Consider the following 55,933-nt stretch of genomic DNA (forward strand, 5'->3'; position numbering starts at 1 on the left):
CGTCGCCTTTTTTCCCGCTGGTTCCTTTGCAGCAGCGGGGGGAGCGACTTCAGCCGCGGGGGGCATCGACGGCGCGGCAGGAGTCTCCGCAACGGCAGCTGCGGATGCTTCAGCGGGCGCCGGTGCCGGCGCCACTGGCCGGGGGGCGTCGCCCATCAGGCTGAAAGCAGCAACGCCCGAGGTGAGGGCAGCAAGTTCACGCTGGCGCCGCTCGGCCGCGGCTTCTTTGGATTCAGTGGTTTTCTTGGCCATGGGAGCGGGCGTTATTTAGCGTTGTCGTCGAGGGTTTCAAGGGCAGCGGGGGCCGGCTGCTCGAATTCCGTGGGCGTGAAGTCAATGGTCTTGCCCGAGGGGGTAACCGTGCCCTTGCCGAGCACCAATTCCAGAATCTCCGTAATCAGGCTGCCCAGGCCGAGTTTGCCCAGCTCCTTTTCCGGCATAGGAAACATCGTGGAGCGCTTGTCCTTGATGCTGACCAGGGACTCCACCCGGCTGTTGAGCAGCGGATAGCCCTTTTCACGAAACAGCTCGGCGGTCTTCGTGTAAACCGTCCGCTTCTCCGCCTTGAGAAACTTGTTCCAGAAGGCGTAAAAGCCTGCCAGGTTGGATTCCGGCCGCTGCTTATGGGTGAAGTTGCCCAGAATGTGCATGTAGGACATCGTGGAGGCAATGGTTCCCATATCCGGCTCCATGGGCAGAAAGATGTAGTCTACTCGCTCTAGCAGTTCGCTCAACCCCACAACGTTGACCGTACCAGGCGTATCCACCAGGATAAAATCGAACTCTTTCTCGGCTAGGGTGTCAATCGCCTCAACGGCCTTTTCAACGCTCGAAATAGCAATCGGGTAAGGTGTTACCCCTTGCTTGATGAGCCGCTCCTGAAAAGCCACGTCGGATTGCAGAAGCTGCTGCTCGTGGTTGCGGTAGGCGTGCAAGGTGTTCTGCGGATAGTCGCAGTCAAGCATCGCCACTTTGTAGCCGTAGAGATAGCAGAGCGCTGAGGCGACGTGCGTGCCGATGGTGGATTTGCCAGCCCCACCCTTCTGAGTGGCAAAGGCAATTACCCGAGTGTTTTTCATTAGGTGAGTGGTTTTAAAAAAGTGGTTGTCGGTTCATAATGCGTCAATGCTTCAAAGTTGCAATGTGTCAATGAAGCATTGATTCTTTGCTTCTGTGCTTCAGGGCTTCTAAATGTCCGCGAGTTGCTGAATCAAAGAAGCAAGTCATCAAAGATACATAGCCTCGTTGAATTATCGAAGTATCGAAGCAGGCTATCAGCGCGGCAATACTTCAATGCTTCATTGAAGCATTGAAGTATGAGCAATCTGAAGCGCCGAAGTAATGAAGCACTGAAGCATAAAAAAATTTGATAAACCTGTATTGAAGCAATGAAGCGCCGAAGCAACAGTAATGTGGTACTTTTGCAAGTAGTATAAACGCTGCGTGTGACGCAATGAAGCAATGAAGCACCGATTCTTTGAAGCAGAAATTGCAGTAGATAGCAGCAATGTGTATTCAAATGTTCTGGTCCTTCATCATCAAGTTTAATTCGTGTTTTAAGTGCTTCATTGAAGCAAGGAAGCAATGATGCAAAGAAGCGCGCTAGTTATAGTCCTAGCCCCATTCAACGTCCTCGTTCAATCTGCTCGTTCATCGACCAGCAAGCCATGTCATTGTCCGGACAAACTTCGTTTGCCAGAGTCAATGACACCGCCAAGTTCGCAGGCTCACATGGCTTGGCTTGCTAGGTCTAGCTGCTTAGATTTGCTTGAATGGTGAACATTACTATTCAGTAGCCATTCTTCACCAACCGCCGTAAATAGCTTATGGAATCAGAGAATCAAGATGAAACAACTGCCGAGTCTACGCGCACTTCACGCATTGATGTGCGCGTAAGTCCTGATGAGAAAAAGGAGCTGCAGGAGAAAGCGGCGGCAGCTGGTTATAAGAAGGTGTCAGCCTATTTGCGGGACGTTGGACGGGGGGTAGAGATAAAAGAAAGCGTCCCGGCAGAGTTGCGACGGCAGCTGGTTGGCATTGGTACTAACCTTAATCAGATTGCGCGTCTGGCACAGGCTGGTAAGTCGTTTAGCAACCATGAGGCGCAGCTGTTAGAGGCGCTGACCATTATTAGAGGCTACCTGATATGATTGCGAAAACAACCACGGGTAGCGACTTTGAAGGCGCGCTGACTTACGGGGCTGGGCAGCGGCAGGGGAGGGGTAAGGAGCCAGGGGAGGCACCACTTTTAGTGGTCTCCAACGTAATTCCAGGAAGCCCGAAAGAGATGGCGCAGGATATGCAGGCCGTGGCGGCCCGGAGCAAGCGCGTGCGGAAACCCGTGTGGCATACGGTCCTTTCGTGGAAAGCCGGGGAAGCCGTGAGTCAGGCGCAAAAGGTGGCGGCGGCCAAGCGCTATTGTGAGTTGATGGGAGCACCGATTGATCGGCACCAGGTGGTCGTGTATGAGCACCGGGACAAGCAGCACGCCCACGTGCACATCTACCTGAACCGGGTGCCGATTGACGGCGGCCCGGCGTTGCGAACGGATAATAATTTTTACCGGCAGCCAGCCGTCACGCGGCAGATAAGCCAGGAGCTGGGCATGGACCCGCTACCCGAAAGGCGGCGTAGTTTGAAGACACTAGACCCCACCAAGGAGGTGGCGCGGCAGCGGGTAAGTCAGGCGCTGGCGCAGCTGCTGCAGCAGTCGGATAGGGAAGGGGAGCAGTGGCTGGCTTTGCAATTGCAAAAACTAGCCATCGAGATTCGCTACACCCACGACAAGGGCGGGGTATTGCGCGGCGTCAGCTTTGAAACGGAAGGAGTGGCCCTGCGGGGCCAGGAAGTAGGCTGCAAAGGGGCGCAGCTGCGGGAGGCCCTGGCGGCATCCGTGAAGCCGGTTATGAAGCCGGAAGCTGAGCGGAAGGCTCGTCCCGAGGTATCAACCACGCTGCCTCAGCCGGCGCCGCCTGAACGGCCGAAGCAAGCCCGCCGGAAGGGGCGTAGACAGTAGGGGCAGGGCAGGGGGTGTCACCCTTCGTGTGCTGAGCGTGCACCTCACCGCTGACTTTGAACCGCTCGTCAAGTAATCCGTGCCAGAGGTAAGGCAGGGCGGTAAGTTGCTTGATTCACCAAGCGGTTCAAGCAATGGACGACGAAAAGGGGTTACGGAAAATCATGGAGTTTATGCGCCTGTTTGCCATCGGGCTGCTGGCTGTAAACATCTACTACTACTGCTTCGGATACTTCCGCTCTCTGGGCTGGACGACGGGAGTGGTGGAGCACCTGCTGGAGAGCTTCACGCGAAATACCTTTCTGTTCAAAGCCAGCTGGGTTAGCAAGAGCCTGGCCGTGGTATTCTTACTGCTCAGCTGCCTGGGCACGCGGGGGCGGGCTAACCAGGAGCTCAGAGGCCGGACGGTGGCGGGCTCCGCCGCGCTGGGGCTGCTGCTGCTCTTCGGGGCGGATGCAGTGCGCGGGCTGACGCTGGGAGCCGGGCTGACGACGGTGCTTTACACCGGACTGCTGACGGCCGGTTTTCTGCTGTTACTGAGTGCCGGCGCGTGGCTGAGCCGGCTGTTCAACAACGACTTGCTGAAGGATATTTTCAACAAGGAGAACGAGAGCTTCCCGCAGGAGGAGCGGCTAATGGAAAACGAGTACTCCGTAAACCTGCGCACCGAGTACCAGGTGCGCGGCAAGAAGCACTGCGGCTGGCTGAACGTGGTGAATCCGTTCCGGGCCACGATGGTGCTGGGCACGCCCGGCTCGGGCAAGAGCTTTGCCATCATCAACGAGTTTATCCGGCAGCACCTGGCCAAGGGCTTCTGCATGTACATCTACGACTACAAGTTTGACGACCTGAGCCGCATCTGCTACAACACGCTGCTGCGTCACCAGAACAAGTTCGATAGGCCGGTGGGCTTCTACGTCATCAACTTCGACAACCCGCGCAAAAGCCACCGCTGCAACCCGCTGCTGCCCGAGCTGATGACCGACATCGTGGACGCCTACGAAAGCGCGTCGACCATCATGCTGAACCTGAACAAGAGCTGGATTCAGAAGCAGGGGGACTTTTTCGTGGAATCGCCCATCAACTTCGTGGCGGCCATCATCTGGTTTCTGAAGCTATTCGAGAAGGGCAAGTACTGCACCTTTCCCCACGTCATCGAGTTTCTGAGCCGCGACTACGAAGAGATTTTCCCGGTGCTGGCCTCGTACCCGGAAATTGAGAATCTGGTGAAGCCTTTCGTGTCGGCCTTTCAGAAGGACGCCATTGAGCAGCTGGAAGGGCAGATTGCCAGCGCCCGGATTCCGCTGAGCCGGCTGGCTTCGCCCCAGCTCTACTGGGTGATGTCGGGCAACGACTTTACGCTCGACATCAACAGCAACGAGGAGCCCAAGGTGTTGTGCGTGGGCAACAACCCCGAGCGCCAGGCCATCTACGGGGCCGCGCTAGGCCTCTACAACGCTCGCCTGGTGAAGCTGGTCAACCAGAAGGGCAAGCGCAAGTCGTCGCTGATCATTGACGAGTTGCCCACCATTTACTTCAAGGGCCTCGATAACCTCATTGCCACGGCCCGCAGCAACAAGGTGAGTACTTGCCTGGGCTTTCAGGACTTCTCGCAGCTGGAACGCGACTACGGGCAGAAGGAGGCCGAGGTCATCAAGAACACCGTGGGTAACGTGTTCAGCGGGCAGGTATCGGGCAATAGCGGCAAATGGCTGAGCGAGCGATTCGGCAAGATTCTGCAGCGGCGCCAGAGCCTGAGCATCAACATGCGCGAGACGAGCACCAGCCTTTCCACGCAGATGGACAGCATGATTCCGGCTAGTACCATTGCCAACCTCACCCAGGGTAACTTCGTGGGAGCAGTGGCCGACAACTTCGGCGAGGAAATCGACCAGAAGGTGTTTCACGCCCGCATCCAGGTAGACGTGAAGGCCGTAGCGGCGGAAGCCAGCGCCTACCAGCCCATCCCTGATATTACCAGCTTTATCAATCCGGCGACGGGCAAGGACGAGGCCGAGGAGATGATTAAGGCCAACTTCAACCGGGTGAAAACGGACGTGAAAGAGCTGTGCGCCCGCGAGCTGACCCGCATCAAGCAGGACCCAGCGTTGCGCCATCTGATTAAGGAAAAGGCCGAGCAGTAGTATTTTCAGGTGCCAACACAAGAGGTCATTATGCGCAGATTATAGTGGGCAATATCATCTTGAAAAGGTTGGAGTTAGGTGCCGACTGAGGCACGTGTTGCTTTGTATAAAAGCGAGCAAAAACCTCAAACGGCGTAAGGCGATATTCTGGAAGTTGTGTATGTAGATGGTATTCATCCAGCATGGTGAACAGGTTCAGTAGGCCCTGAGCTAGGTAGTACTCACGGAGCTCAAAAAAGCTCAAGCTGATGAATGTTACTTCTTGGACTGTTGCAGCAGCCGGTACGCCGGTATTGAGAGCAGCGAACTGCGCCTTATATATTTTGTTCACTCCTTCTGCTCCAAAGGAGTTGTCTGTATACACGACGACTGGATAAATTTCTAAGTCGTTGGGATGCGCATTATCGAAGGACACACCGTGAGTCTTGATGTCCAATAGGGCGTTCCAAAGCTGCGTGATACCCTTCGGACTATTATGTTGGTTCGACACAAACTTCTTGTCAAGCTCGGTGTAGAGTGTCTTCTGGTCAGCACTGTTTTTTACGGCAGCGTTTAGCAGTACGTCCTTGAATTCAATCAAGCAAACCTTGTTGCCTTGTCGGATATAGGCATCGCACAGTTCTTGTCCGGTAGAGTTGCGGCAATCATCACCGAAAAACAGGACGGCTGTCGGAAATGCCTCCCGCAACACTATGGGTAAGTAAATGCCTTCAGTAAAGTTCTTGCCCTTGTCTGAGAGGAAATCCACTTTCACCTTTTTCATCTTCAGGAAAGCTGAAAAAGCGAATACTTGAGCTTTATAAAACTGGTCGATTAGAAAATTGATGTCGAGCAGCAGGTAGTGGCCTGGGCGCACCTCAACCAGAAATCTGTTTCGGAGCTGAGTGAAGCTATCGTCCTCTCGATAGGCTGTCGCACAGTTGTTAACGCACAGCGAGCGGATGAAAGCCTCATCTGCTTCACCATTCGCTAAGTAATCTTCAAGCAGTAAATGTTGCTGCAAATGATTTGTGCCAATACCTACGGCCTGAAATAGTACCGACAGGTTTTTGAACATTCGCAAATAACCTGACACGTGCTGCTGGGCATAAAATTCTGCCATGAGTGGTCTATATACTGGGTGGCCCTCTAGGTACTCATAGAATTTAACCCCTCTTACTACTTGGTTGCTGAAATCCGTGGTTGAGGCGTAATCCTTTTGATACAGGAAATGCGGCAACATGACGTCCTCCAAGCGGTCAGCCTCCGCCGCTTGCTGGATTGCTCCGGCAGGAATCTGTAGTTTATTGTTCGCATGCAGGTTGACGATAAGATAGGCGTCGAATACCCGTTGGGCTTCGTTCGGATGCAAGTCGCGGCTAGGTAGGGTATTGTATGTTGAAAAAACTAACCCGTAGAAAAGCAGATTAGAGTAGCGCCAGAACATTATGGGCTTATTGCCAGCTGCAAAAGCCTGCTTAATAACGGCCTCCCAGCGAGCAGTAGTAGCTGGCACGCACTTGTTCAGCAAATTGCTGGCTAACCAAGCCTGCACCTTGTCAGCGTCATCGGAGTTTTCACTCAAATACAAATGCACGTTGAAACCGGCGGTGTAGGTCAGAAGCGTAGCCGAGGGAATTTCCGTCAGCAGTTGACGGGCATCTTCCAGCGTTTTTTCGGTGCCGTAAAACTGCTGATAGTCCAGCAGCAGTAGCAGTTGCATTCGGGTGTCGCTCACAGTATCAGAAGCCAAGTGGAAGTGCCGGTGTCAGGTAAGGCTGGACTGAATATAACTGTGCCATTCATGTAGGGTTTCGGTACCTCAACCCCTAATTCCGACCACTCGTCAAGTTTTTGCTCCGCGCCTACTGGTGGCCGATAGGTTTGCACAAGTCGAATTCCGGGCTGCCCATCCCCGTGCTAAGCGGTCAGGGTGGCTTTTTCCTTCCTCTATTCCACTTTCCAATGGCTGAGCAAGATGACGAGATGACCCCAGCGCCGGTGCACCAGATGCAGGCCAGCGAAGCAGAAGAATCCTTGACTAACGGGCAGGCCCAAACCCCACCACAACCCGTACCCCTGGCCGACGAGGTGGCTCTATCTCCAGGCGTTGCGCCGGCTGGGGATAAAGCTCCTGCGGCGTTGACACCCGATGAGCAGCCGAGCAAGGGCCCGCAGGCGCAGACCACAGCGGTAAGGGAGGGGCAGGAGGCCCCCACTGCCGACCCTGCTACCGATGCAATGGCTACAGCGCCCGTGGGCGAATTGCGCATCACCTGGCAGCAGAAGGGCGATGAGGTAGCCCCGCTGCTGGAAATGCGCGCTTACCTCGACCAACTCCGGGAAGCCGGCGTGGCCGTGGGCGCACTGCAGTTCGAGCGTAACCCGGCGGGCAAACTCACGGGGGGCTTTGCGGTCAGCTACGACCCCGAATCCAACAAACTGGGTCAGCTGGAGGCGACATTACAGGGCTTCCGGCAGATAGGGAATGGCGTGGGCGTGATGGAAAACCCGGAGCAGGCGGCCGCCCGCCGGCAGGAGGCGGGCTACGATGACAGCTATGAGCCCCCGCGCAGCAAGCAGGTGCGGCAGGCATTCGGCGCCGGGCAGTGGGACGCGCTGAGCGCCCAGCTCGCGGCCGTGCCCAAGCACGCGCTAACCGTCCCGGAGCAGGGGCAGCAGGCCGCAGCCGAGCAGCGCGTGCAGCAGCTGGCCCAGCAGCAGGGCAAGACCACCGAGCAGGTGCTGCGCGACGGGAAAAGCATTTTTGACATTGACACCAGCGGCAACCCGGCGTCAGCCTTTCTGAAGAACTTCTACGCCCATCTGAACGGCGGCCCAAAGACCCGGCAGCACCTGGAAGTGGACTACGAGCAAACCCGCCAGGATTTGCAGGCGCGCCTGCTTCGCAAGGCAGGTACTGCCCAGGCGGAAGTTCTGCCCGACCAGGCGCCAGCTGCCCTAGGTGCCCACGCAGTGGCCGTCGCCGACGCCGGCAAGCCGGCTCCGGCCGAGGTGGTAGCCCCGCCGGCCCCCAGTGCCCCGCCATTCCAGGCCAGCGACGTGCCGCAGCAGGTGCTGGCTTCGCTGGGCCTGACCCTGCAGATGCTGGAGCAGAGCGGGCAGCTGGAAAAGCTGCTGAGCGGGCGGCAAACCGACCTGCTGGCCATGCAGGTGACGGGCCGGCCGGATCAGGACCCCGTTCGGTTTGCGGGGAAGATGGTGCTGCGCCGCGAAGCTGACGGCACGGCCACCCTGAAAATGGAGTTGCCCCAGGCCCGGTTGGTGATTCCCAATGAGATTGGAGGGCTGCCATTCACGCCCGAGCAGCGGCAGCGGCTGGAAGCCGAGGGCAACGCCGGCCTGCTGCGCGGCCTAAAGGATGAGCAGGGCCGCACCTACAACGGCTACGTGGCCGTGGATAAGACCATGAACAAAGTAGTGATTCTGCCCGAAGACAAGGTGACGCTGCACGATACTATTGCCGGCGTCAAGCTCACGCCCGAGCAGAGCCACGACCTGCGCGAGGGCAAAGTCGTGGCCCTGGCCGGCATGGCCAGCGGCGACGGTGGCCGGCAATTCGACGGCACCGTGCAGGTAAATGCTGCTAAGGCCTGCATCGAGGTGCGCCCCGCCGCGCATGAGCTAATCCAGCGCCAGGCGCCGCAGGTGCAGCAAGCGGTACCGGGTGCTACCAAGACGGTGGTGGCCACGCCGGCCAAGGAGCAAACGACGCAGGTGAAAACCCGGGGGCCGCGCCACTAAGCGGGCCAACTGCTTCCACGCCATCATCTATTCACCCCAAGCCCGGAAGCTCTTTTCCGGGCTTCTTTTTTCTGGGCTGCCCCCGGTCTAACCCATCCCCAAGCCATGGAACACGAGCTGACTTTTCAAAAAATCAAGGAGCGGGTGGAGTTGCCCGAGCTGCTGAGCCATTTCGGCTACACCCTGAAAAAAGGCGAGCAGTTGGGCCGAGGCAAGTGGCATGTATTCGAGGGCGACGATACCCTGGTCGTGTTTAAGGGCCGGGGCGGTGACTGGATGTATTTCAACGCCCAGGATGACCGCGACAAGGGCAGCGTCATCGACTGGATGAAGAACCGGGTAAGCTCGGGACGAATTGCTGGCATTGCCCAGCTGCCGGGTCGTACTCTGTGGCAGGCAGTCAACGACCACTTCCGCGCCTACCTGAGCCTGCCCGAGCCGCAGCGGCCCCGGCTCGATTTGCCACCTATTGCCGAAACCGCGCCCGGCGAGAAGTTCCACAGCATCTTCACTAAGGACTGCCGGCCGCTGGAAGACACCACCTACCTCGAAGGGCGGGGCATCAGCCTAGCTACGCTGCGGCACCCGCAGTTCGTCGGGCGCATACTCAACCACCGGCACACCGTGCAGCGGGCCGGGCTGCCGCCCAAAACCTACGTCAACACGGCCTTCCCGGCCTACCACGAGGGGCGGGTAGTGGGACTGGAACTGAAAGGCGCAGGCTTCAAGGGGCAGGCGCCGGAAAGCCAGTTTTCCCGCTCCTTGTGGCTGAGCCGGCTGCCCGAGGGCCGGCCGGCGGCGGTGCTCGTAGTCAGCGAGTCAGCCCTCGATACGCTTTCCTATGCGCAGCTGCACCCCCAGGAAAGCGCCCTCTACGCTTCCACCGCCGGCACGCTCACCCAGAATAAGATTTTCGAGTTGAAACGGCTGCTGCGCGAGGAGCAGATTCCGGCCATCCGGGCTGCCTTTGACAATGACACCCAGGGGCACCATTTCGACACGCGGCTCTTGGCAGGCCTGGCCAGCGACCAGAATCCGATGAAAGTGGTGCGCGAGCATGAGCACCAACTGACCGTCGAAATCGTGGCGCCCCAGCCGGCCGGCGTGCAGGCATTGAGCCGGCGGCTGCAGGCTTACAACGAGCAGACGAGTCAGCAGTTCAGTCAGGCTAATGGAGCCCCCGGTACGCCGGCCACGAGCCCGACCCTGCGCGATGAGCTAATACACTCTCAGAAGCTGGGCGCCCACACCTACCAGTTTCACCTGCCCATGAGCCCGGGGGCGCTGCACGCCTTCAATCAGGCGGCCAGCCAGACGCTGGCCTTCGAGCACCGGGTGGAACTCGTGAAAAGCCAGGGCAAGGACTGGAACCAGGATCTAAAGCAGGACCAGCTGCAGCAGGTGGTGCGGCGCGAGCTGGGTGACGTGGACGAGGACCAATACGGCTTCGGCCAGCAGCACTGGGACAATCCGGAAATAAGTGGCAGCGGGAAGATTGCCCAGCTGCACCAAGCCCAGGCCGAGGCCCGGACCCAAGGGGAGCGGCTGCTAGTGGTAGAGTTGCGCGAAAGCCGGGACGAAACGGCGCTGCTGCCCACCCTGCGCGAAAATCTGGAGCGCATCGGCCTGCACATCGACCACGCCACCCGGCAGCCGCCCGGTGTAGCCCGCGAAATACTAACGGAACTGACCCTGCGCTACCCCGTTCAATCACCCCAGTTGCCGGCCATCAGCGACGCAGTGGATGCGCTCCGGCAGAATCCCCGGGTCACGGTGGTAGAATCCGGGCAGGACGCGGTGGAGCGCCGGCAGCTGGCCGCCGCCCGGGAGCAGGAGCGCCAAGCTGGCCCGCCATTGCGGCCCAGTGACTCCCCCGCCCGTGATCAGGCCCGTCAGGACTTCATCGAGGCGGCGCGGCAGGTAGTCCGCGAGCTGCGCGTGTGCGCCGCCGGCTTGGAGGCCGCCCGGCTGCAGGAAGTCAGCAAGCAGCTGCTGACCCGGCCGGCGCTGACGGGTATCAACCAAGAGAATGTCGCAAGGGTTCTGGCGGTGGTGGATACGCTGGACACGCTGAAAGCCAGCCCCGCCGTACTGCAGTTGCGCCAAGCGGCGCAGCTGCTACATGCGCCCAAGCCCCCAGTTCCGGAAAACCGTCCCCGGACCAGCCCCCGGTGGTAGGGGTTGCCAGGTGCCGGGCGTCGAGAAGTTCACTAGCTAACGAGGCAGGCTAGTTGCAGAAGCATTGACTGCTATCCGACACTCTTCAATTTCCCGCTGCCGCATCCGGAAGCGTAGCCACCCGGTGAGCAGCACAACGCCGGCAGCACCAACCGCCCAGTAGCCCAACGACCCGGCGCGCACCGGATGAAGCTGAATCAGGGCCAGACCGAAGCCCAGCATAGCCAGACTGGTGCGCACGTAGGTGAGAAACGTACGCTCATTGGCCATGCGGGTGCGGGCCGCGGCCAGGCCCTGCTGGTCATAGTTGGGCGGTAATGAAGGAAATGCAGGCATGCGGAAGCAGTATATCGAAAGCCCGGGCTACCCCGGGCATTATACCACTACGAACGTCGCGTGCGGATGAACGACCATGGGCCGGTGCTGGGTTAGATAGGCCCGCATAACGGCCACCACGTGCTGCCCGGTTTTGCGGCGGTTGCGGCCAAATTGAGGCGGTACGCCTTGCGCGGTGATATACGCGGCCGTATAGGTTCGTCCCGGGTCCAAGGGCTGGTCTTTGATAAACACGGTTTGCAAGCGGCTGCCTTTGGGATTCTCGGCTTTGAAGTACGCTTTCAGGCCCAGGGCCCGCTTCACGTAGCCGCCCATCTGGTGCAGCGGGTTCTGGCTGTAGGTGCCTTCCAGGTTCTTCTCCAGCATCTGGCGCAGCTCCGCGCCGGTGAGCTCGACCGTTTCAATCTCCGGGTCCATCGGCACCAGGTCGTAGAGGTCGTTGAGCTGCACCGGGCCGGGGGGGATGGGCGCCCCGTAGCGCCAGCCGTTGGAGAAGTACAGGTCGGCGGGCACCAGCGCCCGGATGCTAGCGAGCAGAAAATCGTCGGCCGGGCATTCCACCGACGTGCCCCGGTGCAGCCCGGTGGCGGTGACGCCCACGACCTCGCGCAGGCTGGCATAGGGCAGCAGGGCCGCGTCGATGCGCGCCTGCAGAGCCGGATCGGGCGTCAGGTCCGCGCTGACTTCCCGCAACTCATGGTCGTGGGCGGTGACGCGGCCGTTTTCCACGGTGAGCGTGAGGCGGCCGACAAAGGAGCCGTGGGCCCCGGACTGAATAACCAGACAGTCGCCCGCGCGGTAGGGTTCGTAGAGGCGGTTGTGGGTGTGGCTGCTCAGGCACACGTCCACGCCGGGGTGCGCCTGCAGCAGGGCCACGTCCTGCGGGAAGCCGCAGTGGGAAAGCAATACTACCAAGTCGGCGCGCTCCGTGCCGCGCAGTTCGGCCACGTAGCGGGGCAGCTCCGCCGTGCCATCGGTGAAGCGCAGGCCCTCACCGAAATGGGCCGGCATGGTCTTGTCGACGATGGGGCAGGCCAGGCCGATGACGCCCACGCGCAGGCCAGCCGTTTCGTAGACCTGATACGGCGGATACACCAACTCGCCCGAGGCTTTCTCATACACATTGGCGGCCAGCAGGGGGTAATTCAGCTGCTTAACCAACTGGCGCAGCCGGTCTGGTCCATAGGCAAAATCCCAGTGAGCCGTCATACCGGCCACGCCCAACTCGTTGAGGATAGGCACCAGAATCTCGCCCTGGGTATCCACCACCGGCCGGGTGCCGTGAAACGTGTCGCCCCCGTCGAAGAGCAGGCTCGCCGGGTATTGCTGGCGCCACTGCTGCAGCAGGGTGGCAATGCGGGCGTAGCCTCCGCAAGGGCGGTACTCGGGGCCGGTAGGGCCGTAAAACAGCTCCTGGTGCAGATTCAGGTAGCCGTGCACGTCGTTAAGCTGGAAGAAGGAGAGGGTGGTAGCCATCAGGTGGGAAGGGTTGGGTAGGTAATTTGGAGCGTCAGGCCCAACTCGCGCTTATGCTGGCTCACGTAAAACGATTAGGCTTTGGCGGCCAGAATTTTGTTCCAGTAGAGCTACGGCAAGGCGTAGCGCTTGAGCAGCCACATGGAATAGCGCTCTTGGGCCTACGCATCGTGCCCGTGGCCCTCCGGGGAGTCGATGCAGTAGACGGGCACCGGGGTCGTTTTCACGCGCAGCGTAGTAAGAGCTGGAACAGATAGGAGCTTAGCGGGCGAACCAGCACCTGACTGCCCAGGCGGAATGTTGGAGCGGGCCGGGCGCAACTGCCGGTGGAGGCGTCTACGCTATCCGGCGCGGGCAGGCAGTACATGCGGCGGCGAATGACGAGAGAGGAAAGTACTGTTAGCCCTCCGATGGCAGCCAGGGCGGCCCCCAGGCCCAGCGTATCGGCCAGTATGCCCGTAAGCAAGGCGCCGATGGCGTAGCCCACGTCCCGCCAGAGGCGGAAGATGCCCACGCTGTGAGCCCGCTGGGCCAAGGGGGCATACTCGGCAATAGCTGCCAGAAAGGTGGGATATACCAGGGCCGTGCCGGCTCCCAGCAAACCCGCCAGCAGCACAAACACTGGGTAGGAAGACGTGAAGAGCATGGTCAACAGCACCGCCCCCTGCAGCAGCATACCCCAGAAGAGCAGGTCTTTCTTGCAGAGGCGGTCGGCCAACGGGCCGGTCACCAGCTGGCCCAGGCCCCACACGGCCGGGTACACGGCGGCCACGGTACCAATCTGGGTAAGGGTGAATCCCTTGGAAGCCAGCAGCAACGGCAGCAACCCCCAGACCATCCCGTCGTTGAGGTTGTTGACTAGGCCGGCCTGCGTGACCGAGCCCAGGTTGGGGTGGCGCCAGGTCACGTCCCAGAAGGAAAGCGGCGGCCCAGCTGAGCTGCCGGCCGGAGCCTGCGCCGCTTCCAGCGCCACGTGGTGACGCGTGTCACGCACCAGCAGGCTGCTCAGCAGGCCCAGCACGGCCAGCACGATGCCCAAGTAGAACGGGTAGGGCCGCAGGCCGTACTCGGTGGCCAGCCAGCCCGAGGCAAACGCCGTAGCGGCCACGGCCAGATAGCCCGCCGACTCGTTCAGGCCCATGGCCAGCCCGCGCTGCTTGGGGCCCACTAGGTCAATCTTCATCACCACGGTGCTCGACCAGGCCAGGCCCTGATTCAGGCCCAGCAGCACGTTGGCGAAAATCACCCAGCCCCAGGAAGGGGCCCAGAGTAGCAGCAGCGGCACGGGCAGGCCAATGAGCCAACCGATAACCAACAGGTTTCGGCGCCCCACCGTATTGGCCCAAGCCCCCGCGTAGTAGTTGGCCACGGCTTTCGTAAGCCCAAACACCACGATGAAGGAGAGAATGGCCGAGCGGGCTACTAGATGAAATTCCTGCTCCGCCAGCCGGGGCAGAATCGTGCGCTCCAGCCCCACCATGCCCCCCACAAAGGCATTCACCAGGACCAGCAGGCTGAACTGGTGCCAGTTTTCACGCAGACCCAGACGCGGAGTAGTCATGGCTAGTAGCTAATGGGGGGAGGAAGTATAGGAAACGTAGTTGTTTAGGGGTGCACGATAGCCCAGCCCTGGGCCTGGCGGATGATCAGCTCGCCGTTGCCGGTGGGTACGTAGCTGATAAAGGGAAACAGCTCGTCCTTGCTGATCTTGCGCTCCTTCATGGTGTTCAGGCACTGGGCCAGCAGCACGCCCTGCTGTTGGAGGGCTTTTAGATCCGCCTCATAGGGCTGGGCTTTGCGGAATACATCCGTGCCGCCGCCGTAGGCCACCAGCTCCATCTGCAGCTTGCCCTTGAGGCGCGGGTCTTCCAGCGCGTTTTTCATGTTGCGCAGGGTCTGCTTGATGAGCTTGGGGTCGTCACTGTCCAGCTGGTACACCACTTTGTACTCCGCTTTGTCCGCCACAGCACCTGTGAATTCGGCGGCTGGTTTACCGGCGGTCGGGGTCTGGGCTTGGGTGGTGGTAAGGCTGGCCAGCAGCAGGGCAGAGGCCGCAAGAAAGCGGAGAGGAGCGTTCATGGCGAAGGGGAAAGGGTTAAAAATCGTAGTTAAGAATCAGATTCACCAGGTGCAGGTCTACTTTGTTGACTTCGTAGCGGGCCTCGCCGTAGGTGTTGCCCAGGCGGCCCTTGTACACGTAGAGCAGCTGCCCGCGCAGTCCCTTGGCCCAGCCCGGGAAAGCATAGGTCAGGGAAGCGTTCAGCTGGCGATACGAGGGCATACCGTACTTGTTGAGGCGGGTGTTTTTTACGTCCGGCAGGTAATAGTGGCCATAGCCGGCTTCGGCTTTCAGGCCCGGCACTTGGGCGAAGGTGTAGCCCCCGAGCAGGGCCGCCGCGTCCACGCCCCCGAAGCCTTCTTCTCGCTCCCGGGGCAGAAACGTGTAGAACGGCTCGCGGCCCCACTCCCGTGGAAACAGAAAGCGCCCAGTGCGGGTGATGCGGGTGTAGTTGCCGCTCACGCTCCAGGCCCCGCGCTGGTAGCCCAGGCGCGTGCTCAAGGCATGGGCCCGGCGGCCGGGGGCGCTGTAGGCCAGCTGCGGATTCGCGTTGCCGCCGGTACCCACCGTGCGCTGGTAATGGTACTGGGTGCCCAACGTGAGCTGGCCCATACCCAGGACCCGGCCGGTGGTCAGCTCCGCAAAGCTGGCGTTGAACAGGTTGTCAGCGTAGTAGTTCCAAACTTGGGCTGTGGTACGCGCACCTACCTGCCGGTTGACGCCCACAATCCCTAGCCCCCGGCTGTGCAGGTTGCCCGCGTACAGGGCCCGCTGACCGGCTTCCGTTACACCCGCCGGGTACAGGCCCACGGAGCCGCCTACTGAGGTCCAGTCGGTGGTGGAGCGCACGGCCAAGCCGGTTAACCAGCCCGCGGAGAGGGTGGTGCGGGGCAGCTCCCGCAGCTCCAGCCACAGCCCTTCGGCGTAGTTGGGGCTCAGGCGGCCGTCCTGGGGGTTGAGCAGCGGGGTAGTGAGCAACTGCCGGCCCAGCGTGAGGGTGGACTGCCGCCAGCGGTAGCGCAGAAATAGCTCCTCTGCCCGCCCGGTGAGCCGGCGCCGGCCGGGGTTCGTCACATCAAACAACCCCACCTCGTAGCGGCTCACGGCGCCGGTCAGCGAATCCGGCGTCGCCAGGTCATTGGAGGCCAGATTGGCCCAGAAAAAGCCGCCCACGCCCACCTGCAGTCCGTGGAAAGAGGCCGTTTCAAAGCGGGCCCCGGCTCCCAGTCCCTGGGCGTAGTAGTCGGGGTAGTGGCCTTGGTTCAGGGTGGCCATCGAGTAGCTACGCACCCGCCCGTGCCAGCGTCCCCGGCCAAAGGCCTCCGGCAGGGAGCGGGCCTGCACCGTATCGGGCGCCGTCGGCGCCGGGTAGGGTGGCAGCTGCGTGCGCCCCGTTACCGGCCGGGTCAGGGCCGGCTCGGCGTGTTGCGCCCAGGCCACCGCCGGCAGCAGCAGGCTGGCCACCAGCAGGCGGAGGGTGCGCGGCAGCGCGAACGACTTATTTGGCCTTGGCCAGTTGCGGGTGGGCATCTTCGATGGGCTGGTAGGGCCCGTATTTGTGCTGGCGCTCCGAGAAGGAGTCCGTATAGGGCCCGAAGGGATGATCGACGGGCTTTTTGCTGATATCGGGCCAGTCCCGGGGCGTATTCAGGTGCGGCCGGGGCTGGGAGTTGACGAAGGCGGCCACGTCCCAGGCCTGCGCATCGGTGAGTTGGGGGTGGTCGAAGGCCGCGCCAAAGGGCATGGCGGCCTTCACGTACCGGGCTAGGTTGGTGACGCGGTACAGGCCCGCGCCATCGTTGTAGCTGTGCTTGCCCCAAAGCGGCGGGTACTGGTACTCGCGCCCGTCGGCCAGCTGCTTGCCTTCCCCGTGGGGGCCGTGGCAGCTCTGGCACTTGGCGGCAAACACGGCCTTTCCTATTACCGGGTCGGCGGCGCGTGGCAGGTAAGCCAGCTTTGTGAACCCGGTACCATACACTTTTTTTCCTTTAGGAATGTCGTGGCCCAGCCAGTTGATGTAGGCCACGATGGCGCGCATCTCCCGGCTGCTGTCGGCCAGCGGGCGGCCGTTGAGGCTGCGCTCCAGGCAGTCATTCACCCGCATCTGCGTCGTGACCATCGTGCCCGAGCGGGCCCGCAGCTTGGGGTAGGTGGCGGCCACGGCCAGGTAGTTGTTGGCAAAGCCCTTGGTGCCGGCATCCAGGTGGCAGTTCTGGCAGTTCATGCCGTTGGTCTGCTGAGCTACCAAGCCCTGCGGCCCCAGGTAGCGGGCGGTGTGGGCAATTAGGTCCCGGCCGTAGCGGATCTGGCGGCCGGCGGCGGTGCGCGGAATCGTGGCCGTGTCGGGGGCGGCTGTGGCCGGCCGGTGGTAGCTGCCGGGCGGGGGCGGCCCCTGGCTGGCTTCATCCGGCACCGCCGCTGCCGGGGCGGCAGCGGCGGGCCAGTAGAGCTGGGTCAGCACAATGGTCACGACCAGCACCAGCGCGGCCGTCAGCAGCAACAGCACCCGCACCAGCCCCGAGAGGCGCGCGACGATGGGTTCCTCAGAAGGCTCCATGACAGACGTAGGCTAGAAGATTCAGGAGAGAACAATAGTCAGGTAGCCAGCCCTACATGGGCAGCTTTTCGCGCAGGGCGCTGTAGGTCCAGGTGCCGGCCAGGGCCGCCAGAATCAGCACCGCCGCGCCGGCCACGCCGCTGCCCAGCTGGGCAAACATGGGGCCCGGGCAGGCGCCGGTTAGGGCCCAGCCCAGGCCGAAAATGGTGCCCCCGATCCAGGTGCCGTGGTTGTACTTCTTATCGGCCAGGGTGATTTCCTCGCCGTTGATGGTCTTGAGGCGGTTGCGCTTGATGAGCTGAATGGAAATCAGGCCGACTACAATGGCTGAGCCAATAATGCCGTACATGTGGAACGACTGGAAGCGGAACATCTCCTGGATGCGCCACCAGCTCACCACTTCGCTTTTCGTGAGGACAATGCCGAACAGTACGCCCAGCACCAGGTATTTCAGGTTTTTCATGTCAGGTACAAGAAGAGGGAATTAGGAACGCGTGGCCAGCAGGCGCACAATATTGGCCGGCCCGGAGTGGAAGCTGCCCTCGTGCAGAACGACACCCAGCTCGTGGTTTTCCCGTACCGTGAGCCCAGCGAAATCGGCGGCCAGGGTGTCGGGGTCGTAGAGCAGTTCGGCCGATTGGGGGCCGCCGGAGGGCAAGCCCAACTGGCGGGGACTGAAGGCTTCCAGAATCAAGTGCCCCCCGGATGCCAGGCTTTGGGCCGCCGCCGCGTGCACGGCCCAGCGGGCCACGGGCGGTAGATGGGCATAGATCAGGCCGATGGCATCGTAGCCGCCGGGCTGCTGCCAGCGCAGGCTGGTCACATCGTCCACCTGGTAGTCCAGGTGCACGCCCTGGGATACGGCCAGGCGTTGGGCCTTGGCGCGGGCCTCGTCGCTGAAGTCCACCGCCGTTACCTGCCACCCGCGCCGGGCGGCGTACACCGCGTTGCGCCCTTCGCCCTCGGCCAGCAGCAGCAGGCGGCCAGGCGGCAGCTTATCCAGTTGCTGGCGGAGGTACGTGTTGGGCTCGGTGCCGTAGGCATACGCCTCGCTTTCGTAGCGGGCGTCCCAGAACTCGGCGGCCGCGGATTGGAAAGCAGTGTTCATGGCGGGTGGGGTAGCAGTACTGGGCTAAAACATCATTGGGTAAAACACCCACGTCATGAGCAGACCGCCCACGAAGAAGCCAATGACGGCCACCAGCGACACCCACTGCAGGTTGGACAGACCCGAAATGGCATGGCCCGAGGTGCAGCCCCCGGCGTAGCGGGTGCCGAAGCCGACCAGGAAACCGCCGAGCACCAGGAACACCCAGCCTTTCCAGTTCGAGAGGTTCTCCAGAGCAAACAGTTCTTTGGGTAATAGCCCCGAGAAGTCGGTCAGGTGCATCTGCGCTTTCAGGTCGCGCACGGTTTCCGGGGAAATGGCAATCGTATCGGCGTGGCCCATGAGCTGGTAGCCGATAAAGCCGCCGATGCCGATGCCCAGCACAAAAAACAGGTTCCAGAGTTCGGCCCGCCAGTTGTAGGTCAGGAAAGGAATACCGGCGGGCACGCAGGCGGCGCACACGTGGCGCAGCGAGGAGCTGATGCCCAGGGCCTTGTTGCCGATGAGCAGCAGCGCGGGCACGGTCAGCCCAATGAGGGGGCCGGCCACGTACCAGGGCCAGGGCTGGCGAAGTAATTCAAGCATGAAGTCAGAAGGTCAGGAGTATAGACATCCGGCCCGCCCGCCGCAGCGGCCGGCCGGAATTCTTGCTAAACAAGAAGGGAAAATGGATGCGGGTTAGCGAACCAGCTTTTCGGGCCAGTCCAGCACGCCACCCAGCAGGTTCGACACGTGCGCAAAGCCGCTTTTGGTCAGCTGCCCGGCGGCGTTAGCCGAGCGGGCGCCGCTGCGGCAGTACACGTAGGTGGGCTTGGTTTTATCCAGCGCCGCCACGCGCTGGGCGAAGTCGGGCGCGGTGACGTCGATGTTCACGGCCCCGGGCAGGTGGCCACCGGCAAACTCGTCGGGGCGGCGCACGTCCAGCAGCACCGCGCCGGGCTGGCGCAGGGCCGCGGAGAATTGAGCAGGGGTGAGGTTTTTATAGGCGGGCGTAGCGCCTTGAAAGAAATTCAGCATGGCCAAGAGGGGAAGAAGCAACGTGAGCGAAGGCATAGGATAAGGCCGTCAGGCAACCGGAGAGCCCGCCTGCAGGGCGGCTCCCCGGTCGGCCGTTGGGAATTAGTGCTGGGCGGAGGCGGACTGGAAAGACTTGACGGCCTCGCTCAGGTCGAGCACTTCCGTACCGGGCAGGGCATCGGCCACGATGCTGGAGCCCGCGGCCGAGCGGTAGCCGCCGGCGCAGTGCACTACCACGGGCTTATCGGTGGGGATTTCCTGGGCCCGCTCCCGCAGCTCGGGCAGCGGAATGTTGAGCGCGTCCGCAAAAATGGGCTCGTCGCGGTGCTCGGTGGCGTTGCGGATGTCCACAATGGTGTACTGCTCGGGATGCTGGCGGAACTGCTCCACATCCAGCTTCGGTAGCTTCGCCTCAGAAGATGGCGAGCCGACCAATGCCCCCTTGATCAGGGCCTCATAGCCGATTTTGGCCGTTTTCCGGATCAGGTCTTCCAGGGTCGCCTCGTCGGCTGCCACCAGGTAGAACGGCTCTTCCGGCCCCACGATGGAACCCAGCCAGGTTTCGAACTTGCCGCCCTGCTGGATATTAATGGCGCCGTCCATGTGGCCCTGCTTGAACTCTGCTTCGGGTCGGGTATCAACTAGGATGGTACCGGCTTCCAGGGCCGTGCCGGCAGCCAGGCGGTTCACTTTCTGCACGCTCGGCTTGTAATCGGGCGCACCGGCTTTGTTCAGGGCCACGTCGTAGCCGAAGTATTTCGGGATGAAGGGCTGGTCAGCGAGCAGCTCTTTCACGAACTCCTCTTCACTCATTTCCCGCAGCATGGGGTTGCCGAATTTCTCGTCGGCGATGGTGCTGCTGTTAGCGCCGCTGAGGGCCTTGCCGCAGAGGCTGCCCGCGCCATGGGCGGGATAGACCAGCACCGTGCCGGCCAGCGGCATCAGCTTGTCGCGCAGGGAGTGATACATCTGCCGGGCCAGCTCCTCGCGCTTGGCCGTCATGTTGCCGGCTTTTTCGCGCAGGTCGGGCCGGCCCACGTCGCCGATAAACAGCGTGTCGCCGGTAAACACGGCTTCGTCTTTGCCCTCGCGGCTCACTACGATGCTGATGGAGTCGGGCGAGTGGCCCGGCGTGTTCAGGGCGCGGAAGGTCAGTTTGCCCACCGTGAAGGAATGGCCTTCATCGAAAGCTTCGTGGATATAATCAGCTCCCAGCAGCTTGCTCACGCGGATGGTGGCTCCGGTGGTCTGGGCTATTTCCAGGTGGCTGCTCACAAAGTCAGCGTGGGGGTGGGTTTCGATAACGCTGACGATTTTCGCGTCGTTCGCCTTGGCGTAGTCATAGTAGGGCTGCGGATCGCGGGCGGGGTCGATGAGCACGATTTCGCGGGCGCACTCGCTGAGAATAGCGTAGGAAAAGTGGGCCAAGCCCTTGTCTTCAAACTGTTCGATTTTCATGACCAAACGTGGTTGGGAGGTGAGTGGAAGCGGAAAAACTAAAAGAGAGGTAAACCGGGAAACGAGAACTACCGGGATAAGAGCCAGCTGCTTAGTGGGTGAATACCAGCTCGCGCAGCAGAATGAAGGTGCCCATGGCTAGGGTGAACCAGCCGAAGGCCGGCTTGAGCTTGGCCCCGGGAATGAAGCGGGCCAGGTAGGTGCCCAGCACGATGCCCGCCAGGGCAAAGGCCAGGAAGCCGAGCAGGAACGTCCAGGCAATGGGGGTGCCGGCGCTCAAATCCCCCGTGAAGCCAATCAGGGAATTCAGGGCAATGATGGCCAGGGAGGTGCCCACGGCTAGCTTCATGGGCAGGCGGGCGCCCAATACCAGGGCCGGAATAATCAGAAAGCCGCCGCCGGCGCCCACGAAGCCCGTGAGCGTGCCTACCACCAAGCCAATGCCCAGAATCAGCGGGTAGTTAAAGGCGTGCTTCTGGTGCAGCTCTTCGTCGAGCACTTCCTCGGCCTGCTTGCTGCGGATCATGGACGTGGCGGCCACGACCATCAGCACGGCGAAGGCCACCAGCACCAGCAGATCCTTGGTAAAGACGATGCGGCCGAGGGTGAACAGCTCGTGCGGAATGGCGGGCATGAGCAGCTTGCGCACCGCAAACACGGCCAGCAGCGAGGGAATGAGGAACACGATGGCCGTCTTCAGCGACACCAAGCCCTTGCGGAAGTAGCCGGAGGCCCCCACTACGGAGGTAGAGCCCACTACGAACAGCGAGTAGGCGGTACTTAGCACTGGGCTCACGCCCATCAGGTACACCAGCACGGGCACGGTGAGGATAGAGCCGCCCCCGCCCATGATGCCGAGGGAAAGGCCGATGAATATTGCCGCGAAATAGCCGAGAACGTGAGACATGCCGGAATGAGTGAACGTATGTATTTATGAAAGGTTGTTCATGTATTTAGGCAAAAAAAAAGGCCGGTCCCCTTACAGGAACGTACAGCCGGCCAGGCACTGAATCACATCGACCACTTCGCGCATTTTCAGCGAGTAGAAGATGTTCTTGCCGTCGCGCGAGGAGTTAAGGATACCCTTCAGCTTCATGCCCGTCAGGTGGTGCGACAGCAAGGACTGCTCTACCCCCAGCTTCTCGCTGATGTCCGTCACCGACAGGCTCTCGTGGTTAGACAGCAGCTGCACGATGGCAATGCGGGTCGGGTGGGCGGTGGTCTTGAGGATAAAGGCCACCTTCTCCATCTTCTCGGTGGTTAGGTTCAGATCGGCGGAGGTGGTGGTCGGTGTCATAAGGTGCTGCAAATGTATGATCATTTGTTCATGTATACAAATTTGCTCTCCCCTTTGGTTCCAAAATATTTCACACAATCGTACATGTCGCCCCGATCCTTGACTCTGCTACCCGTTTAATCCGCTCACGGGGCACGTCATGATGCCTTCCAATCGTGGTGCTTCGTACAGAATGCTTTACCCCATTTTATCTTTCCCTATGAGACACCTGGAGCAGCACCGCACGCATCGGATTGGTTGGTTACGGGCCGCCGTGCTCGGCGCCAACGACGGCATTATTTCCACGGCCAGCCTGGTGGTGGGCGTGGCCGCCGCCAGTGCCACGCGGGAAAGTGTGCTGGTGGCCGGCGTGGCTGGGCTGGTGGCGGGAGCCATGTCGATGGCGACGGGCGAATACGTTTCCGTCAGCTCGCAGGCCGATACGGAAGCGGCGGACCTGGCCCGGGAACAGGAAGAGTTAAATACCGATGCCCTGTTTGAGCACCAGGAGCTTACCGCCATCTACGTGCAACGCGGGGTGGAGCCGGACCTGGCCGCGAAGGTGGCCGAGCAGCTGATGGCCCGGGATGCGCTGGGTACTCACGCGCGGGAGGAGCTGGGCATTTCCGAAACCATGAGTGCCAACCCCATTCAGGCGGCGCTGGCATCGGCCGCTACGTTCACCGTGGGCGCGGCGCTGCCGCTACTGGTGATTCTGGTGGCCCCGGCGACGTATCTGAGCTGGACGGTTTCGATTACCTCCCTGTTGTTTCTGGCCGCGCTGGGTGGTTTGGCCGCCTACGTGGGCGGCTCCAGTGTGCTGAAAGCGGCGGCCCGGGTGACCTTCTGGGGAGTGCTCGCTATGGCGTTGTCGGCCGTAGTGGGTACTTTTTTCAACGTGACCCCCTAAGAGCAACTCGAACTAGTAGCAGGGCTCCATAACACCGGCTCTTCTGGCCCGTTGGGGCCGGCAAGGCTGTTTTCGCTGGTGGCAGTGAACGTAAAGTTTGGGACAAATTCAGTCCCGACCTGCAACCGCATGGCAGGCTGACACGCCTTTGACTTCGGTGCTTTTCGTCAAAAGGGTGCACCTTTGCACTTGCTATCATTGTCTATGTCTCGTTTCCTAGCCCATCTGCTGTTGCTGCTCTATGCGGGTATTTACCTGCATTGCCAGCCGCTGCCTGTCCGGGTTCTGGCATCGACCCCGGACTACAGCAACCAGCAGGAATCATCCCGAACCGGCCTCTGCAAAAAGAAGCTGCAGACGGTGCAGGCCGATCCGCAGACCAAGCACGCGCCGGTGGTCAAAGCCAAGCTGCTGCCCCTGGACCTGGTTCTGGGCGATGACTTTCCGGCCGTGTATTTCGGCCTCCTGTTTCCGGCCGACGAGCCCACGCTCAACCCTGCCCGCGGCCCGAATGCCGGCCCCGAGCAGTCGTTTGCCAACCACCCCAACAAAGCTCCGCCCGTTCGCTTTTCTTAGGAAAATGCGCAGTGGAGCCGGGTGCGTACCCGGTTAATTGCTCCATGCTATGGGGGCGATAACCGGTTTTTTTATGCCCTAGCCGGCCTGCCGCTTTACGCGGCACCCTTCCGTTGCCCCGGCTCCGGCCACCGGGCAGCCCCGCCTTTTCCTGAGAGCCCCAGCAAATCTGCCTGTCAACTGGCCGACTGCGCTCCTGTGCGCCCGGCCCGGATTTCTGTCCTGACTTCTCTCAGCCCATGTTTTCTTGTTACTACCTGACCCGGGGGCTACTGCCGCCGGGCCGCTGGCTGCTGGCTGCCACCCTGCTACTGGTGACAACGGCCAGCCACGCCCAGGATACGGCGGCCGGCCGGCCCTTATCCTTAAAAGAAGCCCTGGAGCTGGCCCGCACCCAGGCCCCGCATCTGCAGGCCAAAGCCTACCAGGTGCAGGCCGCCGAGGCTGACATCACCCAAACCAAAACCCAGCGCCTGCCCTCTGTGCGGCTCAGCGGACAGGTGAGCTACGGCTCCACCAACGCCGTGGCCGGCACCATGCTGCCCGTCGGCACCATCATTCCCAGCAGCGGCTCGCTGAGCGGCGTAAACTCCTACAACGCCGTATTCGGCAGCCTGGGCACCGCGCTGGCGGAGTGGAGTCCGGTTACCTTTGGGCAGTACCCGGCCCAGCGGGCCCGCGCCGAAGCCGCCCGCGACTACGCCCAGGCCGACGCCGACAACGAGCTGTTCACCCAGCAGCTGCGCGTGGCTCAGACCTACCTTGATTTGCTGGCTACGCAAAGCCTGCGCCAGGTGCGCGAGCAGGATGTGCGCCGGGTATTCATACTCAAAAAGACCATTACCCGGCTGGCGCTGCATGGTCTGCGCCCCGGCGTGGACAGCACCCTGGCCCGCGCGGCCGAGGCCCAGTCGAAGCTGGCGCTGGTAAGTGCCCAGGAACAGGAAGCCGACCGCCAGGCCCGTCTTTCCACGCTGCTGGGCCAGCCCGGTGCTACCTGGCAGCCCGATACGCTCTACAACCGAACCCTGCCGCCCGCGCTGGTGCCGCCCACGGCCACGCACCCCACGCTGGGCCTGCAGCAGCGGGCCGTGGACCTGGGCCAAGCCCGCGAAACGGTCATTCGCCGTCAGTACCGCCCCCGGCTTTCCCTGCTGGGGGCCACCTGGGGCCGGGGCTCCGGGCTAAGCTACAACGGCACCACCGACTACGGGCTGGGCGGGGCCGCACCCACCCGCTTCAACTACGCCGTGGGCGTGGGCGTGGTGTTCGACCTGCTGGACTGGCCCCGCGTGCAGGCCCAGGCCAAAGCCGAAAACCTGCGCACGCAAGGTCTTCAAGCGGAATATCGCCAGCAGCAGCTGGAACTCAGCAACCAGGCCACTTTAGCTAACCAGCGTCTGCAGCTGGCCGCCGAGCGCGCCCGCCAGGCCCCGCTGCAGCTCGCGGCGGCCCAGCAGGCCTACCGCCAGAAGCTGGCCCTGTACAACTCCGGCCTGGCCACCGTGGTCGACGTGACCCAGGCTCTGTACGGGCTGCAGCAGGCCGAGCAGGACCAGGTGCTCACGGCCAACGCCGCCTGGCAGGCCGTGCTGCTGCAAACTGCTGCCGCCGGCGACTTTTCCTTCTTTTTCACTCACGTAACGCCCTAGCCGCATGTACGAACTCATCCGGTCGGCCCTGCAGCGGCCCCTCACCGTGGTGGTGGCCATGCTGGCCATCCTCTTTTTCGCCTTCGCCGCTGTGCGCGACATTGCCGTGGACATCTTCCCCAGCATGGACGTGCCGGCCATCTACGTGGCCGAGCCCTACGGCGGGCTCTCGCCCGAACAGCTCGACGGTTTCATGGCCAACCAGTTTCAGAACAACTTCCTGTTCGTCTCCGGGGTCAAGAAGATTGAAACCAAGAGCATTCAGGGCCTGACGCTCATCAAGCTCTCCTTTTACCCCGGCACCGACATGGCCCAGGCCGCCGCCGAGGTGGCCACCCAGGTGTCGCGGGCCACGGCCTTTATGCCGCTGGGCACGCTGCCCCCGCAGGTGGTGCGCTTCGATGCCAGCTCCCTGCCCGTGGGCCAACTGGTGCTGGAAAGCGAGAAAAGCTCCCTGACCCAGCTCCAGGATCTGGCCGCCAGCCGCATCCGGCCCATGTTTACCACCATTCCGGGCGTCACCTCCACGGCCCCGTTCGGCGGCAACATCCGCACCATCGTGGTGAAGGCCGACCCGGCCAAATTACGCGGCTACCAGCTCACGCCCGACGACGTGGTCAAGGCCATCGTCAGCAGCAACCAGCCCTCGGCGGCTGGCAACGTGAAGATGGGCGACGTGGCCTACATGGCCCCGGTGAACTCGCTGATTGAAAACCCCGCCGACTTCCTGGACGTGCCCTTGCGCACCGGCGCCGGCCCCGGCGTGTATTTGCGCGACGTGGCCACGGTGGAGGACGCGGCCGACGTGACGACTGGCTACGCCGTCATCAACGGCAAGCGGGCTATTTACATGCCGGTCATCAAGAAGGCCGACGCCTCTACCCTGAAGGTGGTGCAGCAGGTCAAGGCCAAGCTGCCCACCCTGCGGGCTCTGCTGCCCGAGGACGTAAAGCTCAGCTACGCCTTTGACCAATCGACCTACGTGGCCAACTCGCTCAAAAGTCTCGTCACGGAGGGCGTCCTGGGCGCGGTGCTCACGGGTCTGATGGTGCTCTTGTTTCTGCGCGACTGGCGCAGCGTGGTGATTGTGGTGACGACCATTCCGCTGTCGGTCTTGTCGGCCGTGATTCTGCTTAAGCTCTTCGGGCAGACGCTTAACATCATGACCCTATCGGGGCTGGCCCTAGCCATCGGCGTGCTGGTGGACGAAGCGACGGTGACTATCGAGAACATTCACCAGCACCTGGAGCGGGGCAAGCCCAAGGCCCAGGCCATCTGGGACGCGGCCCGCGAAATAGCCCTGCCCAAGCTGCTGATTCTGCTCTGTATCCTGGCTGTGTTCGCCCCGGCCCTGATTATGGAAGGCGTGCCGCGGGCCATGTTCCTGCCCTTGTCGCTGGCCGTGGGCTTTGCCATGGTGGCCTCGTTCCTGCTCTCGCAGACCTTGGTGCCGGTGATGGCCAACTGGCTCATGAAAGACCACGCGCTGGCTGCCGGTCACGGTCACGACGAACCAGCTGAACAAACCGGGTTCTTCGCCCGCTTCCAGGCTGGCTACCAGCGCCTGCTCACGCGGGCCCAGGGCCGGCAGCGGGGCGTGGTGCTGAGCTACTTGGCATTGTCGCTGATAATAGTGGGAGCGGGATTTGCCGTCATAGGCACCGACATCTTTCCGCAGGCTAACAGCGGACAGTTCCAGCTGCGGCTGCGCGAGAAGGTGGGCACCCGCCTGGAGAAAACCGAGCAGACGGTGGCGGCGGTGCAGGCCATCATCAATAAGGAAGTCGGCCCCGACAACGTGGAAATCAGCTCCACCTTCGTGGGCACCCAGCCAGCCAGCTTCGCCGTCAACTCGGTATTCGTCTTCACCACCGGCCCCCACGAGGCCTTGATGCAGGTGGCCCTGAAAGAGGGCGTGCACGTGAACCTGAGCCAGCTCAAGGAGCGGCTGCGCAGGCGCATCCACGAAGCGCAGCCGGGGCTACAGTTAAGCTTCGAGCCCATTGAGTTGGTGGAAAAGGTAATGAGCGACGGGGCGCCCACGCCCATTCAGGTAAACGTGGGGGGCAAAAATCTCAAGGAGGCCGCCGGCCACGCCCGTAAGGTGCTGGCCAAGCTCAAGCAGATTCCTTACCTGCGCGACGTGCAGATTGCTCAGCCCCTGCAATACCCGGCCCTGCGCATCGACGTGGACAGGGAGCGAGCCGCCCAGTTCGGGCTTACCAGTCAGGAAATCACCCAGTCGGTAGTAGCGGCCACGTCCTCCTCGCGCTTCACCAGCAAAAACCTCTGGCTCGACCCCAAGTCCGGCCTGGGCTACCAGGTGCAGGTGCAGCTGCCCGAAGACCAGCTCACCCAGCTCCAGGATCTGGAGGCGCTGCCCGTCAAGGCCGGGCAGGCCCGCCCCACCATCGGGGAGGTGGCCACGGTGTCGGCGCGCATGATGCCCGGCCAGATTGACCGCCAGGGGCCCTACCGCCTGGTGAGCATCACCGCCAACGTGCAGGGCCGCGACCTGGGCACCGCCGCGCAGGCTGTGCGTAAGGCGCTCAAGCAAGTCGGCGAGCCCCCGCGCGGAGTAGTAGCCAACCTGGTGGGCCAGCCCCAGCTGCTGGAAGACACGATGAGCAGCCTGCAGACGGGCCTCGGTATGGCCATCGTGGTGATTTTCCTGCTGCTGGCCGCCAACTTCCAGTCGTTCCGCCTCTCGCTGGTGGTGCTCTCGGTGGTGCCGGCCGTAGTGGCGGGTTCTCTGCTCATGCTGCTGGCTTGTGGCGCTACGCTCAACCTGCAGTCCTACATGGGCATGATTATGAGCGTGGGCGTGTCGGTGGCCAACGCCATTCTGCTCATCACCAGCGCCGACCACTTGCGCCACGAGCACCGCAACGTGCCCCTGGCCGCGCGCCTGGCCGCCGACACCCGCATCCGGCCCATCCTGATGACCAGCATCGCCATGATTGCTGGCATGCTGCCCATGGCCTCGGGTCTGGGCGAGGGCGGCGACCAGATTGCCCCGCTGGGCCAGGCCGTCATCGGCGGGCTCATCGCCTCCACGCTGGCTTCGCTGCTGGTGCTGCCCCACGTGTTCGGCTGGGCCATGCGCCGCGTGGGCTACGAATCCGGCTCCCTGTTGCCTGCCCGCACCCGGCAGGCCGCTTAACCTTCTCTCTTTTTCGACTAACTATGAATGCCTTCCTGAACATACGTATCCGCTCACCCCGGAATTTTTCTCCGCTGGCGACGGCTCTGATGCTGAGCGGCTTACTGGGCAGTTGCTCGTCCGGCGCTTTGGAGCCTGCGGCCGAAAAGCCCACGCCGGCCACGCCGGCCACCGTAACTACCTTTCGGCTGACCGATGCGCCGGCCGTGCGCCGGCTGCGGTTACCCGCCGAGCTCAAGCCCTTCGAGCAGGTAGACCTGTTTCCCCGCGTGGGCGCCTTTGTCCAGCAGGTACTCGTGGACCGCGGCTCCCGCGTGACCAAGGGCCAGACGCTGGCCGTGCTGGAAGCCCCCGAGTTGGCCGCCCAACTCTCCCGCGCCCGCTCGCGCTGGCAGGCGGCCCAGGCCAAGCTCTCCGGTACCCGGGCCAGTTACGAGCGCCTACTCCGCACCAGCCAGGAGCCGGGCACCATCTCCCCGAATGACCTGGAGCGCGCCCGCGCCGAGATGCAGGCCGACCAGGCCAATGTGCAGGCCGCGCAGTCTGAGCTGCAGGCCAGCCGGGAGCTGAGCAACTACTTGGTGGTGCGCGCCCCCTTTAGCGGCACCATCACGGCCCGCAACGTGTCGGCCGGGGTCCTGGTGGGGCCGGGGGGAGGGCAGCCGTCGGCACCCATGTTCTCGCTGGAAAACAGCCGCACCCTGCGCCTGGAAGTGGCAGTGCCAGAGGCCGCGGCCGGCCAGTGGCTGCAGCCCGGCGCTGCGGTGCCGTTCACGGTGCCGGCCTTTCCCGGCCAGACCTTCACGGGGGTGTACCGCCGCAACGCCAGCCGCCTGAGCCAGGCCGTGCGCTCGGAGCTGGTGGAAATGGACGTGGCCAACGCGGACGGCCGCTTGAAAGCGGGGATGTACGCCCAGGTGCTGGTGGCCCTGCCCACCGCGGCCAATGCCGTGGCCGTGCCGACGTCGGCCGTATTCGCCACGCCCGATGCCCCGAAGCAGGCGCAGGTCGTGCGGGTGCAGCAGGGGCGGGCCCAGTGGGTACCCGTGCGCAAGGGCCAGCTGCTGAGCCGCGACACGGTGGTGGTGTTCGGCCCGCTGCAGCCCGGCGACGAGTTACTTCGGGAGGCTTCCGAACAGGTGACCGATGGACAGCCCCTTACGGTGGCCAAGGGCAAGCCCGCCGGAGGCTGATATATGAACGATTTTTCATTTGTTTGTTGTTGCGCGTTTAAATCCTCTGACCATGAATCGTAAAAATCTGCTACAGTGGCTTCCGCTGGCTTTGTTTGCCCTCGTTCTGTTCACGCCGCTGCGCACGCCGGTACTGGGCGCCCTGCAGCGCGGCCTGCTGGCCACGGGCCTGTGGAAACCGGATGTGCCAGTAGCGACTCCGGCTCCGGCCGCCGCGCCCATCGTGGCCACGGGTGGGGCGGCGTATCCCCACGACCTGCCCCTGCTTACCCTCGAAGGCAAGCACGTCAACCTGAGTGATTTGAAGGGCAAGGTGGTGTTTGTGAACCTGTGGGCCAGCTGGTGCCCGCCCTGCGTGGCCGAAATGCCCGGCATTCACGCCCTGTACAAGAAAATGGACTCGAAAAAGGTGGCTTTCGTAATGATTTCCCTGGATGAGAATCCGGCCAAGGCCCAAGCGATGCTCAAGCGCCAGGGCTACACCTTCCCGGTGTATTTCCCCGCCGGCCCGCTCGCGCCGCCGTTTGATTCCAACTCCATTCCGTCCACGGTGATTCTGGGCCCGGACGGGCAGGTAGCGGCCCGTCACGACGGCATGGCTGAATACGACACGCCCGAGTTCAAGGCCGCTTTGGAAAAGCTGGCCAGGTAGGCCTCCTGCTAGGGAATGAATGAGCAGCCGGGTATGGTGGTCAGGGCCACCATACCCGGCTGCTCGTTTGGCGTTGCATAGCAGTGCAGGTCGGCCGCGTGGGCGCAAGGAATGCGGTGCCCATTGTGCAAGCGGCTTTCCCGCGTGTTAAGCTCGATAAGGAAGGGCAATGGACGGGCAATTTTCAAGCTGCACGTACTATTCCAGCCCGGTGCCCGGCGCAAAGACGTCGGCGTCCAAAAACGGGGGAGCGGGCGTTGCCGGCCAACTGCTACCTTGGGCCAGCCCGCTCCGCCTACCCGGTGAAACCCGTGAGCGACTGTCTGGAGGATGTCGGTATAGACCAGGTGTCGGCCCATTGAGAGCGGGGAGATGTGCAGAATGCCGCTGACCTAACGCGCGGAACAGAGGAAATGCAGTGACTGGGTGCGGGGGTTACGCTGTCTGGTCAGGCGGGGTGGGCGCCGTGCGCAGCAAGGCAAACCCCAGCCCACCGGCCGTGAGCGAGGCCAGTAGAATGGCCAGCTTGGCCACGTCGGTATCCGCCGAGTGCTCCCCCAGCGCCAGCAGGGTCACGAAAATGGACATGGTAAAGCCGATACCCCCCAGCACGCCCGCGCCCCACAGGTGCCGCCACGAGACGCCGGGCGGCAGCGACGCCCAGCTCAGGCGCACCGTGAGCCAGCTCAGCGCCCCGATGCCCAGCGGCTTGCCCACCACCAGGCCCACCAGGATGCCCAGCCCCAGCGGCGAGAGCAGCCCGCGCACGGCCGCCGGCGCAATCACCAGGCTGGTGTTGGCGAAGGCAAACAGCGGGATGATGCCGAAGCTCACCGCCGAGTGCAGCTGCTGTTCCAGGCGCTGGGCGGGCGAGCTGCTCTGCAGGTACAGCGCCTCCAGCTCTTCGCTGAGTACCCGAGCGTCCACGTCGGGACCGGGTGGGTCGCTGCGTACCAGGGCCAGGCGCTCCTCTACCCGGCGCAGCAGCTCGGGGCGCGTGAGGGCGATGCGGAAGGGAATGGCCACCGCCAGCAGTACCCCGGCCAGCGTGGCATGGATGCCCGATTCGAGCATAAAAAACCACAGCACCGCGCCCAGCGGCAGGTAGGCCCAGAGGCTGCGCACGCGCAGGTAGTTGAACGCCAGCAGCAGCCCCCAGGTGCCTAAGGCCAGGTATAAGTAATTCAGATGCAGTTCCTTGGTGTAGAAGCCGGCAATGACGAGCACAGCTCCCAGATCATCGACGATGGCCAGGGCCGTGAGGAAGACCTTCAGGCCCAGCGGCACGCGCGGGCCCAGCAGCTGCAGTACGGCCAGGGCAAAGGCAATGTCAGTGGCCATCGGGATGCCCCAGCCGCCGGCCGTGGGCGCGGCGTGGTTGAAGACGGCGAACAGCAGGGCCGGCACCAGCATCCCGCCCACGGCACCCGCTATGGGCAGGGCAGCCTGCTGCGGCGAGGACAGCTCGCCATCGAGGACTTCGCGCTTGATTTCCAGGCCCACGATGAGGAAGAAGATGGTCATCAGCCCGTCGTTGATCCACTCCCCCAGCGTGTGGTCGAGCACCAGGCCGTTGGCGCTCAGGCGCAGGTGCTGGTCCCAGACGGCGGGGAAGTAGCGGGCTGGCCCCCAGCTGGTATTGGCCAGCAGCAGCGCCAGCACAGCACTTAGCATGAGCACAATACCACTGGCCGCTTCACGCCGAAAAAACTCGGTGAAGGGTCGGATGAGCGGGCGAACCAAAGGACGGACGAGGGAAGGTATCAACAGGAGGGATGTAAAGCGGCGGCCACCGGAGCGGGTCGCACATGGCATACTAGGTAAAAAGTCGGGGCACGCCGCGCCGCTCAGTGCTCCACGCTGCCGCTCTCGCGCAGCAGCACCCGCACCTGGGCCAGCAACGGCTGATTCTGCTCCAGAAACCGGGCAATCTGGTCGGGCGAGTCAATCAGCTCCACGCACTGCGGGTGCTTCACGGGCAGGTGCTCGTGGTGGCCGTGGTGCAGGGCGTCGCCGCGCAGGTAGCCGGCCGTTACGTTAAAGGACAGGGCCTGCTCGATGCCCAGCGCTTTGGCGGCTTTCAGCAGCTCGTGGGCCAGGGGCTGCCCCAGCAGCCGGCGCCAGCCCTGCCGGCCGGCTACGTGGGTGCCGTGCTCGAAGTAGAGCCGCAGCACGGTGTAGGGCGTGTGGGGTGGGGGCGTGGGGCGCTTCATGACTGGGCTTTATGGTTGGCGGCCGTGGCGCGGCCATTCTCACGGTGGGTGGGAATGTTGCCCAACTGCTGGCCCTGCTCGCGGCCGAAGCGCAGGTGCTTGGCGTGGCCAATGACCTGCGCCGAATAGATGCCCGTGTGGCCCGAAAACAGGTAGGCCGTCACGCAGGCCAGCGCCAGGTACACCCCGGTGTGCGCGCCGAACAGCTCCAGCCCCATCAAGGTGCAGGCCAGCGGCGTGTTGGCCGCGCCCGCAAACACGCCCACGAAGCCCATGGCCGCCAGCAGCGCCACCGGCAGAGGCAGCACCAGCGCCAGCGCCGAGCCCAGCGTGGCCCCGATGAAAAACAGCGGCGTCACCTCCCCGCCCTTGAAGCCGCAGCCCAGCGTGAGGGCCGTGAGTACGAGCTTGAGCAGGAAATCCTGCGGCAGCGCCGCCGTCTGAAACGAGGCCAGAATGGTGGGTACGCCCAGCCCGATGTACTTGGTAGTGCCCAGGGCAAAAACGGCCAGTGCTACCAGCACCCCACCCACCACGGGCCGCAGCGGCGGGTAGCTAATGCGCTTAAACCAGTGCGTAATCTGGTGGGTAAGCGTGGCGAAGCCCCGCGCCGTGAGCCCGAACGCAATGCCGCAACCCAGCGTGAGCACCAGCCCGAGCGGCGTAATCGGCAGGGCCTCCAGCTGCGGGTAGTGCGAGTGGCCCACGCCCCAGGCCTTGGTGACGAGGTCGGCGCAGACGGCGGCCAGAAAGCTGGGCACAATGGCATCATAGCGAATCGTGCCAATCAAAAACACTTCCAGCCCGAACACGGCCCCGGCCAGCGGCGTGCCGAACACGGAGGCAAAGCCCGCGCTGATGCCCGCAATGAGCAGAATTTTCCGGTCGCGGGGCCGTAGGCCAAATAGGCGGGTGAGCTGGTCGGCCAGGGTGCCACCCATCTGTACGGCCGTGCCCTCGCGGCCCGCCGAGCCGCCAAACAGGTGCGTGGCCAGCGTACCAAACAGCACCAGCGGGGCCATGCGCAGCGGAATGGTGGCCTGCGGGCGGTGAATCTCGTCCAGCAGCAGGTTGTTGCCGCGCACCACGCCCTGGCCGAGGTAGTGGTAGCTGGCCCCGATAAGCAGGCCGCCGGCCGGCAGCAGCCAGAGTACCCAGGGGTGGGCTTCGCGCCAGACCGTGACCCAGTCGAGGGCGACCAGAAAGCCGGCCGAGGCCGAGCCCACGAGCACGCCCACGGCGGTGCAAATCAGCAGCCAGCGCAGCAGAAACAGTAGGTGGGGCGTTTGCTCAATAGCCAGTGAGGGCCGAAGAAAGCGGGGAAACGGGGAACGAAAGGCCACGGGCAACAGGGAATAAAAAGCCAAAAAAAACCTACGCGCCACAGGCAGGAGGCCCGTAGGGTGCGTAGGAATCATCAGCTCAACCCCGAAGCGTTGGCGGTTCACGGTGGAAATCCATCACCGAACTTGTGGGGCAAAGATAAGACTTTGGTCTCACAACTCCGCCGGCTTTACGCGCCGGGCGCAAGCTGGTTGGTCAGGTCCACGAGCCGCGTGAGCGTGGCGTCGAGGTCCTGGGCGGTGGCCGCGTCCAGCAGCCCGTAGCCGCGCAGCTTGCCGCTGCGGCTGTCTTCGAGCTGCTCCCAGAGCACCGAGGCCTTGGTGCTGAGCAGGTGGCGCAAACTCACGGGCTGGCTGGGCAGCCCGTAGCGGGCGTGGAATGCCCCGATTTCGGCTCGCACTGCGGCAATGATTTCGTGCAGGCGGGCGCGCTCGGCGGGGCTCAGGTCGTCCACCACGGGCTGGCTGGCAGCAGGGCCGGGGGCGGCCAGGGCCAGCAGCTGCTCGGCTTCCAGCAGTTGGGTTTCCACCAGGCGCACGAGCACGCCCAGTATGCGGCGGTGAGTGTCGGAGAGGGGAGGAGGTTGAACCATAAGGTAGGAAGTACGGAAGCCAGCTGCGGCCGGCGGTTTACTCATGCTCTGACCATCCCCACCCGCACGCGGGCCAGGTACGCTGCCACGCCCAGCGCCACGGCCGCCGCCAGCCCGAACGTGGGCAGCGGCCCGTACCACTGCCAGAGCAGGCCCGCCCCGGTGCTGGCCACCAGCGCCGCCAGGCTGCTGAGGCCGGCAAAGGTGCCCAGCGCCGCCCCGGTATCGGCCTTGGCGCAAAGCGTGCTTACCCAGGCTTTGCCCACGCCTTCCGTAGCTGCCGCGTAGAGGCCGTAGAGCGCAAACAGCGCCCCGAACGCCCACAGGTCGTGGGCCAGGGCCACGCCGCCGTACACACCGGCAAACACCAGCAAGCCGCCCACCAGCAGGCGGCGCGGCCCCAGCCGGTCGGCCAGGTGGCCCAGGGGCCAGGCGCTGAACACGTAGGTCAGGTTGTAGAGGATATAGAAGCCGATAACCGTGGGGGCCGACAGCCCACGCTGCCGGGCCAGCAGCAGCAGAAACGCATCGGACGAGTTGAACAGCGCAAACACCAGTAGCCCGCCCACTACCCGCCGGTAGGCCGGCGGGGCCTGCCGCCAGTAGCCGAACGAGGCCCAGAACGGCACCACCGGCCGGCCCGAGGGCATGGCCCGCCGCTCGCGCAGCACCAGCGTGATGCCCACCGCGACCACCCCCGGCACGAAGGCCCACAGGAATAGCGGCCGGTACTGACCCGGATGCGCGGCCAGCCAGCCCAGGGCCGCCAGCGGCCCCAGCACCGCGCCCAACGTGTCCATCGAGCGGTGGAAACCAAAGACTTTGCCCCGGTCGGCGGGCGTGGTTTCGTCGCTGAGCAGGGCGTCCCGCGCCCCGGTGCGTAGGCCCTTGCCCAGCCGGTCGAGGGTGCGGGCCAGCAGCACCCAGGCCGGGGTGGCCAGCACCGCCAGCAGCGGCTTGCTGAGCGCGCTCAGCCCGTAGCCCCACTGCACGAAGGGCACCCGCCGGCCCAGCCGGTCGCTCCACTGCCCGAAGTAGCCCTTGCTCAGGCCCGCCACGGCTTCGGCCACGCCTTCAAGCAGACCGATGAAAAACACCGAAAAGCCGATGGACTGCAAATACAGCGGCATCACGGGGTAGAGCATCTCACTGGCCAGGTCCGTAAACAGGCTGATGAGCGAAAGCAGCCACACGGCGCGGGTCAGGTACTTGGGCATAGCAGGTCGTTACGGCGTGGGCCGGTAGATGCGCAGGGCGGCGGGCTGCCCCGGCCGTTGCGGCAGGGCTACAAAGTAGCGGTCCAGCGCCGGCGAATACAGCGAGGTGCCCGCCCCCGGTACCGTGGGCAGCAATTGCAGCACGGCGTAGCGGTCGGGCGTTTGCTGCTGCACCACCGCGACGTTGCCCGCCCCGCACGACACGTAGAGCCGCGCCCGCCGCGCGTCGTAGTACAGCCCATCGGCATCGGCCGGGATGGGCAGGCTGGCTACCTGCCGGCCGTCGACGGTGGAAAGCACTACGAGCCGACCCGGCGCGCAGGCCACGAACAGGCGCTGGTGCGCCCGGTCCAGACCCATGGGAATGTTCTGGCTAGCCCCCGTCACCGGCCACGCCGCCACTGCTTTGCGCGTGGCCCGGTCCAGCACCTCCACCTGGTTCAGGGCGGGCTCGTTCACGTAAATGCGCCCGCCGTCCAGCTCGAACTGCTTGGCGTAGCCGGCCAGTGGAATCTCGCCGGCCTGGGCATTACGGGCCACATCGATGAGGCCCAGCGCCCCGAAGGTTTTACCCACACCCACCACCAGTTGGTGGACCAGACTGTCGTAGCGCAGGTTGTTGCAGGCTTCGCGGAAGGCGTAGTGGCGCACCGGCCGGTAGGTGCGGCCGTCCAGCTCGGTCACGCGCCCGTCGCCGCCGGTGGACACGAACAGGCGGTTGCCCTCGGGGCGGTATACCACCCATTTCGGCTCGTTGAAGCCGGGCAGGCTGGCCAGGGCGCGGCCCGCCCGCACGTCGATGACTTCCACGGTGTGGTTGTCTTCGGCGGCTACAAACAGCCGCTGGCCGGCCGCGTCCAGCGCCATCAGGTCGAAGCCGCCCTGCACATTGGGCAGCGGCACCGTGCGCTCCAGCGTGAGCAGCGGCCGGGCGGCTGGCGGGCTGGCCGCTTCAGGCTTTTCTTCCCGATTGCCCGGGTGGCAGCCGCCGGCCAGCAGCAGGAGCAGGGCGGCCCCCAGGGGCCAGGCAGTTTTGAGGGGCATAAACAGTGGGCTGAGGTGCGAATGGCCCAATATTCTGCCCTGATTCTGAGGATGCTTTGAGCAGCTTAAGTGGCGGCATGACGGGTATTACTGCTGGTATGAATATCCAGCTTAGCTTTGCTTCTACACTAAAACCTCAACAATTATTGAACGCTTGATGATGAAAAACTACCAGTGCAAAAAGTGCAAGACGCATCTCACCAATAACACGACCCCTGCTGTTTTCAATTGCCCCGGTGGCGGGCACCACCAATGGACGGACCTCGGCGAAGTAGGCCCTACCAACTACCAGTGTAAGAAGTGTGCGACGCTGGTTAAATCCAAGAGCACGCCTGCGGCGTTTAACTGTCCGGCCGGCAATCATCACCAGTGGACGAAGTTGTAGGTGCCATGAAGCCTAATATCTTTTCGCTGGCTACAAAAGAGTTGTCACAGGATAGCTTTTTTGCTTGGCTGTTGCAATGGGGCAACGCAGATTGTCGGCAGTACAACGGCCCGCTACACGAGGCCGCCCAGGCGTTCATTCGGCTGCTGCTGCAATGCCCAGCCGACTACGAAATCAAACAGGTAGAGGCCGGCCGGCAGTGGCAGGGCATTGACGTATGGGCCGAAGTCAATGGCGAGTATTTCATTGCCATTGAGGATAAGACCAATACCGGCGAGCATTCCGAACAATTGGAGCGCTACCATAAAATTGCCACCGAGCATTACCAGAATACGGGCTTCAAGCTGGTATTCATCTACCTGAAAACCGGCAACGAAAGTATCACGACGCTGAATGAAATCGGGGCCAAAGGGTATGCTATTGTCAGTCGTAAGCTGGTTGTTGACGTGCTGGTAGCCCATCAGGTCGAGAACGATATTTTTAACGACTTCAAAGAATACCTGTCAGATATCGAGCTACAATCCAATTCCTATCTGATCTTCAGCAATATCACCGACGACTGGAAAGCGGCAGAGGGATTTTTTGTTCGTCTTCAGGAGCTTGTTGGCGAATGGAGTGATTGGCGCTACGTGCCCAACCAGACCGGGGGATTCCTGGGCTTCTGGTACCATTGGCGCGGGACCGAGGAATTTGATTTGTACATCCAAATCGAAAACGGTTTTGCCAATGGAATTAAAGTAGTCATCAAAATCGGTGACTGGACGCCCAGTGTGGAAACGCTGTATGCTGTCTTAGAAGGACTTCAGCCCTACGCGCAGGCGCAGGGCCTCACCCTGCGCAAGCCGCAGAAATACCGGGCAGGAGCTACTTCTACGCTGGCCGTCCTGTCTAATGCTTTCCTCGTTAACGAAGCCGGTGAGCTAAATATCGAAGCCTTCCTAGCTACACTAAAATCGCTGCAACTGGTTTTGGATGAGTACAGCACTGCCGAACGGGCGAAAGCTCAACAATTGCTTGCGGCTGAAAGCCTCACCACGGTGTCGGCCACAACTCAGTCAGAGTAGATAAGAAAAGCATTAGGTGTCTGACGAAGCATAAGAGGCGGGTTAATCGAAATATTCTTTTCGATTAACCCGCCTCTTACGTTAGATTTCTTCCTCTTTTACCCCGCCGATTAGCCTTCTATTGCATGCTGCTAGTGGCTACGCATCTCTGGTAAAGCGTTGACAGACTTACTTATACCGCACTGGCTGCGCAATAAACTTGACGTTTCGGTTGCCGGTATTGATAATCACCGGGTTGGCAATGAATATCCGGTACCTGGTTTTGCCCTCGTAGGGTATGGGCTGAATGTCCCGAATGTCCGCGTTCAGGTAGTATCCCCGCGGAAACAGCCCTTCCTCGTTCATTGAAGCCACCTGAACGCGCCTCACATGAATATTATCCGGGTTGAGGTCCCAGTCGCCAGTCCAGCCCTGGTTGATAATCGTGTTGAAATTATCACGGGATGCCACCTGAACACCTCTAAACTCCGCGTCCAGCTCATCAGATTCTACTGCCACGCTTCCAGCGGCGTATTGCCGTAAAAACTCGTTGATATTCTCTTGGAAGTGAGGTGCTACCTCGTAGAAGTTTAATTTATTTCTGATGCTTGCCGCCGCCGTAGCGCCTGCAGCAGATAATTCCATGAGATTGGCCAACTGGTTTTTGTTGAGCCGGCCGATGCCATTCTGAAATTGGTCCAGGAGGCGTGATTTTGCAGCATGCTGCTCTTCATCCGTCAAGCCAAAATAGCGTAGCTGTTCATTAAGCGTACTGTCTTTTTGGCTACCAGGTACGCCATGCAAAGCGAAAAGTATTGCCGCAGTTTGCTGCTCGTTCATCGGGTGTAGGTGAAATGGGAATGATGGTTGAATTGTACGAATGGGTCCGCCAGTCGTAAAGAAAGGCAAGCAAACGTAAAATCTTCCTACCCCCGGTCCGCCAGTTCCTGGGCGGCGTTGCGGCGGTGGTAAATCAGGCGCATGCCGCTGGGCAGCACGAACAGCAGCAGCGGCAGCGCCACCAGAAAGCCGCCGATAACGGCTACCGCCAGCGGCTGCTGCATCTGCGCGCCAAGGCCGATGCCCAGCGCCAGCGGCATGAGCGCCAGGATGGCCCCGATGGCCGTCATCAGCTTGGGGCGGATGCGCAGGCCGATGGCGAAGCGGATGGCCGTGTCCACGTCGCCGCTCTCGGCCAGGCTGGCGTAGAACTGGTTGACGGTGAAAATGGCGTTTTCGGCAATGATGCCCACCATCATGATGATGCCCGTGTAGGAGCTCACATTCAGCGGAATGCCCGTGAAATACAGCCCCAGCAGGCAGCCCGCAATGCCCATGACCGAGATGAAGAGGATGAGCAGCGAAATCAGCCACTCCCGGAACAGGAACAGCAGCACGGTGAACACCAGTAGCGAGGCCGTGAGCAGAATCAGCTCCAGCTCCCGGAACGAGGCCTGCTGCTCGGCGTAGGCCCCGCCGTACACCACGGTGTAGCCGGGGGGCAGGTTGAGCTGCCGGCCCAGCTGCTGCTGCAATTCCTTGATGGCGCTGCCCAAATCGCGCCCGTTGAGGCGGGCGGTGAGCACCACGGCCGATTTCAGGTCCTCGCGGCGCAGGTCCACGTCGCCGGGCTCCACGGCAATGGCCGTGAAGAAGGGCAAGGGCTTGGCCGTGCCGTCGGGCAGGAAGATGAGCTGCTTTTTAAGCTGCTCCAGCGAGTTCTGCTGGAAGTCCACGAAGCGCAGCAGCACCTGGCGCATCTGCTCGCCGTCCTGCACCTGGCCCACCTGCACGCCGCCGAGCATGGCGCTCTGGGCGGGCGAGAAGCTGGCCTGGCTGGCCCCGGTGCCCACCAGTGGCACCCCGCCCGTGAGCACGCTGAGTTGGGCCTGAAAGTCGGTGGGCGTGATTTTGTACACCCCCAGCTTGGCCAAATCGGGCCGGAACACGATGCTGGGGCCGGCCACCACCAAGCCGTCCTCCACGTCGGCTACGCCGGGCGTGCGGGCCAGCACCTGGCCCGCCTGGTGGGCCAGTTTTTCGAGGGTGGCCTGGTTGTCGCCGAAAATCTTGATTTCGATGGGGCTGGGCGTGCTCATCAGGTCGCCGAGCAAATCGGCGATGCGCTGGCCGAAGTCGATGGTGAGGGCCGGCTGGGTGGCGTTGATGCGCTGGCGCAGCTGGTCGATGACCTGCGGGGTGCTGAGCTTGTGGTCCTTACGCAGCTGAATGGAGTAGTCGCCGTAGTTGGCCGGCACCGTGCGGAAGGCCATGCGGATGCCGGTGCGGCGCGAGTAGCTTTCCACCTCGGGGTGGGCGATGATGAGTTGTTCGGCCTGGCGCAGCATCCGGTCGGTTTCTTCGAGCGAGGTGCCCGGCGGCGAGTAGTAGTCGAGCACGATGGTGCCCTCGTCGAGGTCGGGCAAAAAGCCGGTTTCGAGCTTGCCCGACACCAGATAAGCCCCGCCGCCCAGCACGAGCACGAACACGATGGCCAGCACCGGCCGGGCAAAGAGCCGCGTGAGCCAGCCCAGCTTTTCGGCCTGCTCCTCGGCGGCGTTGTGGGCGTGGGCCTGCTTGCCCGGCCGGTAGCCGATGACCAGGTGCAGCACCGGCAGCAGGAGCCACGTCACCAGAAACGAGCAGACCATGGTAATCTGCATCGTGTCGGACAGCTCCTTGAAGAAGGAGCCGGCCAGCCCGCTCATCAGGCGGAAGGGAAAGTGGATGACGATGGTGCTCAGCGAGGAAGCCACCATGGCCGGAAACAGGTCGCGGATGGCCTCGCGCACCACCCGGAACTTGCTTTCCTCGGGGTGCTCCTCGTGCACCCGGTATATCTGTTCGATGATGACGATGGCATCGTCGATAATCAGGCCCACGGAGGCCGCAATGGCCCCCAGCGACATGATGTTGATGCTGATGCCGAACAGGTAGAGCACCAGCAGCGTGAAGCCCACCGTGACCGGAATGGTGAGCAGCACCACCAGACTGGCCCGCCAGGAGCGCAGGAACAGAATCATGACCACGATGGCCAGGGCCAGGCCCTCCACGATGCTGTGCACCACGCTGTCGATGCTGTCGCCCACGAAGGCCGACTGGTCGTAATAGGGCTTTAGTGTCATGCCCGGCGGCAGCTGGCGGCGCACTTCCTCGGCCTTGGCGTTGGCGTCGCGGGCGAAGTTCACCAGGTTCACGCCCTGCTGCTTCACCAGGTCGAGCAGCACCGCGTCGTGGCCGTTGGCGTTGATGATGACGAACTCCTGCTGCTCCTGCACGTCCACGCGGGCCACGTCGCGCAGGCGCACCACCCGGCCGGCATCGGCGCGCACCACCACGTTTTCCAGGTCGCGTACGTCCCCGAGGCGGGTGTCGGTCAGGGTGAGGTAGAGCCGGCGGAAATTGGCCACGTTGCCGTTGCTGAGCACGAAGTTGCTGTTGGCGAAAGCTGCCAGCAGCGTGGCCGGCGGAATGCCCAGCGACGTGAGCTTCACCGGGTCGGGAATCACGACGTACTCCTTGGCCTTGCCGCCGCGCACCACCACGTTGGATGCCCCGGCCACCTGCGAAAACAGGGGCCGGGCCACCAGGTTGGCCGCGTCGCGCAGGGCAATGGGCGAGCGGGAATTGCTTTCCAGCGTGTAGCCCAGCACCGGAAACAGCGACTGGTTCATGGCCTCGGTGGAGATGGTGACGCCCGCCGGCAGCAGTCCTTTTATCTCGTTGATGCGGCTTTCGAGCTGGGTTTTGGTGGCGTACACGTCCACGTCCCAGGTCAGGTACACCTCAATCACGCAGGAGCCGCGGCTGGTGCTGCTCTTGACGATGGTCACGCCCTTCACCCGCTTCACGGCCGACTCCAGGGGCTTGGTCACGGTTATCATCATCCGGTCGATGGGCTGCTGCCCGGCGTCGGCGATGAGGGTGATTTTGGGAAAGGTGACTTCGGGAAACAGCGCCGTCTGCATGCGCTGGTAGGCAAACAGGCCGGCTGCCAGCAGCAGCAGGGCCACCAGCAGAATGGGCTTGCGGTAGGTCTGGAAGTAAGTCGAATCGTTCACATCAGCTAGCGGCGGAGTCGACGGGGAGCCGGCCGGGCCGGAGTCAACGGCGGGCTGCCCGTCGCGGGCCACGGGATGGGGCACCACTTCGGGCACGGACTGGGGGTTGCTGGGCTGGTCGGGCTTCATCGTACCACTTTCACTTTAGCGGTGTCGGCCAGGCCGTAGTTGCCCGCGCTCAGAATCCGGTCCTGCGGGCCGAACACGGGACGCAGGATTTCCATTTGCTCGGGCGTTTGGGTGCCCAGCGTCACCGGGACTTTCACGGCCGTGGAGTCGTTCACGAGCTTCATCACCCAGTAGTGGTCCAGCGTCTCATCCGAGAGCACGGCCGAGGCCGGCAGCAGCTGGGCCGCCGCGTGGCGGGCCTTGGTGAGGCGCACCTGCACCACCAGGTTTTCGGGAATCACGGCCGTCACGTTCTGCGGGCGCACCAGGTACACTTCGGCCTGGCCGGGGCTCACGCTGGCCAGCGGCGCGTCCACGGTGCCCGTCAGGCGGGTGCTGTCGGGCAGCAGGATGGTGACGGTGGGCCGGCCGGCGGCCAGCTGGTGGTACTCGTAGGGCAGGCTGAGCTGAAACACGAGCTGGCTGCTTTCGGCCACGGTGCACAGCGGCGCGCCTTCGAGCACATAGGCCCCGGGCTGGGGCTGGTCGAGCAGGCTCACCACGCCGGCAGCCGGGGCCTTCACGGCCTGCAGGCCGAAGTCGCGCAGGCTGGGGTCGATGCGGTTGATGCTGCCGCCCAGGGCGCGGCGCTCCTTGGTTTCGAGGGTGAAGAGCACCTGCCCGGCGCTGACCCTGTCGCCGATGCGCACCCGCACGCCGGTGACGTAGGCCGCAATCGGGGCCGTCACGGCGCTTTTGCGGGGGTAGATGCTCGTGGCCGGGAAGCTCACGAACTCCTCCAGCGGCCGGGTCACGGCCGTCACGGTTTTCACCTGGGCGCGGGGCGGCGGGCCGGTTTCGTCGGCCGGGGCCTCCGGCTTACAGGCCGAAAGTAGCAAGAGCAGCAAGCCGCCAAAGGCAGCCGAAAAGCGGAAACAGGGCATAGTCAAGGGTAAGTGGTGAGCCGGACCAGCGGGGGCCTACCAGTTCCAGTAGTTGTAGGCGTTGATGAGCAGCAGGCGGTTGTTTTCCAGCAGCACCAGGTCGCGGCTGGTGAGGGCGAAATTCTTGAGCACCTGCACGTAGTTGATGACCGAAAGCTGGCCGGCTATTACTTCCCGCTTGTAGGAATCGAGCAGGCTGCGGTAGGTAGCCACCTGCTGCCGGGCCAGGTCTTGGCGGGCGTCCAGGGCACGCAGCTCATCGAGCAGGCGGGTGAGGCGCACCTGGTTCACGGCCTGAAAGTTCTGGCGGGCGTACTGCGACGTGCCCAGCAGCACCCGCGTCCGGTCGCGGCTCAGCTGGCGCTGGTGCCCGTCAAACACCACCCACGAAAAGCTCAGCCCCGCGCTGGTGCCGAAGCGGTTGGGCAGGTCGGCCAGCGTCACGGCGTTGAAGCCGCCCGTGGCGAAGGCGTTGAGCTGGGGCCGGTAGCGCAGCTCGTAGAACTGCTGGGTCACGGCCACGTTCAGGCTGTCGAGCCGGAACCGCTCGGCAAACCCCGACCGGACCGGTGCTGGCCGCTGCAGGGCCAGCGCCGGGGCCGGCAGCAGCACCTGCGCGGTGTCGGCCAGCCCGCAGAGCACGTTCAAATCGAGCAAATCGCGGCGGTAGGCGGTCTGGTAAGTGTTCAGGGCCAACTGCTGGGTCTGGTATTCGAGCGTGAGCAGGGTGTAGTCGGACTGCTTGAGCAGGCTGGCCTCCACGAGCTTGCGCACCAGCAGGCGTTGCCGGTCCAGGATGCCGAGCAGCTCGCGCACGTAGTCGAGCTGCTGCACGTCCTGCCGGCAGAGGATGTACTGGTCGCCCACCAGCTTGTCCAGGTCGTGCAGGCTCAGGCGGGCCGTGTTGGTGAGCACCTGCGCCGAGGCCAGGGCCTGCTGGCCGGCCACGGTGGCGCGGGCCGTGTTGAAGAGTGGCTTGGTGAGCGTGGCCACACCCTGGTAGAGGCTGCCGTTGGTCAGGTTCACGTCGTAGCCGGAGTAGCGGTCGGCCCCCGCGCCGGAGTAGCGCAGCTCGGTGCGGCCGCCGTCGTGTACCAGCACCGGGGCCACCAGATAGTTGCCGCTCACCGTGAGCTGGGCCTTGGTGTAGAAGGCCAGCAGGCGCTGGGCTTCGAGCTGGGCGGCCTGGGTCTGGTTGCGGGCATCCACGGCCAGGGGGCTATTTTGCTGGGCCTGCGCCTGGTAAAAGGGCAGGTCGCGCACGGGCGGCGCCTGGGCGTGCGCCGGCCGCGGGGCCAGGCCCCACAGCAGGGCCAGCAGCCCGGCCGGGCGGGTCAGGAAGCGCAGAAATCGTTTCATGGGTACGGTCAAAAGCATGGCTGGCTACTCGTCCAGCGCCCGGCATTGCGGGCAGCGGGGCCGGGTTTCTTCCTTTAGCTTGGGCTCGTAGTATTGCCACTCCCCACTGGCCTTGATTTCCTGCCCAACGGGGCAGGCGTCATTGTCGTGGTAGGGGTAGCGCTCGGGTTCCGGAGCCGGGGCCATGAGCCCGGTTACGTGGGCGACGTGCCGGAAAAAAGGTTGGGTGCGGGCCATGCTGGTCAGAATTGCCGGGGTGCGACGGGGCGCTGCCGGGCGGTTGAGCCGGCAAGCAATTGACCAATTCTGAGCAGGTTCGGAGTATGGGCGCGCCGTCAGGAAAAGCGGACCATGAACCGGTGCCGGTTGGGGGCTTCGAAGGTGTAGGCCAGTTCCAGCCCGCAGGAATCGCACACCTGCTGCTCGATGGCCAGCCCCAGGCCCACCCCACCGGGCGCGCTGAGCGCATCCTTCCGGAAGCGGGCAAACTCCTGGCCCACCGGCAGGGCCACGGGCCGGCCGGTGTTTTCGACCACCAGTTCTGTGGCCGTGAGCTGCACCCGAATGGTGCCGCCGGCCACGTTGTGGCGGATGGCGTTGCTGAGCAGGTTGCTGACCAGGATTTCCATGAGCGTCTGGTTGGCACGCACCGGCGCGGGCGCGGTCAGGGCGAGTTCGATGGTCAGGCCGGCGGCCTCGGCCTGCTCGGCCAGCTGGGCGGCGATGCTTTCCACCACCGGGCGCAGGGTCACGGTGTCGTCGGTGGCGAATTGCTGGTTTTCCAGGCGTGCCAGCAGCAGCAGGCTGCGGTTGAGGCGGGCCAGGCGCTGGGTCACGGCCACCAGCGCGTCGAGGTGGCGGGCCTGGGCTTCGGTCAGGTCGGGGCTCTGGGCCAGCAGCTCCAGCTTGGTGTGCTGCACGGCCAGCGGGGTTTGCATCTCGTGGGCCGCGTTTTCGGTGAACTCCTTTTGGCTGAGGAAGATGCGCCGGTGCTTGCTCAGCAGCTCGGTCAGGGCCTCGTTCAGCTCCCCGAACTCCTGCACGGAACTGGCCGCCAGGGCCACGGGCGTGCGCTGGTCGAGTCGGAAGCGGCGCAATTGAGCCAGCGTGTCATAAAACGGCCGCCACAAGCGCCGGGCCACGCGCTGCTGCACCAGCACCAGCCCGCCGAGCAGCACCACCAGCAGCCCGGCCTGGGCCAGCCCGATGGCGGCCAGCAAATCCTCGTCTTCCACCAGTGAGCTGCGCAGCACCAACCGGTAGGGCCGCCCCTGGTAGGGCACGGTGGTGATGAGCGTGCGGTAGGGCTCCAGCTCGTGGGCCAGCGAGTCGTAGCGCAGCTCGCCGATGATGCGCTCCGGCGCGGGCGCTTCTGCTCCCAGCGGGCGGATTTCCAGGTCGCGGTCCAGCTGCATCCACAAGGCCAAATCGGCCGGGGCGGGCACCAGGGGCAGCTTTTTCATCACCTCCTCGCGGCGCAGCACCAGGGCATCGTCCACATCGGTGAAGTAGAGCTGGCGCAGCACGTAGTAAAACAGGAAGGTGCCGGCCACCAGCACGAGGCCGGCGTAGGCCAGCTGGGCGCGCAGGGTGCGCAGCAGCAGCTTGCGGGGGCGGGGCGTGCTGCTCATGCGGCGGGCAGCTCGAAGCGGTAGCCCAGCCCGTACACCGTGCGGATGCAGTCGCCCGCGCCGGCCTCGGCGAGCTTGCGCTTCAGGTTTTTGACGTGGGTGTACACCGGCTCAAAGGAGTCGAAGTGCTCGGCGAGGTCGCCCGAAAGGTGCTCGGCAATGGTGGATTTCATTACCACCCGGCGCTGGTTGGCCAGCAGCAGCACCAGCAGGTCGAACTCGCTGCGGGTGAGCGGCAGGGGCTGGCCGGCCACGCGCACGGTGCGGGCCAGCAGGTCCACGGCCAGCGGGCCGGCCAGCACCACGTTCGAGCCGTTGAAGTGCCGCCGCCGCACCAGGGCCGCGATGCGGGCGCTCAGCTCGGAGAGGTGGAAGGGCTTGGGCAGGTAGTCATCGGCCCCGAGCTGCAGGCCGGTGATGCGGTCATCGAGGGCGTTGCGCGAGGAGGTGATGATGACCCCATCGGCCTTGTGCCGGGCCTGCAGCTGGCGCAGCAGCTCCAGGCCGTCGCCGCCGGGCAGCGTCAAATCCAGCAGGATGCAGTCGTAGTCGCCCAGCAGCATCTTCTCCTCGGCCGCGGCGAAGGTGGCGGCCACCTCGCAGCGGTACTGCTCGCCTTGCAGGTAGCTCACGAGGCTGGCCGCCAGCTCGGCTTCGTCTTCCACAATCAGAACTTTCATAGAGGTAGCGGTTAGCGGATGGGGCCGGGCAAGCGGCAAGAAAACAGATTCGGCGCGGTTCTGGGCCGGGGCCTTCAGCGCAGGGGCACGCCGAGCACCAGCCCCACGGCCCCGCCGCTGTAGAACGGGGCCACCATCGCCCGTTCCTTGAGGCCGCGCACCAGCACCCGGTGCACCAGCGGGTAGGCCCAGTAGGCCAGCTCGGTGGAGAGGATGCCCACGCCGGCTCCGGCCAGCACGTCGGAGGCCCAGTGCTTGTTGCCCAGCACCCGAATGGCCGCCGTGGCCGTGGCCACCGAGTAGCCGCCGACGCTGTACCACACGCTGCGCCCGCCATACTCGCGGTGCATGAACGTGGCCGCCGCAAACGCCGCGCTGGTGTGCTGGCTGGGAAAGGAGCTGAAATCCTGGTTGCCGTAAGGCCGCTCCGCCTGCGTCAGGTTTTTGAGGTTGCTGGTCAGGGTGTTGTTGATGGTGTAGGCCAGAAAGAAAATCACGCCCTGGTTAAGGGTGCTGTGCACGCCCTTCACGCCGGCCAGGCTCAGGCCCAGCGTGGCCACCGCCGGCACGTGGCGGAGCTGGTCATCGAGCGAGGTCTGAAACCGGGGGAAATGCTCGCGCACCTCTTCCTGCAGGGCCTCGTCGGTTTCGAACACGTCTACTTTCTCGGTGCCCAGCGCGGCCACGCCCAGCAGCAGCGCCGGCAGGGCCAGCTGCCGCAGCGTGGGCCGGTAGGGGTTGCGGGGCAGTAGGTTGGCGGGTGTGATGACCGAATCGGCCGGGGTTGGGGTCTGCATTATTGCCTGCGCCCAGCTGGTATTGGGCCAGCCCAATACCAGCAGCAGACCAAGAAGCAGGGGGTGCGGAGCACGGGAGCAAAGCATGGCGAAGGGCATTAAAGTGAAAGGGTCAGGCCTGGGGGTGATGCTGATGGCGGTGCGCCTGCTGCCGTAGCCGGGCGGTGCCCCACCATTCGCGCAGGGCCGGCGAAAACAGCACGTACACGCTGCTTACCCAGCCCACCGAGGCAATCCAGCCCGAGAGCACGTCGCTGGGGTAATGCACGCCCAGGTACACCCGGGAAAAGCCCACGCCCAGCACGAACAGCGCGCCCAGTGCCCAGGCCAGCCAGCGCCCGCGCCAGCCCGCCAGCAGCAACCCCAGCGTCAGGGCCAGCGCGGCCGTGCCCATGGCGTGCCCGCTGGGAAAGCCCGACGAGGATTCGGGCGCCAGCGAGGACCACAGCGCGGGCCGGGGCCGCCCCAGCAGGGCCTTGGCCAGCAGGTTGAGGGCCGCCGCGCCGCCCACGGCCACCGCGAAGAAGGTCGCCCGGCGGCGCTGCCGCCGCGCCCACAGTCCGGCCGCGATGAGCCCGCTCACCACGGCCATGATGGGCGGGCCGCCGGCGCGGGTCAGGGCCAGGTTCACGGCATCGCGGGTGGGGGTGGCGTGGGCGTGCACCAGGCGCAGGGCGGCCGTGTCGCCGGCAAAGCCCTCCCGCTCCCGGATTTCGGAGCTCACTTTCAGGAAGATGCCCCAGGGCAGCAGCACCCCGAACAGGGCTACCCCCAGCAGGCGGCGGTGCCGGGCGAGCAGGTGGCGGGCAAAGGCGGAGAAGCGGGTGAAACGCGGCATGTGGGAGAGGCTAGGGCCAGGCCGCGTCCACAGCGGCGCGGCAGCCCAAGATTACCCCGGCATTCTGAGCAGAAATTGAGCTTTCGGGCCGGCGCGCGGTTTTTTGGCTAGGCTCCTTTGAGGGGCACTACCAGCACGGGGCAGTGGGCGCGCTCCAGCAGGTGCTCGGCCGCGCCGCCCAGCAGCAGGCTCAGCACGCCGTGGCGACCGGTAGTGCCCACCACCAGCAGGTCGGCGGCCCAGGCTTCGATGACGGCCAGCACCTGCTCGGCGGGCTCGCCCCGGGGCAGGAAGCGGCTGAGACGCAGGCCGGGCGCGGCCAAAGCGGCGAGCTGGGCGAGCAGCTCCTCGGCGCGGGCCAGCAGCACGGCTTCGGCTTCGGCGTGGGTCTGGCCGGCGTCGATGTTGCCGATGGCCCGCGCCTCGTTGAGCACGCACACCAGCCCGGCTTCGGCCCCCAGGTCGGCGGCCAGGTCCAGGCCGGCCTGCGTGGCGTGGTAGCACTGGGGGCTCTCATCGACGTAAATCAGGATTTTCTGGAACGACATGGCCGGGTGGGAATTAGAATGGATGGAGCTAAATAAACCGGGCCGCCCAGAAGCCCAGGAAGGCGGCCAGCATGCCCACCAGCAGGCTGCCGGCGGCATACATGGCCAGCAACACCAGCTCGCTGGTGCGGGCCAGCGTCACGCTCTCGTAGGCGAACGTGGAGAAGGTGGTGAAGCCCCCGCAGAAGCCCGTGGTCAGGAACAGCCGCCATGAGAGCGACACCTCGGTGTGCCGCTCAAAGAAGCCCAGAAACAGCCCGATGAGCAGGCAGCCCACGATGTTGACCAGGAACGTGCCCAATGGAAAGCCCACCGGTACGAAGCGCAGAAAATACTGCTGCACCCAGTAGCGGCTCACCGACCCGATAAAGCCTCCCAGGCCAATAAACAACACCGAACGGTTCATAAGAGCAGGTAAAGTAACAGCGTGTGCAAAGCGCCTGGTAGGCATACGCACCCGGCCGCCCGGCCGATGCCCCGGTGGGCCACTGCTAGAAAAAACGGGCCAGCCGCAGCCCCAGCCACCCGAAGACGAGGCCCGTGAGCAGGCTGCCCCCGGCGTAGAGCAGCATAATGCCCAGGGGCAGCGGGCGCGAAAATCCCTCGAACATAACGTGCAGGAAGGCCGTGAAGCTCACGATGACCATCAAATAAAAGGGCAGCTGCGGCCCCAGTGGGCGCAGCTGCCGGTCATACAGGCCCAGCAAGAACCCCAGCCCCAGGCAGGTGCCCCACACCAGCAACACAGTGAAAAGCGGCAGGCCGCCCGGCAGCAGGGGCGCAGTAGCGGACATAGCAAAGCGAATAGTAGCGACGCGGGCGGGCCATCGGCCCAACCCCTGCGTAAGATGGGCATAAACCCACAATTGGGCGCGCCTCGCGGGGTTGCCGCCGCCGCCAACGCCCTGTCTTTGTGCCGATGCCGTTTCTTCGTTTGCCGTCCGCGCTGCGCCGCTGGCCGGGCCGGTGGCTGGCCCTGGCTGGCCTCACGGCCTGCACCGTGGCCCGGCAGCTGCCCCCACCTCCGCCCCACGAAAGCGGCTGCGCCCCGGCTACCCTGCTGGCCGAGCCCCCCGGCCTGCGCCGCCTGTCCGTCGTTGAGTTAGCCGCCGATACCGCCCTGACGCATCAAATGCCCCCACTGCTACTTGATGCCGCCAACGCCGCCGGGTTGGTGCCGCGCCTGCGCGCGCTGCGGCGCACGGTCCCCGGCTCGGCGGCCCACCAGGTGCTGGCCCACCAGCTGCGCCAGCAAGTAGCCCGCCTGCGCGCCGTGGAGCAGCAAGCCCGCGCCGAGCTGCGCTGCGAGCAGGACCGCGCCGTCGCGCTGGCCACCGAACTGCAAACGGCCGCCGAGGCCCACCGCCGCCACCTGCTGCTGCTCGCCCTCGGCCTGAGCCTGACCGGCCTGCTCTCGTTTCCGGTGCTGAAGGCGCGCACCACGCGGGCGTTTTTCGCCCAGGCGCCCGGCGTCATCTGCCTGCTGGTAGCCGCCGGGGCCGCCGGCAGCGCCCTGCTGGCCCCGGTGCCCGAAGCCAGCTTTGCCCACCCGCGCAACGCGCTGGGTGATGTCCGGCACGGGCCGGCCGTGGCGTCCGCGCTGCCGCCCACTGTGTGGGCCTACCTCACGCAGCCGGCCAGCCAGGCCCCGGCCGCCCCTTCCCGGCAGGCGCGGCTGCGGGAGCGGTGGCGCACCGTGGGCCGCCGCCTGCCCGGCTCGCACCTCTCCCAACTGCTCTACGAGCAGGGCGGCCTCTACCGCCCCGCCGAGCTGCGGGTGCGGGCGCAGCTGCTGGGCGAGCTGGCCGCACAGGTGCAGCCGCTGGAAACGCAGCTGGGGGCGCTGGCTGCCACCCTGGCGGCGGAGTAGGGCCAGTACTATCAGCCAACCCCCGGGCCGGGCTGCGCGTTAGTCTACCTTAGCTCCTCTGTTTGTTATTATGGTGAAAACATACCCCGCCGGGCACCGGCCCGCGCCGTGGTGGCAAGCCCTCGGGCTGAGTGGTCTGCTGCTGCTGGGCAGCTGCAATACTGCGCCCCGCTCGCTGGCAGCCAAGGATGTGCCCGACGAAAGCGAGTGCGCCCCGCTCACGCCCGTAGTGGCCCCCAAGGGCTACGCCGTGCTGCCCGAGGCCACCCTGGCCACCGATTCGCTGCTGGCTCGTACCTTCTCGGCCGATGCCCTGCGCACGGCCAATGTGTGCGGACTGGTGCCCCAGCTGCGCGCCATGCTGGCCACCGAACCCGGTACGCTGGCGCGGGTGGTGGCCCGCCAGCAGGTGAGCAGCCGCCTCACCGACGTGGCCCTGGAAATATCCAGCACGGCCGGCGAGCTGGACTGCGAGGAAGAGCGCGCCGACCAAATTGCCGATTTCCTGCTCGATGAGGCCGGCTCGCGGGTCAAGAACCTGACCATCCTGGCCATTCTGCTGGGGGCCCTGGGCACCGTGGCCACGGGCCTGATGTCCCTCTTTGACGTGCGCAAGACCATCTACCGCCCTGTGGGCATTGCCATCGGCCTCATTGGGGCGGCGCTGGGCTACAGCAGCCTGCGGACCTCGGCGGCGGCCGACATCCCGTTTTCGCACCGCCGCAACGCGCTGGGTGACGTCTGGCACGGCCCCGCCGAGTCCACCGTGTTTCCGGCCGCCGTCTGGAATTTCCTTTCCCGCCCCGGCATCCGGGGGGCCACGCAGCCCCCGCTGCGCAAGCGCCTGCTCAACCGCTGGCTCACGGCCGGCGAGCTGGGGGCCAAGGACGCGGAAGAGAAAAAACAGCTTGAAGACCTGCTCTTCGGCGAAGGTGGCACCTACAAGGCCGACGCCCTACGCATCCGCGCCAATTTGTTCGACCAGCTCGAATCCACCGTCAACCTGATGAAAAGCGACGTACAGCAGCTGGCCCGCGAAGTGGCGGAGGTAGAATAAGCAGACATTTTCCTGAACGCAAAAACGGCCCGCCGGGCCGGCAGCCCCACGTTGGGGCTGACCGGATCAGCGGGCCGTTCGGTTGTCGCGCCGGGGCTAGTCGTCGTCGCGCTCGGTTTCGGTGGTGCTACGCAGCACCTTGCCGGCGGCGTTGAACACAACGTGCATTTCCTTTTTGCCGGTGCCTTCCAGCTCCACCCGGTAGGTGGTGCCGGCTTTGCCGCCGCTGATTTTCTTGGCATCATCGACGTGGTAGCCCGCGTACTGTTTGGCAATGGCTTGGCGCACGGCCGTGGGTAGTTGGCTGGCCGGAATCTCCACCTGGCTCGTAGTAGTGAGCTTGGCCTGCTGGGCCTGCGCCGTCAGGGTGAGCGGGGCAGTCAGGCCAAGGAGCAGCGCGGCGCGTAGGGCGGTGGTTACGAGGGTGTTTTTCATGACGGTCATAGGTTGATTACTGGTTTTTGAAAGCCTTAAGGCCGGCGAACGTGCCGGCGCTGCCCAGCTCCTCCTCGATGCGCAGCAGCTGGTTGAACTTGCTCACCCGCTCGGAGCGGCAGCCGCTGCCGGTTTTGAGGTGGCCCGCGTTCAGGGCCACGGTCAGGTCGGCAATGGTCGTGTCCTCGGTTTCGCCCGAGCGGTGCGACACGAAGCAGCCGTAGTTATTCGCATAAGCCAGCTCCATGGTGCGCAGCGTCTCGGTCACGGTGCCAATCTGATTGAGCTTAATGAGCACCGAGTTGGCAATGTGCTGGTCGATGCCTTGCTGCAAAATCAGCGGGTTGGTGCAGAAAATGTCGTCTCCCACCAGTTCCACTTTGCTGCCCAGCGCGGCGGTGTGCTGCTGCCAGCCAGCCCAGTCGTTTTCGCCCATGCCGTCTTCGAGCAGCACGATGGGGTACTGCCCTACCCAGCTTTCCCAGAGACCGTTCAGCTCCTGGGAGCTCATCGTTTTCTGGGTCGATTTGAAGAAGCGGTACAGGCCCGACGCGCCGTTCGGGCCGGCTTCGTACATCTCGCTGGTGGCCGGGTCGAGGCAAAGCGAGATGTCGGTGCCGGGGCGGTAGCCGGCCCGCGTGATGGCTTCGAGAATCAGTTCCACGGCCTCGTCATTGGCCTTCAGGTCGGGGGCAAAGCCGCCCTCGTCGCCCACGGCCGTGACGTAGCCCTTGCCCTTAAGCAGGCTTTTAAGGGTGTGAAACACTTCCTCGCCCATCCGGATGGCGTTGGCGAAGGAGTCGGCGTTGTGCGGGGCAATCATGAATTCCTGAAAGTCCACGGTGTTGTCGGCGTGCCGCCCGCCGTTGATGACGTTCATGCAGGGCACCGGCAGCGTGTAGTTCGCGCGGTCGGCCAGCTGGCGGTAGAGCGGAATCTGGCGGGCGGCGGCCTGGGCCTTGGCGAAGGCGATGGAAACGGCTAGGATGCCGTTGGCTCCCAGCGCCGACTTGTTGGGCGTGCCATCCAGGGCAATCAGCGCCTCATCCAACTGCGCCTGCGTGGCGAACGACTGGCCCACCAGCCGCTGCCGCATCTGATTATTGACGTTGCCGACGGCCTTCTGCACGCCCTTGCCCTGGTAGCGCTTGGGGTCGGCGTCGCGCAGCTCGGTGGCTTCCTTTTCGCCGGTGCTGGCCCCGGAGGGCGCAATGGCGCGGCCGTGGTGCTGGCCGGCTAGGGTAATATCGGCTTCCACCGTGGGGTTACCGCGCGAGTCAAGGACTTCGCGGGCGTGAACGTGAGTAATTTCCATGTTTGGAGGGGGTGAAGGCAAAAAATGAATTGAAGCAACGCACCGCGCCCCGGACGGGGCGCAGATAAAAAGCCGCGCGTTAGAAAATGAGCACCAGCGTGCCGCCGATAATCATGGCCGCGCCCAGGCCGGTGTGCCAGGTGAGCTTTTCGCCCAGAAATACCACCGACAGCACGATGGCAATGGCCACGCTGAGCTTATCAACCGGGGCCACCTGCGACACCTTGCCCAGCTGCAAAGCCCGGAAGTAGAACACCCACGAGAGCCCCGTGGCCAGCCCCGAAAGACCGATAAAAATCCAGTTGGTGCGCGTGAGGTCGCCGATGTGCTCCAGCCCGCCCCGGAAGTACACGATGCCCCAGGCCAGCACCAGAATCACCACCGTGCGGATGGCCGTGGCCAGGTTGGAATCAACGCCCTTGATGCCGATTTTGGCCAGCACGGCCGTAAGGGCCGCGAACAGGGCCGAGAGAAGCGCATAAATCCACCACATACTGAAAAGCTTGGTTAGCCCGCGGCCGGGCCGGCGGGGAGTTAGAAAAAGCGGCCGGACCTACGCGGCCCGGTCGAGAAAAAACTAGGCTTGCTGCAGCTCCGGCGTTGGGATGGAAACCGGCCCGGCCAGGCGGCGCACCACCCGCCCGTACACCGCCGCGCCGCCGAAGCCCAGGGCCACGCCCAGCAGCGCCCCGCCCAGCACGTCGCTGGGGTAGTGCACGCCCAGGTACACGCGGCTCACACACACGAGCGTGGCCCAGGCTACGGCGCATCCCTTAGCCGCCCGGTAGCGCGGGGGCAGCAGCAGGCACAGCAGCGTGGCCAGCGCCGCCACGTTGGCCGCGTGCGAAGAAAGGAAGCCCAGCTGGCCACCCGGCCCGTCGGGCAGATGCAGCAGCGGCCCCAGGTCCAGGGTATGTGAAGGCCGCAGGCGGTGAAAAAAGGGCTTGAAGAGCCGGGCCGAAATCAAATCGGCCAGCCCCACCGAGGCCCCGATGATGGGCAGCAGCGCCCAGGCCCGCCGCCGGAACAGGTAGGCCAGCACCACGATGAGCAGCAGGTAGCCGCTGAGCCAGGCCTTGGCCTGCGAGGCAAAAACCATAATGGGGTCCAGCCAGGATGTATGCCGCCCGTTGAGGGCGAGCAGCAGCCCGTGGTCGGCCTGCCGGAGAATATCGAAAAGAGTCGTCAACACCGGAGCAGGGTTAGTTGAGCGCGGCCGTGGCCGTGAAGCGGTACACCAGGCCCTGTCCGTCTTTCTTGCCGGCTTCGGAGGAGATGAACAGGTCGCCGTTGCGCGCGAAGGTCAGGCCCTCGGGCTGCGGAAACAGCTTGGGCGGCAGCGTCTGCACGGCCACTACTTTCCCCTGCTTATCCAGCTCCACCAGGCCGTTGCCCCGCGCCGAGAGCACGAACACATGGCCCGTGCCCGGCTGAATGGCCACGGCTGAGGGCGCGAACTGGCTCACCTTCGGTCCCTTCTTGCCCTTCTGCTGGCCAAGGTCGGCGGCCAGGATAGCGGGCACGTCCAGCACATAGGCCGGTTTCGGCTCTATCTGGTAGGTCTGGGGGTTGAGGCGGTACACGGCCCGCTTCGTGTCATCGAGGCCCGCGCCGGCTTCGCTTTTGCAGGCCACCAGCAACTGGCCGCTGGCCGCGTCGTAGGTTAGGCCTTCGGGCTCGTTGGCGGCCGTCAGGCCCGTGGCGTGGGTAGTGGTTTCGGTGGCCGTGCGCCGGAAAAGGGTGCCGTCGCTGCGCAGTATCAGCCAGGCGTCGCCCTGGCGGGCCACGTCCTCGTAGTCGCCCTTGGGGCCAAACTTCACCGTGCTGTCAATCCGCTGGGTGCGCAGGTTGTAGAAGTAGAGAGTGCCCGACTCATCCTCCACACCGGCCAGGCGGTCGGGGCCGGCCAGGGCAATGCCCGAGATTTCGGCCAGCTC

Annotated in this window: 53 protein-coding genes and 1 riboswitch (2 of these 54 only partly in view); of the genes, 14 read left to right on the forward strand and 39 right to left on the reverse strand. The window is 63.9% G+C overall.

Going from position 1 to position 55,933, the window contains the following annotated elements:
- Together EI290_RS18195 and EI290_RS18200 are read right to left on the reverse strand one after the other, a co-directional pair.
- Positions 1-252: the beginning of a hypothetical protein gene (locus EI290_RS18195; RefSeq protein WP_125433094.1), read on the reverse strand. 438 nt of this gene lie to the left of the window's left edge; only the first 252 of its 690 coding nucleotides appear in the window; it begins with the start codon at positions 250-252; the stop codon falls past the left edge of the window.
- Between the two features lie 11 nt (positions 253-263).
- Positions 264-1,079, reverse strand: coding sequence for a ParA family protein (locus EI290_RS18200; protein WP_125433095.1), 816 nt, complete (start codon positions 1,077-1,079; stop codon positions 264-266).
- A gap of 747 nt (positions 1,080-1,826) precedes the next feature.
- On the opposite strand from EI290_RS18200, the gene EI290_RS18205 reads away from it, so the two are divergent.
- The 3 genes from EI290_RS18205 to mobC all read left to right on the forward strand — a co-directional run bounded on the left by EI290_RS18205 (position 1,827) and on the right by mobC (position 5,160).
- On the forward strand, positions 1,827-2,150 hold the full coding sequence (locus EI290_RS18205) for a plasmid mobilization protein (protein ID WP_125433096.1): 324 nt from the start codon (positions 1,827-1,829) through the stop codon (positions 2,148-2,150).
- A complete protein-coding gene (locus tag EI290_RS18210; protein WP_125433097.1) occupies positions 2,147-3,016 on the forward strand; it encodes a relaxase/mobilization nuclease domain-containing protein in 870 nt (289 codons plus the stop codon). Before EI290_RS18205 ends, EI290_RS18210 begins: the two co-directional genes overlap by 4 nt.
- 134 nt (positions 3,017-3,150) lie before the next feature.
- The gene (gene mobC / locus EI290_RS18215) at positions 3,151-5,160 is read left to right on the forward strand and encodes a conjugal transfer protein MobC (protein ID WP_125433098.1); all 2,010 of its coding nucleotides are present in this window, start codon (positions 3,151-3,153) and stop codon (positions 5,158-5,160) included.
- Positions 5,161-5,188: 28 nt separating this feature from the next.
- On the opposite strand, the gene EI290_RS18220 is transcribed toward mobC, so the two are convergent.
- Positions 5,189-6,862: a hypothetical protein gene (locus EI290_RS18220; protein ID WP_221766281.1), complete on the reverse strand. Its 1,674-nt coding sequence runs from the start codon at positions 6,860-6,862 to the stop codon at positions 5,189-5,191.
- 242 nt (positions 6,863-7,104) lie between these two features.
- Here EI290_RS18220 and EI290_RS18225 point away from each other — a divergent pair, with 242 nt between their 5' ends.
- Both EI290_RS18225 and EI290_RS18230 read left to right on the forward strand, forming a co-directional pair.
- Complete coding sequence (locus EI290_RS18225) at positions 7,105-8,904, forward strand: DUF3945 domain-containing protein (RefSeq protein WP_125433100.1); 1,800 nt, start codon at positions 7,105-7,107, stop codon at positions 8,902-8,904.
- Between the two features lie 105 nt (positions 8,905-9,009).
- A complete protein-coding gene (locus EI290_RS18230) occupies positions 9,010-11,082 on the forward strand; it encodes a toprim domain-containing protein (protein ID WP_125433101.1) in 2,073 nt (690 codons plus the stop codon).
- 36 nt (positions 11,083-11,118) lie between these two features.
- On the opposite strand, the gene EI290_RS18235 is transcribed toward EI290_RS18230, so the two are convergent.
- The 13 genes from EI290_RS18235 to EI290_RS18295 all read right to left on the reverse strand — a co-directional run bounded on the left by EI290_RS18235 (position 11,119) and on the right by EI290_RS18295 (position 22,390).
- Positions 11,119-11,418 carry a YidH family protein gene (locus EI290_RS18235; protein WP_125433102.1) on the reverse strand — a complete coding sequence of 100 codons (300 nt, stop codon included), beginning with the start codon at positions 11,416-11,418 and terminating at the stop codon, positions 11,119-11,121.
- Between the two features lie 39 nt (positions 11,419-11,457).
- On the reverse strand, positions 11,458-12,894 hold the full coding sequence (locus tag EI290_RS18240) for a bifunctional metallophosphatase/5'-nucleotidase (RefSeq protein ID WP_246008994.1): 1,437 nt from the start codon (positions 12,892-12,894) through the stop codon (positions 11,458-11,460).
- A 223-nt stretch (positions 12,895-13,117) separates the two neighbouring features.
- On the reverse strand, positions 13,118-14,455 hold the full coding sequence (locus EI290_RS18245) for an MFS transporter (RefSeq protein WP_125433103.1): 1,338 nt from the start codon (positions 14,453-14,455) through the stop codon (positions 13,118-13,120).
- A gap of 44 nt (positions 14,456-14,499) precedes the next feature.
- Positions 14,500-14,973: a DsrE family protein gene (locus tag EI290_RS18250; protein ID WP_125433104.1), complete on the reverse strand. Its 474-nt coding sequence runs from the start codon at positions 14,971-14,973 to the stop codon at positions 14,500-14,502.
- Positions 14,974-14,989: 16 nt separating this feature from the next.
- Complete coding sequence (locus tag EI290_RS18255) at positions 14,990-16,483, reverse strand: OprD family outer membrane porin (RefSeq protein ID WP_125433105.1); 1,494 nt, start codon at positions 16,481-16,483, stop codon at positions 14,990-14,992.
- On the reverse strand, positions 16,452-17,510 hold the full coding sequence (locus EI290_RS18260) for a c-type cytochrome (RefSeq protein WP_125433106.1): 1,059 nt from the start codon (positions 17,508-17,510) through the stop codon (positions 16,452-16,454). The genes EI290_RS18255 and EI290_RS18260 overlap by 32 nt, the downstream gene beginning before the upstream one ends.
- 52 nt (positions 17,511-17,562) lie before the next feature.
- Positions 17,563-17,973: a DUF6691 family protein gene (locus EI290_RS18265; RefSeq protein WP_125433107.1), complete on the reverse strand. Its 411-nt coding sequence runs from the start codon at positions 17,971-17,973 to the stop codon at positions 17,563-17,565.
- A 21-nt stretch (positions 17,974-17,994) separates the two neighbouring features.
- A complete protein-coding gene (locus tag EI290_RS18270) occupies positions 17,995-18,618 on the reverse strand; it encodes a class I SAM-dependent methyltransferase (protein WP_125433108.1) in 624 nt (207 codons plus the stop codon).
- 24 nt (positions 18,619-18,642) lie between these two features.
- Positions 18,643-19,203: a YeeE/YedE family protein gene (locus tag EI290_RS18275; RefSeq protein ID WP_073285590.1), complete on the reverse strand. Its 561-nt coding sequence runs from the start codon at positions 19,201-19,203 to the stop codon at positions 18,643-18,645.
- 93 nt (positions 19,204-19,296) lie between these two features.
- Positions 19,297-19,635 (reverse strand): rhodanese-like domain-containing protein, encoded by a 339-nt coding sequence (locus EI290_RS18280; protein WP_210116312.1) that lies wholly within the window; start codon positions 19,633-19,635, stop codon positions 19,297-19,299.
- A gap of 102 nt (positions 19,636-19,737) precedes the next feature.
- The gene (locus EI290_RS18285) at positions 19,738-21,093 is read right to left on the reverse strand and encodes an MBL fold metallo-hydrolase (RefSeq protein ID WP_125433110.1); all 1,356 of its coding nucleotides are present in this window, start codon (positions 21,091-21,093) and stop codon (positions 19,738-19,740) included.
- Positions 21,094-21,184: 91 nt separating this feature from the next.
- A complete protein-coding gene (locus EI290_RS18290; RefSeq protein WP_125433111.1) occupies positions 21,185-22,000 on the reverse strand; it encodes a sulfite exporter TauE/SafE family protein in 816 nt (271 codons plus the stop codon).
- Positions 22,001-22,072: 72 nt separating this feature from the next.
- Positions 22,073-22,390 (reverse strand): ArsR/SmtB family transcription factor, encoded by a 318-nt coding sequence (locus EI290_RS18295; RefSeq protein WP_246008995.1) that lies wholly within the window; start codon positions 22,388-22,390, stop codon positions 22,073-22,075.
- Positions 22,391-22,589: 199 nt separating this feature from the next.
- On the opposite strand from EI290_RS18295, the gene EI290_RS18300 reads away from it, so the two are divergent.
- The 6 genes from EI290_RS18300 (at position 22,590) to EI290_RS18325 (ending at position 30,515) form a co-directional block, all read left to right on the forward strand.
- A complete protein-coding gene (locus EI290_RS18300) occupies positions 22,590-23,279 on the forward strand; it encodes a VIT1/CCC1 transporter family protein (RefSeq protein WP_125433112.1) in 690 nt (229 codons plus the stop codon).
- A gap of 204 nt (positions 23,280-23,483) precedes the next feature.
- Entirely contained in the window at positions 23,484-23,855 is a 372-nt protein-coding gene (locus tag EI290_RS18305) for a hypothetical protein (protein ID WP_125433113.1), read from the forward strand.
- Positions 23,856-24,094: 239 nt separating this feature from the next.
- Positions 24,095-25,507 carry a TolC family protein gene (locus tag EI290_RS18310; protein WP_125433114.1) on the forward strand — a complete coding sequence of 471 codons (1,413 nt, stop codon included), beginning with the start codon at positions 24,095-24,097 and terminating at the stop codon, positions 25,505-25,507.
- Positions 25,508-25,511: 4 nt separating this feature from the next.
- Complete coding sequence (locus EI290_RS18315) at positions 25,512-28,670, forward strand: efflux RND transporter permease subunit (RefSeq protein WP_125433115.1); 3,159 nt, start codon at positions 25,512-25,514, stop codon at positions 28,668-28,670.
- A 23-nt stretch (positions 28,671-28,693) separates the two neighbouring features.
- A complete protein-coding gene (locus EI290_RS18320; RefSeq protein WP_125433116.1) occupies positions 28,694-29,863 on the forward strand; it encodes an efflux RND transporter periplasmic adaptor subunit in 1,170 nt (389 codons plus the stop codon).
- A 52-nt stretch (positions 29,864-29,915) separates the two neighbouring features.
- Positions 29,916-30,515 carry a TlpA family protein disulfide reductase gene (locus tag EI290_RS18325; protein ID WP_185817069.1) on the forward strand — a complete coding sequence of 200 codons (600 nt, stop codon included), beginning with the start codon at positions 29,916-29,918 and terminating at the stop codon, positions 30,513-30,515.
- Between the two features lie 435 nt (positions 30,516-30,950).
- On the opposite strand, the gene nhaA is transcribed toward EI290_RS18325, so the two are convergent.
- The 6 genes from nhaA to EI290_RS18355 form a co-directional block, all read right to left on the reverse strand.
- Positions 30,951-32,258: a Na+/H+ antiporter NhaA gene (gene nhaA / locus EI290_RS18330; RefSeq protein WP_246008996.1), complete on the reverse strand. Its 1,308-nt coding sequence runs from the start codon at positions 32,256-32,258 to the stop codon at positions 30,951-30,953.
- 104 nt (positions 32,259-32,362) lie between these two features.
- Positions 32,363-32,728, reverse strand: coding sequence for a DUF190 domain-containing protein (locus tag EI290_RS18335; RefSeq protein ID WP_125433118.1), 366 nt, complete (start codon positions 32,726-32,728; stop codon positions 32,363-32,365).
- Positions 32,725-34,071, reverse strand: coding sequence for a voltage-gated chloride channel family protein (locus tag EI290_RS18340; RefSeq protein ID WP_246008997.1), 1,347 nt, complete (start codon positions 34,069-34,071; stop codon positions 32,725-32,727). Before EI290_RS18340 ends, EI290_RS18335 begins: the two co-directional genes overlap by 4 nt.
- Positions 34,072-34,129: 58 nt before the next feature.
- Positions 34,130-34,202, reverse strand: a riboswitch (Fluoride riboswitch).
- Between the two features lie 39 nt (positions 34,203-34,241).
- Positions 34,242-34,664, reverse strand: coding sequence for a hypothetical protein (locus tag EI290_RS18345; protein WP_125433120.1), 423 nt, complete (start codon positions 34,662-34,664; stop codon positions 34,242-34,244).
- Between the two features lie 41 nt (positions 34,665-34,705).
- Positions 34,706-35,881: an MFS transporter gene (locus tag EI290_RS18350; RefSeq protein WP_125433121.1), complete on the reverse strand. Its 1,176-nt coding sequence runs from the start codon at positions 35,879-35,881 to the stop codon at positions 34,706-34,708.
- A 9-nt stretch (positions 35,882-35,890) separates the two neighbouring features.
- Positions 35,891-36,925, reverse strand: coding sequence for a YncE family protein (locus tag EI290_RS18355; protein ID WP_125433122.1), 1,035 nt, complete (start codon positions 36,923-36,925; stop codon positions 35,891-35,893).
- Positions 36,926-37,315: 390 nt separating this feature from the next.
- Here EI290_RS18355 and EI290_RS18360 point away from each other — a divergent pair, with 390 nt between their 5' ends.
- Entirely contained in the window at positions 37,316-38,374 is a 1,059-nt protein-coding gene (locus tag EI290_RS18360) for a PD-(D/E)XK nuclease family protein (protein WP_125433123.1), read from the forward strand.
- 168 nt (positions 38,375-38,542) lie between these two features.
- Here EI290_RS18360 and EI290_RS18365 read toward each other — a convergent pair whose 3' ends face one another.
- From EI290_RS18365 to EI290_RS18420, 12 genes are all read right to left on the reverse strand, one after another.
- On the reverse strand, positions 38,543-39,193 hold the full coding sequence (locus EI290_RS18365; RefSeq protein ID WP_125433124.1) for a hypothetical protein: 651 nt from the start codon (positions 39,191-39,193) through the stop codon (positions 38,543-38,545).
- A gap of 86 nt (positions 39,194-39,279) precedes the next feature.
- Positions 39,280-42,543 (reverse strand): efflux RND transporter permease subunit, encoded by a 3,264-nt coding sequence (locus EI290_RS18370; protein ID WP_125433125.1) that lies wholly within the window; start codon positions 42,541-42,543, stop codon positions 39,280-39,282.
- Positions 42,540-43,466 (reverse strand): efflux RND transporter periplasmic adaptor subunit, encoded by a 927-nt coding sequence (locus EI290_RS18375; RefSeq protein ID WP_125433126.1) that lies wholly within the window; start codon positions 43,464-43,466, stop codon positions 42,540-42,542. The genes EI290_RS18370 and EI290_RS18375 overlap by 4 nt, the downstream gene beginning before the upstream one ends.
- Before the next feature lie 36 nt (positions 43,467-43,502).
- Positions 43,503-44,825, reverse strand: coding sequence for a TolC family protein (locus tag EI290_RS18380; protein WP_125433127.1), 1,323 nt, complete (start codon positions 44,823-44,825; stop codon positions 43,503-43,505).
- A gap of 24 nt (positions 44,826-44,849) precedes the next feature.
- Positions 44,850-45,062 carry a hypothetical protein gene (locus tag EI290_RS18385; RefSeq protein ID WP_125433128.1) on the reverse strand — a complete coding sequence of 71 codons (213 nt, stop codon included), beginning with the start codon at positions 45,060-45,062 and terminating at the stop codon, positions 44,850-44,852.
- A gap of 98 nt (positions 45,063-45,160) precedes the next feature.
- The gene (locus EI290_RS18390; RefSeq protein ID WP_125433129.1) at positions 45,161-46,456 is read right to left on the reverse strand and encodes a sensor histidine kinase; all 1,296 of its coding nucleotides are present in this window, start codon (positions 46,454-46,456) and stop codon (positions 45,161-45,163) included.
- Entirely contained in the window at positions 46,453-47,136 is a 684-nt protein-coding gene (locus tag EI290_RS18395; RefSeq protein WP_125433130.1) for a response regulator transcription factor, read from the reverse strand. Before EI290_RS18395 ends, EI290_RS18390 begins: the two co-directional genes overlap by 4 nt.
- A 74-nt stretch (positions 47,137-47,210) precedes the next feature.
- Positions 47,211-48,020: a phosphatase PAP2 family protein gene (locus tag EI290_RS18400; RefSeq protein WP_185817070.1), complete on the reverse strand. Its 810-nt coding sequence runs from the start codon at positions 48,018-48,020 to the stop codon at positions 47,211-47,213.
- A gap of 25 nt (positions 48,021-48,045) precedes the next feature.
- The gene (locus EI290_RS18405) at positions 48,046-48,771 is read right to left on the reverse strand and encodes a phosphatase PAP2 family protein (protein ID WP_125433132.1); all 726 of its coding nucleotides are present in this window, start codon (positions 48,769-48,771) and stop codon (positions 48,046-48,048) included.
- A gap of 107 nt (positions 48,772-48,878) precedes the next feature.
- Positions 48,879-49,319 (reverse strand): universal stress protein, encoded by a 441-nt coding sequence (locus EI290_RS18410; RefSeq protein WP_185817071.1) that lies wholly within the window; start codon positions 49,317-49,319, stop codon positions 48,879-48,881.
- Positions 49,320-49,347: 28 nt separating this feature from the next.
- Complete coding sequence (gene crcB / locus EI290_RS18415; RefSeq protein WP_125433134.1) at positions 49,348-49,725, reverse strand: fluoride efflux transporter CrcB; 378 nt, start codon at positions 49,723-49,725, stop codon at positions 49,348-49,350.
- A gap of 85 nt (positions 49,726-49,810) precedes the next feature.
- A complete protein-coding gene (locus EI290_RS18420; RefSeq protein WP_125433135.1) occupies positions 49,811-50,113 on the reverse strand; it encodes a hypothetical protein in 303 nt (100 codons plus the stop codon).
- Positions 50,114-50,238: 125 nt separating this feature from the next.
- Here EI290_RS18420 and EI290_RS18425 point away from each other — a divergent pair, with 125 nt between their 5' ends.
- Entirely contained in the window at positions 50,239-51,189 is a 951-nt protein-coding gene (locus EI290_RS18425; protein WP_125433136.1) for a hypothetical protein, read from the forward strand.
- A gap of 70 nt (positions 51,190-51,259) precedes the next feature.
- The gene (locus tag EI290_RS18430; RefSeq protein WP_125433137.1) at positions 51,260-52,246 is read left to right on the forward strand and encodes an AAA family ATPase; all 987 of its coding nucleotides are present in this window, start codon (positions 51,260-51,262) and stop codon (positions 52,244-52,246) included.
- 96 nt (positions 52,247-52,342) lie between these two features.
- Here EI290_RS18430 and EI290_RS18435 read toward each other — a convergent pair whose 3' ends face one another.
- The 5 genes from EI290_RS18435 to EI290_RS18455 all read right to left on the reverse strand — a co-directional run.
- On the reverse strand, positions 52,343-52,681 hold the full coding sequence (locus EI290_RS18435) for a hypothetical protein (RefSeq protein WP_125433138.1): 339 nt from the start codon (positions 52,679-52,681) through the stop codon (positions 52,343-52,345).
- Positions 52,682-52,697: 16 nt separating this feature from the next.
- Entirely contained in the window at positions 52,698-53,996 is a 1,299-nt protein-coding gene (gene eno / locus EI290_RS18440) for a phosphopyruvate hydratase (protein WP_125433139.1), read from the reverse strand.
- Positions 53,997-54,075: 79 nt separating this feature from the next.
- A complete protein-coding gene (locus EI290_RS18445) occupies positions 54,076-54,489 on the reverse strand; it encodes an EamA family transporter (RefSeq protein WP_125433140.1) in 414 nt (137 codons plus the stop codon).
- Between the two features lie 84 nt (positions 54,490-54,573).
- The gene (locus EI290_RS18450; RefSeq protein WP_125433141.1) at positions 54,574-55,188 is read right to left on the reverse strand and encodes a phosphatase PAP2 family protein; all 615 of its coding nucleotides are present in this window, start codon (positions 55,186-55,188) and stop codon (positions 54,574-54,576) included.
- A 10-nt stretch (positions 55,189-55,198) separates the two neighbouring features.
- Positions 55,199-55,933 carry the 3' portion of an SdiA-regulated domain-containing protein gene (locus EI290_RS18455; RefSeq protein ID WP_125433142.1) on the reverse strand. Its footprint extends 186 nt past the window's final position, so only the last 735 of its 921 coding nucleotides appear in the window; the start codon falls outside the window, past its right edge — the gene reads right to left on this strand; it ends in the stop codon at positions 55,199-55,201.

It is taken from the genome of Hymenobacter metallilatus (assembly GCF_003944705.1).
Classification (GTDB): Bacteria; Bacteroidota; Bacteroidia; order Cytophagales; family Hymenobacteraceae; genus Hymenobacter; species Hymenobacter metallilatus.

Bases quoted from the DNA above. Each gene is read 5' to 3' on its own strand.
- EI290_RS18390 (WP_125433129.1), bottom strand. From the start codon at position 46,456: ATGAGCAGCACGCCCCGCCCCCGCAAGCTGCTGCTGCGCACCCTGCGC.
- EI290_RS18420 (WP_125433135.1), bottom strand. From the start codon at position 50,113: ATGTCCGCTACTGCGCCCCTGCTGCCGGGCGGCCTGCCGCTTTTCACT.
- EI290_RS18435 (WP_125433138.1), bottom strand. From the start codon at position 52,681: ATGAAAAACACCCTCGTAACCACCGCCCTACGCGCCGCGCTGCTCCTT.
- EI290_RS18305 (WP_125433113.1), top strand. From the start codon at position 23,484: ATGTCTCGTTTCCTAGCCCATCTGCTGTTGCTGCTCTATGCGGGTATT.
- EI290_RS18355 (WP_125433122.1), bottom strand. From the start codon at position 36,925: ATGCCCCTCAAAACTGCCTGGCCCCTGGGGGCCGCCCTGCTCCTGCTG.
- EI290_RS18245 (WP_125433103.1), bottom strand. From the start codon at position 14,455: ATGACTACTCCGCGTCTGGGTCTGCGTGAAAACTGGCACCAGTTCAGC.
- EI290_RS18410 (WP_185817071.1), bottom strand. From the start codon at position 49,319: ATGTCGTTCCAGAAAATCCTGATTTACGTCGATGAGAGCCCCCAGTGC.
- EI290_RS18205 (WP_125433096.1), top strand. From the start codon at position 1,827: ATGGAATCAGAGAATCAAGATGAAACAACTGCCGAGTCTACGCGCACT.
- EI290_RS18445 (WP_125433140.1), bottom strand. From the start codon at position 54,489: ATGTGGTGGATTTATGCGCTTCTCTCGGCCCTGTTCGCGGCCCTTACG.
- crcB (WP_125433134.1), bottom strand. From the start codon at position 49,725: ATGAACCGTTCGGTGTTGTTTATTGGCCTGGGAGGCTTTATCGGGTCG.
- EI290_RS18295 (WP_246008995.1), bottom strand. From the start codon at position 22,390: ATGACACCGACCACCACCTCCGCCGATCTGAACCTAACCACCGAGAAG.
- EI290_RS18210 (WP_125433097.1), top strand. From the start codon at position 2,147: ATGATTGCGAAAACAACCACGGGTAGCGACTTTGAAGGCGCGCTGACT.
- EI290_RS18235 (WP_125433102.1), bottom strand. From the start codon at position 11,418: ATGCCTGCATTTCCTTCATTACCGCCCAACTATGACCAGCAGGGCCTG.
- EI290_RS18240 (WP_246008994.1), bottom strand. From the start codon at position 12,894: ATGGCTACCACCCTCTCCTTCTTCCAGCTTAACGACGTGCACGGCTAC.
- EI290_RS18310 (WP_125433114.1), top strand. From the start codon at position 24,095: ATGTTTTCTTGTTACTACCTGACCCGGGGGCTACTGCCGCCGGGCCGC.
- EI290_RS18335 (WP_125433118.1), bottom strand. From the start codon at position 32,728: ATGAAGCGCCCCACGCCCCCACCCCACACGCCCTACACCGTGCTGCGG.
- EI290_RS18400 (WP_185817070.1), bottom strand. From the start codon at position 48,020: ATGCTTTGCTCCCGTGCTCCGCACCCCCTGCTTCTTGGTCTGCTGCTG.
- EI290_RS18280 (WP_210116312.1), bottom strand. From the start codon at position 19,635: ATGCTGAATTTCTTTCAAGGCGCTACGCCCGCCTATAAAAACCTCACC.
- EI290_RS18375 (WP_125433126.1), bottom strand. From the start codon at position 43,466: ATGCCCTGTTTCCGCTTTTCGGCTGCCTTTGGCGGCTTGCTGCTCTTG.
- EI290_RS18290 (WP_125433111.1), bottom strand. From the start codon at position 22,000: ATGTCTCACGTTCTCGGCTATTTCGCGGCAATATTCATCGGCCTTTCC.
- EI290_RS18230 (WP_125433101.1), top strand. From the start codon at position 9,010: ATGGAACACGAGCTGACTTTTCAAAAAATCAAGGAGCGGGTGGAGTTG.
- EI290_RS18345 (WP_125433120.1), bottom strand. From the start codon at position 34,664: ATGGTTCAACCTCCTCCCCTCTCCGACACTCACCGCCGCATACTGGGC.
- EI290_RS18265 (WP_125433107.1), bottom strand. From the start codon at position 17,973: ATGAAAAACCTGAAATACCTGGTGCTGGGCGTACTGTTCGGCATTGTC.
- EI290_RS18250 (WP_125433104.1), bottom strand. From the start codon at position 14,973: ATGAACGCTCCTCTCCGCTTTCTTGCGGCCTCTGCCCTGCTGCTGGCC.
- EI290_RS18325 (WP_185817069.1), top strand. From the start codon at position 29,916: ATGAATCGTAAAAATCTGCTACAGTGGCTTCCGCTGGCTTTGTTTGCC.
- EI290_RS18385 (WP_125433128.1), bottom strand. From the start codon at position 45,062: ATGGCCCGCACCCAACCTTTTTTCCGGCACGTCGCCCACGTAACCGGG.
- EI290_RS18425 (WP_125433136.1), top strand. From the start codon at position 50,239: ATGCCGTTTCTTCGTTTGCCGTCCGCGCTGCGCCGCTGGCCGGGCCGG.
- EI290_RS18285 (WP_125433110.1), bottom strand. From the start codon at position 21,093: ATGAAAATCGAACAGTTTGAAGACAAGGGCTTGGCCCACTTTTCCTAC.
- EI290_RS18320 (WP_125433116.1), top strand. From the start codon at position 28,694: ATGAATGCCTTCCTGAACATACGTATCCGCTCACCCCGGAATTTTTCT.
- EI290_RS18365 (WP_125433124.1), bottom strand. From the start codon at position 39,193: ATGAACGAGCAGCAAACTGCGGCAATACTTTTCGCTTTGCATGGCGTA.
- EI290_RS18350 (WP_125433121.1), bottom strand. From the start codon at position 35,881: ATGCCCAAGTACCTGACCCGCGCCGTGTGGCTGCTTTCGCTCATCAGC.
- mobC (WP_125433098.1), top strand. From the start codon at position 3,151: ATGGACGACGAAAAGGGGTTACGGAAAATCATGGAGTTTATGCGCCTG.
- EI290_RS18380 (WP_125433127.1), bottom strand. From the start codon at position 44,825: ATGAAACGATTTCTGCGCTTCCTGACCCGCCCGGCCGGGCTGCTGGCC.
- EI290_RS18430 (WP_125433137.1), top strand. From the start codon at position 51,260: ATGGTGAAAACATACCCCGCCGGGCACCGGCCCGCGCCGTGGTGGCAA.
- EI290_RS18255 (WP_125433105.1), bottom strand. From the start codon at position 16,483: ATGCCCACCCGCAACTGGCCAAGGCCAAATAAGTCGTTCGCGCTGCCG.
- EI290_RS18315 (WP_125433115.1), top strand. From the start codon at position 25,512: ATGTACGAACTCATCCGGTCGGCCCTGCAGCGGCCCCTCACCGTGGTG.
- EI290_RS18360 (WP_125433123.1), top strand. From the start codon at position 37,316: ATGAAGCCTAATATCTTTTCGCTGGCTACAAAAGAGTTGTCACAGGAT.
- EI290_RS18300 (WP_125433112.1), top strand. From the start codon at position 22,590: ATGAGACACCTGGAGCAGCACCGCACGCATCGGATTGGTTGGTTACGG.
- eno (WP_125433139.1), bottom strand. From the start codon at position 53,996: ATGGAAATTACTCACGTTCACGCCCGCGAAGTCCTTGACTCGCGCGGT.
- EI290_RS18405 (WP_125433132.1), bottom strand. From the start codon at position 48,771: ATGCCGCGTTTCACCCGCTTCTCCGCCTTTGCCCGCCACCTGCTCGCC.
- EI290_RS18270 (WP_125433108.1), bottom strand. From the start codon at position 18,618: ATGAACACTGCTTTCCAATCCGCGGCCGCCGAGTTCTGGGACGCCCGC.
- EI290_RS18225 (WP_125433100.1), top strand. From the start codon at position 7,105: ATGGCTGAGCAAGATGACGAGATGACCCCAGCGCCGGTGCACCAGATG.
- EI290_RS18275 (WP_073285590.1), bottom strand. From the start codon at position 19,203: ATGCTTGAATTACTTCGCCAGCCCTGGCCCTGGTACGTGGCCGGCCCC.
- EI290_RS18200 (WP_125433095.1), bottom strand. From the start codon at position 1,079: ATGAAAAACACTCGGGTAATTGCCTTTGCCACTCAGAAGGGTGGGGCT.
- EI290_RS18220 (WP_221766281.1), bottom strand. From the start codon at position 6,862: ATGCAACTGCTACTGCTGCTGGACTATCAGCAGTTTTACGGCACCGAA.
- EI290_RS18260 (WP_125433106.1), bottom strand. From the start codon at position 17,510: ATGGAGCCTTCTGAGGAACCCATCGTCGCGCGCCTCTCGGGGCTGGTG.
- EI290_RS18370 (WP_125433125.1), bottom strand. From the start codon at position 42,543: ATGAAGCCCGACCAGCCCAGCAACCCCCAGTCCGTGCCCGAAGTGGTG.
- EI290_RS18395 (WP_125433130.1), bottom strand. From the start codon at position 47,136: ATGAAAGTTCTGATTGTGGAAGACGAAGCCGAGCTGGCGGCCAGCCTC.